Source organism: Patescibacteria group bacterium (assembly GCA_041665585.1).
GTDB lineage: Bacteria > Patescibacteriota > Gracilibacteria > JAHISY01 > JAHISY01 > JAHISY01.
The window spans coordinates 57,672-100,797 of the sequence record JBAYIN010000005.1; the positions used below are offsets into that span (position 1 = coordinate 57,672).

The following is a 43,126-nucleotide window of genomic DNA, read 5'->3' on the forward strand; positions in this document are numbered from 1 at the left end:
TATTAAATCATAATTCATAATTCATCATTCTGAACTTTATCTCTCCGGCTTCTATTTTATCTTTCCCACCCTCGCTGTCATTGCGAGCGACCGAAGGGAGCGACGCAATCTCGGCCTTTCTTGTCATCCCACCTCTTTTGTCTTTTACACTTTTTTCTTTTCATTCCCGCCCTCTTTTGTCTTTCCCGCGAAAGCGGGAATCCATACAATAACTAATTTTCATTCTTCCGAAAGGCAAAAACTATTAAACGGATGATAATAAATACAAAATAGGCTGCAAATGCATAAGAAACACCATCACTTGGTACAAGACCACCCTGACTAATTCCAAGGGTGGGCATTATGTAAAAATTTAAAGCTAACCCAAAAAGAGAAAAAATGATAAAGATAATAAATTCACGAGCAAATAAAACTGAGAGACTAAGTTCTCGCGAATTAGCTGATTTCGAAGATAATTTATCTTTTTTCATATTTTGAAGTTATCTTTCAGGAAAATATTTCTCTTTGATTGAATTGAACTTCTCAACGCTGTTTTCACATGAGCTACGGAGCTCAGTTTTATCTTTTATGCAATTATAAACTGTGGGGCTTGAAGCTATTAATTTATAAGTAAGAACATCCTCAATGTTATCGCTGATAACAAACCCTGTATCTTGTTGATAATTTGAGTAAAGTATTAAGCAGCTTTTATCAGATTCAGAATAATTTACTTCTGTTAAGACAACACGAATAGACTGAGAATTATTTTTTAACTCTTCTATTCTTTCATCTGCCAATTCTTTACACTTTATTTTTTCATCTAAAAAGCTTTGCTGATTTCCACAACCAACGAGGAAAAGAGTTAGCGCGAAAGCAGCGAATATCTTTTTCATCTTTCAGGAAAATACTGGCGCAGATTGGAGCGAATTCTTTCTTTGACGGGGATGCCGATTGCCGGCAGTTTGAATTCTTGACCCGTGACGGTTTCGAAAAGATTGATGTATTTCTGGGAAAACTCGACTAAGACATCGTCAGGAATCTTCGGAATCTCGTCTTTGTAAGGATCACACTGCGCGCGAATCCAGAGACGGAGAAATTCTTTATCGAGCGATTCGGGCTCTTCGCCGCGCGCGTGTTTCGCCTCGTAAGAATTCGCGAGCCAATAGCGCGACGAATCGGGCGTGTGAATTTCATCGGCGAGCGTGATCACACCAGCACGGTCGAGACCGAATTCGTATTTCGTGTCGACGAGAATCAAGCCATTTTTCGCCGCAATCTCCTTACCGCGCGCGAAAAGTGCGAGTGAAATCCATTCGAGCTCGTCCCACTGCTGACGCGTCACGAGTCCGCCTTCGATCAGGAATTCCGGTGCGACGGAAATATCGTGCGTGCCATCAAGCGGTTTCGTCGAAGGGGTGAGAATCGTCTTCGGCAGCTTCGCGTTTTTCGAAAGTCCCTCCGGCAGAGCATTGCCACAAAATTCGCGCGCGCCTTGGCGGTATGCCGTCCAGACCGAAGTGTCCGTCGAGCCAGTCAGATAATCACGGACGACGACTTCGACCGGCAGCATTTTTAATTTTTTCGCGACGACGACATTCGGATCGGGATATTCGAGCGCGTGATTCGGACAAATGTCCGCCGTTTTTTCGAACCAAAATTTCGCCGTCTGCGTCAGCACTTGACCCTTGAATGGCACTGCCGCGAGCACTTTGTCGAAAGCGGATTGCCGATCGGTCGAGATGAGAATTCTCCGCCGGTCAGCCAAATCATAATTTTCCCGGACTTTGCCACGGTAATAATTTGGCAGCTCAGAAAACTCGCACTCGACCAAAGCCAGTGGGATTTGGGAGCGAATGATTTTTGGGTCAATCATGGTAGTTGGTAGTTGGTCGCAAGATGATTTTAGCAAATTGCTTTTTCAAGCCAGATTTTTTAGAATCCGCCCTTCTATTTTTTTCTCCAATGTCAAAACCGAAACATCTCGATCAAATTCTAAGCATTTGTTGCACGGCTGGAATTGAAGCAGGTGTGGATAAATTCGTGAAACCAATTCAGGAAATCGCTCGCGCTGCTCTCGCGGAGAAATTTGGCGAAAAACAAGAACCGCAATCAGGGCGAGAAAACCCCAAAAAAAATTGATTTCAGAAAAGTTTTCTTGTAAAATGCTCGCGAACTCGAATCAATTTAGATTCGGGCATTTTTCCGGAACCATCCTAAATTCCAAATCCTATCCCCTACCCCCTAATATGAATTCCAACCCTCAAAACTTCGCCGCCGCGATCAATCAGCTTTGCGACGAGAAAAAGATCGAAGCCGAAGCCGTGTTTGAAGCGGTCGAAGAAGCGATCAAAGCCGCTTACCGCAAAGATTTCGGCAACCGCGACCAAAATCTCGAGGTCATTCTCGACCGCATAACCGGTAAGACGAATGTCTTGCTTGTCAAAAAAATCGTCGACAAAGTCGAAAATCCGCAGGCAGAAATTTCCGTCGAGGACGCGCAGATGATTAAAAAAGGCTTGAAAGCTGGCGCGAAAATTAAAATCGATGTGACACCATTCGACTACGGACGCATCGCTTCGCAGAGTGCGAAACAAGTCATTATTCAAAAAATTCAGGATGCTGAACGCCAGGCGATTTACGCAGAATACACCGATCGCGAAGACGAACTTTTGAATGCTTTGGTGCACCGCGTCGATGGTCGCTTCGTCCATTTGGAATTGGACCGCACCACGGCGATTCTCGAACCGCGCGACCAGATTCCCCGCGAGCGTTATCAGCAAGGTCAGCGCATCAAAGTTTACTTGGAAAAAGTCGAGCTCACGACGCGTGGCTCGATGCTCAAAGTCAGCCGCACGCATCCGAGAATGATTTTCCGCTTGATGGAGCTCGAAATTCCGGAAGTCAGGAATGGCACGGTCGTCGTGAAGAAAATCGCGCGCGAGGCTGGGATTCGCTGCAAAATCGTGGTGGATTCGACTGATGCGAATGTCGATCCAGTCGGCGCGTGCGTCGGTCAACGCGGCGTGCGTATTCAGAATATCACCGACGAGGTGAATGGTGAGCGCATCGATGTGATTGAATTTTCAGAGGATTTCGAGACGATGCTGAAGGAAGTTTTGTCCCCGGCGAAGCTTGATCATTTCGTGAAACACGACGACGAAAAACGCGTCGAAGTCTATGTCGCGGAAGATCAGCGCGCACTCGCGATCGGCAAATCTGGTCAAAATGTGCGACTGGCTGGTGAGATCTTGGGCTGGGATATCGACATTTTGAACACGGCGGAGCTCGCCGGTGAAGTCGCCGTCGAAGATTCCGAAGCCAAAAAACCAGCTGAAGCAGAGACAACCGCCGAAAAAGCTGTTGCCGAAAAATCGGAACCAGCGGAAAAAACTGAGAATTAGTTTAAGCTAACGCCGATGCCAAAAGTTAATCTGAAAAATGTCGTCTGGAAGGAAGGCAAATATTTTGTCGCTCTTTCACTAAACACAAATGTTTCAAGTTTCGGCAAAACGCGAAAAGAAGCCTTGGAAAGTTTGCAAGAAGCTCTTGAGTTATATTTCGAAAACGAAACCAATCTGACTTTCAATAAAGTCGAGCGACCTGATATCGTGCAATCTTCGCTGCAATATGCCTAGCCCAATCCCTTTAAAATTGTTGCTCCGGGTTATCGGAAAAAATGGTTTTGTCTTAATCTCGCAAAAAGGCAGCCATGCAAAATTTCGCAAAAAAAGTAATCCTCCACTCACTACGATTGTCAAAATGAGCGAGAAAGAAATTCCATTTGGTACTTTTCGAGCGATTTTGCAGCAAACTAATCTGACTGAAAAAGATTTCAGAAAATGAAAAAATTCGGAATTCTCGCCTACCCCGCCGGACACTCGCTCTCGCCCGCGATGCATCGAGCGGCGTTTCGCGAACTTGGCATCGATGCGACTTACGATTTTTTTGAAATTCCGCCAGAGCAATTAGCAGAATTTTTCAAAGAAAAAGTACGCACACACGCCATCGACGGACTGTCCGTCTCGATTCCGCACAAAGTCGCGGTCATACCTTTGCTCGACGAGATCGAAGATTCCGCGCGCAAAATCGGCGCAGTGAATACGGTTTTCTGGCGCGATGAAAAACTCGTCGGCGCGAACACTGATTGGCTGGGATTTTTGCAGGCTTTCGACCGACCGATTGAAGATAAAAAGGTCGTGGTCTTGGGTGGCGGCGGCGCGGCACGCGCGCTGGTTTTCGCCCTGCTGGAGAAAAAGTGCGCGGTGACTGTCGTGACACGCGAAGCCTGGGAATTCGAAGCAATCCAAAAAGATTTTGGCAGCGCGACGGATTTCATCACGAACCTCGCGAACTACAATCCCGATATTTTGGTGAATACCACGCCGCTCGGAATGAAAGGCGCTTTCGAGGGCAAAAGCTTCGTTGACCCAAATTGGTTTGTAAGTCATAAACCACTCGTCTTTGACATTGTTTATAATCCACGCGAAACGCAACTTCTGAAAGACGCACGCAGTGCCGGTTGCGAAACGATTGAAGGACTAAAAATGCTGGTCAATCAAGCTGTCGCTCAATTCGAAAAGTTCACCGGCGCAACCGTCAAATTCGAAAAAATGTGGGATGCGGCGCTCGCCGAACTCGCGAAATAAATTTGCAAAAACGAGACTGTCCGAGTAAAATCCGCGCTACTCGCCCGTTTTCATTTCCCGATTTTTTATGGCAAAAACACGCAAATTTATCATTCAGCCGACTGATGACGAGCTGAAGAACTTCCCCAAGGCTGCGCGGGAATTGATCGTGAAAGGTCGCCAGCAGCGTTTTGTCACGCACCAAGAAATTGAATCGGCTCTTCCGCCAATCGAGGAAAATTTGGAATTGCACGACGATTTCGCGGAAGTTTTGCAAAATCTCGGTGTCGAAATTGTCGATCAAAAAAAGTCGATTGACTGGCGCAAGAAGACAACCGGCGATAAAGAGGGCGACACTGAAGATGAGAAAAGCCTGAGAAAAAAGGAGAAAAAAGAGAAAAAATTCACCGACCTGAGTGAGATTGCCGGTGATTCGATTCGCATGTATCTGAGCGAAATCGGACGCGTCCCACTGCTCTCAGCCTCTGAGGAAATCGAGCTGGCGAAACGCATCGCCAAAGGCGACCAAGGTGCGAAGCAGAGTCTCGCTGAGGCGAATCTCCGTCTCGTCGTCTCCATCGCGAAGAAATACATCGGCCGTGGTTTGTCGTTTTTGGATTTGATTCAAGAGGGCTCCATCGGCCTGTTCCGCGCCGTCGAGAAATTCGACCCGAGCCGCGGTTTCAAATTCTCGACTTACGCGACTTGGTGGATTCGCCAAGCCATCACCCGCGCCATCGCCGACCAATCCCGCACGATTCGTATTCCGGTGCACATGGTCGAGACAATCAATAAATTGACGCACACGCAACGACGGTTGGTCCAAGAACTCGGGCGTGAACCGACGGCAGACGAGATCGCGGCGGAAATGGATTTGGATGTGAAGAAAGTCCGCCACATTTTGAAAATCAGCCAAGACATCGTGTCGCTCGAAGCGCCTGTCGGCGCCGAAGAAGATTCGAAATTGGAAGACTTCATCGAGGACGAGCAATCGCTCGCTCCCAATGAAGCTGCCAATCGCCAGCTCATCAACGAAGCCATCGCAGACATGCTGCGTTTCCTCACGCCGCGTGAACGCAAAATTGTCAAAATGCGTTTCGGACTCGGCGACGGCATCGGACACACTCTCGAAGAAGTCGGCAAAGAATTCGGCGTGACCCGCGAGCGCATTCGCCAAATCGAAGCGAAAGTTCTGCAGAAGTTGAAAGATCACCCTGCGGCGAGCCGGATTCGAAATTTCTGAAGAAGCTCGAGATGTTCGATCGCTCACCGCCATTAGAGAATTCAAGCTCTCGCAGGATTGTTCTAAATGAAATCAAAAAGCAGCTTTAAATTATTGCTCAAAGCGAGTGCCTGTGCGAAAATCGCCTTCGCTCAAAATAATTACAGTTCGAACAACTCGAACATTTTGAACAGCTAGAACTTCTTACTCTGTGAATCCCAAAAAAAGCATCCTAACTGTCGCTCCCCACTCGCTCGAAGCTGAACGCGGCGTGCTCGGTAGTCTTTTGATTGATAAAAATGCGATGATTCGTATCGCGGATTTGATTAATGCGGAAGATTTTTACGAGCCGCGCCATGAGAAAATTTACGCTGCGGTTGTCGAACTTTTCGTCAGTCACGCGCCAATCGATCTACTGACGCTATCGCAGAAATTGAGCGACCGGAAAATCTTGAAAGATATCGGCGGACGCGGCTATCTCGCCGAACTGACCGAGGAAACTCCGACCGCGAGCCACATTCACGAGTACGCGAAGATCGTGAAAGAGAAGTCAACGCTGCGCAGATTGCTTTCGACTGGTCGAGAAATTTCCGGCTACGCGCTGGAAGAAGGCGGCGACACAAATATCTTGCTCGAGAAAGCCGAGCAAAGCCTTTTTAAAGTCACGCAAAATCTAATCAAAGATAAATTCATTTCGATTCGTGAGGTGTTGCAATCGCGCTTCGATGAATTTGCCGAGCTGCACGATGCGGAAGACAAAGACGCGATTCGCGGCGTGGCGACCGGTTTTCGCGCAATTGATAATCTGCTTTCCGGCATGAAAGCCGCGGACTTCGTGATTATCGCCGCGCGACCGTCGATGGGTAAGACTGCACTCGCACTGAATATCTCGCAAAATGTCGCGCTTCGTGCCGCCAAAAAAGTCGGCTTCCTCTCGCTCGAAATGTCGCGCGAACAACTCGTCGATCGTATGTTCGCTTCGCTGCTCGGCGTTGATTCTTGGCGCTTGCACAAAGGCAAATTGACCGACGAGGAATTTGCGCGCATCGGCGGCGTGATGGACGAGCTCTCGAAAGCGAATTTTTATATCGACGATTCTGTCGGCTCGAGCGTGATGGAAGTCCGTGCGAAAGCGCGTCGTCTGCAAATGGAAAATGGTCTCGATATTTTGATCGTGGATTATTTGCAATTGATGAGCTGCGAGTCGAATGCTTGGGCGGGCAATCGCGTACAGGAAATTGGTGAGATTTCGCGCAGCCTGAAATCGCTCGCCCGTGAATTGAAAATTCCAATCATCGCACTCAGCCAGCTCAGCCGCGCCGTCGAAAATCGTCCGGGCAAGATTCCGCAGCTCGCCGACCTGCGTGAGTCGGGCGCGATCGAGCAAGATGCCGATGTCGTGATGATGATGTACCGTGAAGATTATTACGAAGAGGATTCCAGCCGTCCGGGTATGACTGACATTTTCATTCGTAAAAATAGAAACGGCCCGACCGGTCGCGCCGAATTAATGTTTAAAAAAGAGCAAATGCGCTTCTTCGACATTGAGAAAGCGAAAAAAGGCGGCTCGGCTCTTTCTGCACCTGCACCAGAATTCGAGACGGCGAATCTGCTTGACGACTTTTGATAGTTAATAGTTCGTAGCTAGTAGTTCATAGTTTTTTTATTAGAAGTTCAAAAACCGCCAAACAGTTGGCAGAAAAAATGTTTTTTAGTTAAACTTTCGCGGATTTTTAAAACTTCGTGGGGCCATCGTCTAGTGGTTAGGACGCCAGGTTTTCATCCTGGTAACAGGGGTTCGATTCCCCTTGGCCCTACCAAACATCAATAAAAAAATAATTTCAGTACTTAAGAGTAATTCCACTTAATGTTGTTTTGTCATACGGATATGAGGAGACATCTACTCCCCAGCTGATACCATTGGTGATGCCATCACTCCAAATAAATCCGCCCGGGTTGTTTTCTGCGCCGAGACTGATGCTTGGCGTAAGCATGTCATCTGTTCCAGCTTGATCGACGATAAGCTTCATCGTGTCAGCCTGTAGTATTAAAGTTCTATTAGTGTCTTTTGCTATCTCGAAAGCCGGGCTGAGTGTGAAAGTGACCGAACCACTTGATGAATTGGTCAGTGTAATGCTGCTCGTAGCTATGGTACTACCACCCTCTTTGAGATAGACGGTTAAGCCATTACCTTGTTCCAAATTAAAACTGCCGTCCGAGCTAAGATTCACAGTCAATGATTCAAGGAGTACTTTGCCATTGTTCGCCGAGACGCTGAATATGAAAATACCGTCCGAAGCAGTAACCGAACGACTTCCGCTTGGGCTACTAGACGAGAGACCTACGGTTGGTTGGCTGACATATAAGTTCTTCTTACATATGCCGTCTTTTTCTTTATATCCATCATCACAGCTTTTAATCGTGCAAGCACTCCATAAGCGTGTGGCAGTATTCCATGTCTGCTCACCAGTTCCGTATTCCACATCACAGCTGCGCACATTCGGCACACAAGCATCATTCTCTACATGATAAATAGCATTACAGCTCGTAAGCACACATGAGCTCCACGATGAGCCATTCCATGTTTGCCGACCTGCCCCATTTTCTATTGTACAATTACGCGGACTAGATGGTTGGTTGATGGTGTTTGAACTACTGGGCTGGCTGTCCGTAGTGGTATTATTAGAATTATCCAACACAGGGTTAATAACATTCGTGATATGTGTCGAGCTATCAATGTAGGTATTCCCAGTGATGAGAGTGTCAACATGCTCTACATGCACGATAGGCATATTGATTGCAGTTTCAATGATAGATGGGCTGAAAGTCTCAACATTGACATTTTTCACGGCGATGCTGCGAAAAATGTTTTCTGCCACGCCACCGCGTGCCATCGCACCTGCTGGCTCGAAATTACTGCCTGTCTCCTCCAATAATCCGCGATCTTTTGCTACTGACACGAATGGTGTATACCACGCATCTTCTTCCGTATCAGCAAAAGGGACAACCGAGACTTGTTCTGGCACAGTGAAACCGTAGACATTTAGAATCATTTTTAAACTCTCTACTTTTGAGACTATGCGTGCCGGCTGGAAAGTACCGTCGGGATAACCTGAAACCCAACCTACTTCTTTAGCGTAGCAGACATATGGTGCAAACCACTCGTTTCCAACATCTGGGAAACAATGGCTGTATTCGTTAGCGTCAGGAGTGATGCCCTGTCCTTCGACCAGTACTTTGATAAGCTCTGCCCTATTGATTCTATTCTGCGGTTTGAATGTGCCATCGCCATAGCCGTTTATCACACCATTTTCTTGTAGATAATCAATGGCAATCTTGTTTGGATTGTTCGCAGCTACATCTGGGAATGCGCTACTCTCCGCAAAAGTAAGAGATGTCGTAAAAATAGTGATTACGGCGAACGATAATATGATGGTGGTGCGGAGAGACATTAGGGTAAAGCGTTAGATATACAGGGCATAAATTAGATCACTAAAAGCCTCAAATCAAATCCGCGAAATTTTGCAGCACCTGCAAACCGACCGCGCCGCTTTTTTCCGGATGGAATTGCACACCCCAAATTTGCTCACGATTCACGACCGCGGGAAAAGCCTGACCGTGCGTCGTCGTCGCTTTCACGATTGAATTATCTTTGGGTTTGGCGAAGTAAGAATGGACGAAATAAAAGGGCGTTTTGGTTTTGATGCCTTTCAGAATTTTCGGCGTTTTGCCGAAATCAACCGGATTCCAGCCGATGTGCGGAATCTTGATGCCGTCGGTAGAAAATTTCTCGACCGAGCCTTCGAAAATTCCAAGACACTCGGTCGCGTCTTCGGCGGATTTTTCGAATAGGATTTGCAGACCGAGACAGATGCCAAGGAATGGCTTCTCTTGAATTTCCTCGCGCAAAACTTCGACTAATCCGGCTTTTTGCAGATTACGCATTGCCGCACCCGCCGCGCCGACGCCCGGGATAATAATCGCATCAGCCTTTTGAATTTTCGCGGGATCGTTTGTCGCCTCATTTTTTAATTTCAAAAAATCGAGCGCCCGCGTCACACTGCGCAAATTCCCCGCGGCATAATCGACGATTGCAATCATAGGAAGTTGATAGCCCCGAAGGGGTCCCTTCGGGATTGTTAGTTTATAGTTTTTAGAATTTTTTTAAGTAAATCTCAAAAATTACGCGAACCCATTCTACCAACTAATAACCACCAGCTAACAACTAACAGGTGCCTTTTGTCGAAGGAATGCGTTTCGCATTCCGCGAATCAATCGCGACTGCTTCACGCAGAGCGCGTGCGAAAGCTTTAAACAAAGCCTCAACTTGGTGGTGCGTCGAGCGCGCATTTTTCGTTTCGAGATAAAGGTTGGCGCGCGCACCATTCACGAAGCCTTCGAAAAAATCCTCGATGACATTCGTCTGTAAATCACCGACCTCTTTCTCGCGAAATTTAATTTTGAAAACGAGCTTCGTGCGATTGGCGAAATCGACTGCCGCAAGCGCGAGTGCTTCGTCCATGGGGAAAGCGAACGCGCCATCACTCCCCGCGCGCATGATGCCAACTTTATTTTTGAGTGCTTGCGCGACAGCCTCACCGAGCACGATGCCGAGGTCTTCAACCAAGTGGTGCTGGTCGACATGCAAGTCTCCGCTCGCTTTGATTTTCAAATCAAAAGAAGCGTGCTTCGCGAGACTCGTCAAAACATGATCGAGAAAGCCAATCGAGGTCGCGATTTTCGAATCGCCTTTGCCGTCCAAATTTAAAACGAGGTCGATTTTCGTCTCACGAGTTTGGCGGGAAATTTTTGCTATTCGAGCCACGGACTTATTTTAAAACTTTTTCTGACTTTTAGGAAACACGACTTCTTTGACAAAGCTAAGTTCTTTTTCGTATGGTTAAGTCTTCTTAATTTTTTTTATGATTGAGAAAGATTACAAGGCAGAAGAAACCGGTCTTCGAAAGTTCCTTTGTACGACGATTGGCAAATTACTAAATAATCCTCCGCCTCCAGAAGAAATTATGAAACAGCTGCTGGCAGTAGAGGCAAAACTCTTAAAAGCTGGTAGTGACTGGAATGAAGAGAAGAGAAAGATTGAGCAACAGGGTTTGTCTACATTGAAACAAGCAGAAATCGAAAAGGCTTTACGACCAGTCAACGCGGCAATCACAAGATATAAAGAAGCAAGCAATGAATATGTGAACATCAAAGCAAAAATGCGCCAAACTGAAATAAGCGACTGTCCAACACAAAAATTTAAAAAGCTAATGCGAGACTTTTTCTTACAAATTTTGCAGGAACCAGCTTTGACGAAGTAAGACTTTTTTTTATAAACTCACACCTAATTTATTAAACCATGGTCGAAGAAGTTATCACCACCGCAACAGCCGAAAAACCAGATTTTTTCGAAGCTATCCGCAAAAAAGTCCTAGTCGCGCTCGGCATTCCGCCGATTCCGGCGGAAATAATTGAGCAATACAAAAACGCAGGACACAGTTTCGACACTGCCGTGAGAGAATTTCAAGATATGATAAAGACACTTAAGGGATATGATTTGTATAACGGCGAAAAACAAGAGATGCCGCCAGAATTAGAAACTGCTCGGATAGCTTATTATCAAGCTCAAGCTGATTATAACCAAGCCGCCAGAATGTTTGGTCCAAACGGCAGATTCGCGCAAAGAAATAAGTTTAAAAACTTAAAGTGGTGGGCTTGAGAGGATTCGAACCTCTGACCTCACGCGTGTGAAGCGTGCGCTCTAACCAACTGAGCTACAAACCCATTTTAAGTATTAAGTATTAAGTATTAAGTATTAAATCATAATTACAACTTATGACTTAATACTTATGATTTATAATTTATAACCTTCTTGATGTCCATCGGGACACTCTAACCAACTGAGGGACGAAGTCCAGCCTTCGGCTCTACAAACCCATTTTAAGTGTTAAGTGTTAAGTGTTAAGTGTCTAAATCGCAATTATGACTTATGACTTATGACTTAATACTTATGTGACTTATGACTTAATACTTATGATTTAATATTTATTCTGCCATCGCCGAGCGTTCGACTCCGACACCCACCCAGCGAACCGGAATGCCGAGAAATTGCTCGATGAACTGAATGTACTTTTGCGCATTCTCGGGTAAGTCGGAAATTTTACGAGCGGCGGAAGTGTCAGCCTGCCAGCCCGGCAAAGTCTCGAAAATCGGTTCGACTTTTTCGTAGTCCTCAATCGTCGCAGGCAGCGAAGAAATCTCTTCACCGTCGAGTAAGTATTTCGTACAAACCTGAATCTCAGGCAAGTCGTTAAGAACATCGAGCTTCGTGAGATTGATTGCGTTCGTGCCATTCAGCCGAGCGGCGAAGCGCGTCGCAACGAGATCCATCCAGCCGCAGCGGCGTGGTCGTCCAGTCGTCGCGCCAAATTCCGCGCCGATCTGGCGAATTTTTTCGCCGAGTTCATTGGTCAATTCCGTCGGAAAAGGTCCCGCGCCGACGCGCGTCGTGTACGCTTTCGCGACACCGATGGAATTGAGATTTTGCGGTGCGACACCGAGACCGGAGAAGATATTGCCGGCCGTCGTCGTGGAGCTCGTGACGAAGGGAAAAGTCCCGAAATCGACATCAAGCAAAGATCCCTGCGCGCCTTCGGCGAGCACGGTTTTGCCATCGGCTAAAGCGTTTTGGAGAATTTCGGAAGTATCGCAAATCATGCCTTCGAGTCTCTCCGCCAGGTCTTCGTAAAGTGTGATTTCGCGTTCGATATTGAATTTGAAAGGCATACCTTCGATCAAATTAATCTCTTCGAGACGCGCGCGCAGCTTCACGGCAAACGATTCGAAATTCAGCAAATCACCCATGCGCAGACTCCGGCGATTCACGCGGTCAGAATAAGCCGGACCAATCCCCCGTTTCGTCGTGCCAATTTTTTTGGCACCGAGTTTCGCTTCCGCCAAACCGTCGAGTTCTTTGTGAAAGTCGAACAAGATGGTCGCGCGGTCGGAAATGAAGAGTCGGTCGGTGAATTTCACGCCCAATTTTTCGAGCTCAGCCATTTCTTCAATCAAAGTCGGCAGATGCACGACGCAACCATTGCCAATCACATTCTTCGTTTGCGGATGCAGCACGCCGGACGGCAGTTGGTGCAGCACGACTTTTTGACCATCGACGACGATTGTGTGTCCGGCATTCGCGCCGCCGCCGAAGCGCGCGACGAATTGCATTTTGCCGGCGAGAATGTCGACGAGTTTGCCTTTGCCTTCGTCACCCCAATTCAGACCGAGGACGGCTGTGAGCTTGCCTGCCGGAGAGGCAGGATTTTGATTTGAATTCATATGGGCATTTTAACACGCAGTTCTTTCTAATTACCGCAGCGAGGATCATCATCAAAAATATCGGTTGGATAATCCGAATTTCGATTAGCTTTTGTCGAGCTTTCTCTGAGAAAAACCTCCATCAATCGTGTAATTTTTTGTCGCCAAGATTGGCGTCTCAGCCAAGCATAAATTTTTTCAACAAGAGCCTGATCCTTCATTAATAATCTCTGATGTTCGGGGATAATTTCCTTTGGGCGATTTGGCTTAGGCATCGTCATTTTTTAAATTAAAAAGCAATCTCATCCTAACAAGTCTTTTGCTAAAATCGCAATCATGTTAATCCAGTTTTTCAATTCGCTCGGTCGCAAAAAAGAAGTCTTCGAGTCACTCGAAAAGAATCGTGTCAAAATTTATTCCTGCGGCCCGACGGTCTATGCCTCACCTCACATTGGCAATTTCCGCGCGTTTATTTTCGCCGATCTCCTGCGCCGCAGTTTGGAATTCCTCGGCTTCGAGGTCGAGAGCGTGATGAATATCACCGATGTCGGACACCTCGTCAGCGATTCGGATTCGGGCGAAGACAAATTGGAAAAAGGCGCAGCGCGCGAAGGCATCTCCCCGCTCGCAATCGCGCGCAAATACGAAAAGGAATTTCTTGATGATTTAGAAAAATTAAACATCGAAAAACCAACCTATCTGCCCCGAGCGAGCGAGCACATCGGCGAGCAAATTGAATTAATTAAAACGCTGGGAAAAAAGGGTTTTACTTACGAGACTTCGGACGGCATTTATTTCGACACCAGCAAATTTGCAAATTACGGTGCGCTCTCCGGTCAGAAAATCGAGGATAAAGAAGCCGGTGCGCGCGTCGCCGTGAAGTCCGAGAAGAGAAATCCGGCCGACTTCGCGCTGTGGAAATTTTGCGTCGGCGAAAATGAAAAACACATCCTCTGCTGGAATTTCGAGAGCGGCAAGCAGCTGTCTGATAAAAATCTCAGATCTGAAGCCGAAACGCGCAAAGCAAAAATCGGTTTCCCAGGCTGGCACATCGAGTGCTCAGCGATGAGCATGAAATATCTCGGCGCGTCGTTCGACATTCACACCGGCGGCGTCGATCACATTCCGGTCCACCATGAGAATGAAATCGCGCAATCGGAAGCTGCGACCGGTCAGAAGTTTGTGAATTTTTGGCTGCACAATGAATTCCTCACGATTGACGGCGGCAAGATGAGCAAAAGCCTCGGCAATCTTTTTACTTTGGCTGACCTCGCCGCGAAAGATTTCGAGCCACTCGCCTTTCGTTATTTCTGCCTGAATTCGAATTATCGCGGCAAGCTGAATTTTTCTTGGGAAGCTTTGCAAAACGCGCAGAATTCGCTTGAGAAATTGCGCAGCGCATTTCAGAAATTACCAAGCACCGGAGCAATCGACCAATTCGAGCTGGAGAAATTTGGCGTCGCGCTCGCCGACGATTTGAATTCGCCGCGCGCACTCGCAGTCGTTTGGGATTATTTGAAAAAGCCGGACGCGAACCAAGCAACTTTGGCGAAATTCGACGAAGTTCTCGGATTCGATTTAGCGCGTGAAGAAGATGCATCGGTCGAGCTTTCTGCAGAGCAGCAAAAATTACTCACCGAACGAGCCACGGCACGCGCTGAAAAAGACTTCGCCAAGTCTGATGAGATTCGCGCCAAATTCGCTGAAATGGGACTAGAAATCGAAGACGCGAAAAGTGGCGAGCAGATTGTGAGAAAGAAAAACTAGGCTTTGACTTCCGCGGGTTTTCCTAAGCTTTGCAAATATTCGATTAAGTCTCCAACTGTGCTTCCTTTCTTGTGAAGGATTTTATAGATTTCCCCTAATTTGACTGCACATGCGAAATGGTCGAAAACATTATTTCCAAATACTGTGGCATAAAAATCGTCAATTTCGCCATCTGAGTCTGCAAGCAATTCAATAAATTCTGTATCTCGGTTTAAATTTTTATGTCTAATCTTGAATCTAGTTAAAATCTCTTCAAGATAGCCCAAAACAATTTTCTCAGAATATTTTTCCAGCTGAATGTTATATGCTTCGTTAACCGCGCACATAATTATCCGATTAATAATATTCCTAATTGTAAGACGCAAAGCCTCAAATTCTTTTCGATTACTCTCAGAAAGAGTAAAACCCTGCTGATTTAACTCTTTCTCTGCTTTTTGCATTGCTTGATCAAGCACTGCTTCGAAATCGAGCCCTGACGCCAAAAGCTTGTAAATCATCTCATGTACATCAGACGCTCTATTATTTATTAAAAAATTTTTTAAATCGAAAGGCTTTTCTCCAGCTGCTTCGGACTTATCATTTGGTTCGCCCATTTTTCATGAATTTAAAAATAAGGTTTGATTTTATCCGAAAAGCTCGTGAAAGCAAATTTGTTAAAATCCGAGAATGAAAATCATCGTCGCAGTTTCGGGCGGAGTGGACTCGGTCGTCTTGCTCGACCTTTTAGCGAAAAAGAAATTAGCTAAGTTTTTGGGACGCAAGTTGCCGAAAATTGAAATCCTGGGCGTCGCGCATTTCAATCACCGCATTCACCGCGAAGCGGATGCGCAGCAGCAATTCGTCAAGCAATTGGCAGCGAAATATCGCCTGCCGTTTTTCACGAAAACTAGTTCGCGCAAAATTAAATCCGAGGCGGAAGCGCGCGCGGCACGCTACGAATTTTTGGAGAAGCTTTGGCAAAAAGAAAAAGCCGACACAATCGCGCTCGCCCACCACGGCGATGATCAGGTCGAGACGATTTTTTTGAATCTGATTCGCGGCTCCGGACTCGCCGGTGCGACCGGGATGACCGAACTCGCGGGAAAAAAGTGGCGACCATTTTTGGAGATTCCGAAAGCGCAAATCGAAGCTTACGCAAAAAAAGCCAAATTAAAATTCGTGGTTGATCCGACGAACAGCGATCCAAATTTTGCGCGGAATTATTTGCGCGCGGAGATTTTGCCGAGAATGCGCCAGCTGAATCCGCGTCTGGACGAAGGCATTCGGCGCTTCGCGAAAATCGCGCGCGAGAATTTGGAGCTGACGAATTTGCTCGCCGCCGAATTTTTGCGCCGAACGGAAAATGCGCAAACCATTCCGCTGCTAGAGTTTGGCGTACTGCCACCTGCCGTCGCGAAGGCGGTCGTGCGCGAAATTTATCTGAAAGAAATCGGTAATTTGCAGAAAATTGAGGAGCGCCATGTCGCCGAAGTTTTAGCATTGGCGCGGAATTCCGCCGGTGGCAAACAGAAAAAATTCGGCGAACTCACTTTCCGGACTGCGAAACTCGCCGGTCAGCGTGTCCTGAGCTGGAAATAGTTTTTGACAGTCGCCAACTTTTTGCTAAAATTCCGCGGCTTTTCGTTTTTTTAATTTATTTTTTGCCTCCTCGAAAGAGATACACACCAGCCGTGCGGATTCCCCGCCCGATCATGAATGAGCGAATCTTCGCGCGCGAAGTGTTCGTGGTCGGTTCAGATGGCGAAAAATTGGGCAAAATGCTGACGAGTGAAGCAGTCGCGAAAGCGAAAGCGGAAGAACTCGATCTCATTCTCGTCGCGCCGAAAGCCATTCCGCCCGTCGCCAAAATTCTCGATTGCGGCAAATGGATGTACGAACAGCAAAAAGCACTCTCGAAAAATAAATCGAGTGGCAAAGCAAAAGAGATGAAAGGCGTGCGACTCGGTGTCCGCATCGCGGAAGGCGATCTCGCCACGCGCGCAAAACAAGGTCGCGATTTCCTCGCCAAAGGTCACAAGCTGCGCGTCGTCCTCCAATTCAAAGGTCGCGAAATGACACACTTCGACCTCGCGCTCGCCAAGATGAAAGAGTTCGCTGCTCGCGTCGATGAAGTCTCGAAGATTGAAGAATTACCTAAAAAAATGGGACGCCAGCTCATCATGATTCTGACTCCCGAAAAGAAGAAAATTATTAACTCACCAGAAAATGAAACTAAAGACTAATCGTTCCGCCGCCAAAAGATTCCGCAAAACCGGAACGGGCAAAATCGTCGGACGCAAAGCTGGTCGCGGTCACCTCCTGATGCAAAAATCCAAGTCGCAGAAGAAGCTCGCGAACAAACCGAAAATCCTCGCGAAAGGCGACGCGAAACGCATTGCGTATTTGCTGCCTAATCTGTAAATTAATTTTAAATTTAAAATTTAAAATTTAAAAAATTCTAAGATTTGATCTTGTTCCAAAATTTAAAACTTAAACTTTAAAATTCATCCCATGAGAGTAAAAGGAGGCACCACCACCCGCGCCCGCCACAAAAAAATCTTAAAGTCGACTAAGGGATATCGCGGTCGTCAGAGGACCAATTTCCGCGTCGCGAAGCAGGCGAATATGAAAGCCGGCGAACACGCCTACATCGGTCGCAAACTGAAAAAACGCACTTACCGCGCGCTTTGGATTCAGCGACTCAATGCTGCAGTCCGCGCCGCTGGACTCACTTATTCGCGCTTCATCGACGGACTGACGAAATCAAAAATCGTCGTGAACCGCAAAAATCTGAGTGAGCTTGCCATCAACGAACCAAAAACTTTTGAGAAATTGGTCGAGGCGGCGAAAGCAAAAGCCAGCTCGCCAGTCCGCAAATAGCTCAAAAGTAAAAACCCCAATGGAAAAACTGGAACTCAAATCGAAAAACGGTTTGAAAATTAGAGTCAGTTTTTTCTTATTCCTTTTTCCTTAATTCTTAATCCTGACCTTGTGAGGCATGCTCTCTTCATCATCGCGCCGGAAAATTTTCGTGACGAGGAGCTTTTCGTGCCACGCGAAATTTTGGAGAAAAATGGAATCGTGACGACCATCGCCTCGACTGAGGCTGGTGTTTGTCACGGAAAATTGGGCGGCGAAGTGGAAGCCGCGATTGGCTTGAATCAAATTAATGTCGAAGATTTCGACGCAATTATTTTCGTCGGCGGCGCTGGTGCGCAAATTTTTTGGCACAATCCTGCCGCACTTTTGATTGCACAAAAAGCCGTCGCGCATGACAAAGTCCTCGCGGCGATTTGCGCCGCGCCGACTATCCTCGCTTTGGCAGAAGTTTTACAAGGTAAAAAGGCGACTGTTTTCTCAGATGAAAATTACGAAAAAATCTTAACCGACCACGGCGCACTACTCAGTAAAAATGAAATTGAAGTCGACGGAAAAATCATCACCGCAAACGGACCAGCCGCCGCCGCAGAGTTCGGCAATAAAATCGTAGCGCTACTTAGATAAAAACTACTTCAGTTATCATCCTAAAAGAGCAATTTCTTTCTAAGCGAAACAAGTTTCGCTGCTTCTTCCGTATCACGGAATTTGCTTCCTATTTTTTTTGCAAGCGAATCAATAGCAAGCAAAGCATCATCGCCGCGATCAAAAATGCGTTTTACCGCTCTTCGTGTTTTCGGGTTTAAACCTTTAACTAAATCCGTTATCTCACTACAAGCATAAATTATTTCTCTTGGAACCCTAGTACAATCGTCAATCATGTCCTAAAAATTAATTAAGACTGGATTTTAGACAGTTTTTTATTTCGCTGCAAATTTCTTTTTCGATTTGCGCTTAAATACCTTTTTGTTTAAAATCCGCGGGCTTAATTTTTCCTAATGCAACAACACACTCTTCACCCGAAAAAAGGTTCGACTCATCGCAGCAAACGACTCGGTATCGGTGACCGCTTCGCCGGTCGCGGCGTGAAAGGTCAGCAAAAACGCGTCGGCGGCAGCTCGAAATTTTCTGCAGCCTTCGAAGGCGGACAAACTTCAATCATCCGCCGCATGCCGAAACTCGGTGGCTTTCGCAATATCAATCGTGTCGAATTTCAGCCAGTCAATACTTCCTCGCTCGAAAAACTCACGATTGACAAAATCTCACGCGAAACTTTGAAAGAAGCTGGGCTGATTCGCTTCAAGAATAAACCAATCAAACTACTCGGTTTCGGTAAGCTGACTAAAAAATTAACTTGCTTCGTGGACGCCGTCTCGGCTTCTGCCAAAAAAGCCATCGAAGCGGCCGGTGGCACAATCCAGCTTCCGGTGAAAAAAGTAGTTGAAAAGAAGGTCAGAAAAGCGGAAGATTCCAAAAAATAATTTTTTGTAATGAATTACTTCAAGAGAATTTTTCAAGCCCCCGATCTGCGCAAGAAAATTCTTTTCACTGTTTTTGCGCTCGTACTGTATCGCGTCATTTCGCATATCACTGTCCCCGGCATCGACCGCGCTGCGCTCGAAGGGATTTTCAAGCAAAATGAATTGCTCGGCGTCTTCTCGATGCTCACCGGCGGAAGTTTGAAAAATTTCTCGATCGTGCTGATGGGACTTACACCATACATCAATGCTTCGATTATCGTGCAGCTCATGACCGTCGTCATTCCACAACTTGAAGAGTTATCGAAGGAGGGCGAACAGGGACGCAACAAAATTAATTCCTACACGCGCTGGCTCGCTTTTCCGCTGGCTTTTTTACAAAGCTACGGCATGATTTTACTTTTGAATAAATCCGCGGGCGGCACGCTCATTCCGGGTATTTCCAATCCGATGGTGATTCTCCCGATCATGCTCACGATTTCCGCCGGTACGATTTTCCTCATGTGGCTGGGTGAAATGATGACGGAAAAAGGTATCGGCAATGGTATTTCGGTTTTGATTTTCGCGTCGATTGTCTCCGGTATTCCATCCGTCCTCGGACAGACACTCGGCATCGCTCAATTCGACCAATCGAAATTAATTCCTTTCGTGATCCTCCTCGCCGTCACCGTCGCACTCACGATCTTCGTCGTACTCGTGACAGAAGGTGCGCGCCAGATTCCGGTAAATTACGGCAGCCGTGCGGGCAGCCGCGGCGCCCAATCCGCGCTCCCAATCCGCATCAATCAAGCCGGCATGATTCCGATCATCTTCTCGGTCTCGCTCGTCACCTTCCCGACCATCATCGCGCAATTCCTACAAAACTCCGCAAATGTGACTGTCAAAACTGTTTCCAATTTTGTCCTCACACATTTGAATGGCTCAGCTCCGGGACTTTTGTACATCGTTTTATATTTGTTTTTCATCATCGCGTTCACTTATTTCTATGTTTCGATTACTTTCGATCCGAAGAAAATTGCTGAGAATATCCAGAAACGCGGTGGCTTCATCCCTGGCATTCGCCCGGGTCGCGAGACTGCCGAATATCTCGGCGGTGTCTCGAGTCGGCTCAATCTCTGGGGTGGACTCTTCCTCGGCTTCGTCGCAGTGCTGCCAATCATTCTCACGAAATTTTTCGCCAGCCAATCTTTCGGCTCCGTGCCGCTCTTGATCTCCGGCGCAGGTCTCATCATCGTCGTCGGTGTCGTGCTGGAATTGATTCGTCAGATCAACGCGCAGCTGATCATGCACGATTACGACAAGTTCAATTAATTCGCTACGATGAATGACGCACCTGAAAATCCAGTCGAAAAGAAGCTCGACGAAGTTTTGAAAGTCCTGCAAAAAATCGAGCAACAGGGTCATCGCAATCCTTGGGGCAGCGGAGCGAAATTTGTAATTTTGAATTTCGCGAAAATCGTCGCTTCGATTTTGACTTTGGTTTTGCTCTGGAAAATCTGGGGCTTAGTCAATGGCATCTCGGGCAATTTTGATTTCCTCCTCGGGAAAATCGGCGATTTGAAGTTTTGGTAAAAAAAATTATCTGCTAAAATTTAACCAGAATGAATAAAGTTCTTGAGCCATCTCGAAAAAAAAGCAGTGTCCCGGCAAATGATGTTAAGGCTCTTTTAGAAGCAGCCAAAAAAATGGAATCATATGCTTCGGAATTACTCAAGAAGATGAAAGAAGAAGATGAAAGATATTCTTGTAGACACTAATATCGTAATTCGAGGAGCATCCAGTCAAAAGTTTTTTGAGAAATTTTTAAATTATTGCAATCTAAAAGGCTTAACTATCGCTATTTGCGATGCAGTTAAGTTTGAATTTCTACGCGGTGCGAATCGTAAAAGCACCAAGGAAGAAATTGAGAAGGCGCTAAATATCTTTAGAACTGAGGATTTTTCAATGCCAATCTCTAAAGATATTTACCTTGATGCAATTACTCTATCCCAACTTTACACACATAAAGGCATACCCTTAAAACAAATTTCTTTTTTGGATTGCGTAATAGGAGCAACCTTAAAAAAGTACGAAAATAAATTACTACTTGCAACAATGGACTTAAATGATTTTCCTTTGTCCATCTTTGACAGAGTAGATATTTTCACATTTGATGATGGCGAAGTAAGTGTAGTCGGTATTTATAAGTTCAACTGTGAAAAATTTGAGAAAGTCCTAGCTAATTTTAATAAATCGTAAGTTGCCTTTACGCCATGAGACAAAAAGAAATTTTGTAGATTTAAATCTACAAAGTGTTTAGTTCCCTATGAATTCAGCCTTATTTTCATTGTGCTCTTCGAGTGTCCGCGCGAAGTGAATCTCGCCATCGGCGTCGTGCAGATAGTACCAGTATTCATTTGACTCAGGATGTAGTGCCGCCGCGATGGCTGAGCGGCTCGGTGAGCAGATTGGTGTCGGCGGCAGCCCGCGATTGATGCGCGTGTTGTAGGGCGAATCAAGCTCGAAATCTACCGTGAATAAGTTTTCACGATGACCGAGAATGTAAAAAAGTGTCGAGTCGGCGTAAAGTCCCATGCCGCTTTCGATACGCCGCCAGAGAATATCGGCAACCTTCGCGCGATTCGCTTCAGAATTTTCTTCTAGCTCGACGATCGAAGCCATCGTGAGAATTTCGTGCAGCGAGTATTTCGAGTTCGCCGCATCGAAACCAAGCTCATGTAAATTATTTTCCATCGCAGTCAGCATCCGTGCGACGAGATCCTCGACGGAGAAATTATCCGGATCGATTTTGTAAGTCGCCGGAAAAAGATAACCCTCGAGACTCGCGACCGTCCGACCAGAGAGCATGCTCGACGGTTCGATTTCCGCACCGCCCGAGCGCACGAAATTCGAAAATTCGCCCGGCTGAATCAAACCGAGCTCGACTAATTTCGCGTCAATCTCAGCGGAATTCCAGCCTTCCAAAATCGTGAGCGAAACTTGCGCGACTTCACCAGCTTGCAAAATTTCCGCGACTTCGGGAATCGTCTCTCCGCCGTGAAATGTGAAATGTCCGGCTTCGACTTTGGTATCGAGCTGATTTTGCGCGAGGTATTTCGTGAGCGCCCAAGCCTCGTCGACCACGCCAATTTCCGCGAGCCGCGTCGTGACACTTTTCAAGCTTTCACCAGTTTCAATCACGAAATCAACCGTCGCCTGATTCACGCTCGGTCTGGCGAGCAGCGCCGGATAATAGACGAACTGGCGATAGACGAAAAGCGCAACCAGTAAAGTGAGAGCAATTCCGACTAGCTGCGTCAGAATTTTTTTAAATTTAAATTGCATCAGAAAAAATTAATCTTGCGGAGCAGCGCCGCCACCCAGCATGCCCTGCATGTCCGCCATCACGCCTTTCATTTTTTCCGCTGCGATTTCCTGCGCTTTTTTGATTGCCTTGTTTCCGGCTGAAACGAGCGCCGCTTCCAATTTTTCGGCGTTTTCTGGCGTCTTCATGACATCCGGAATTTTGGTGGAAATCATTTCCATCTCGCCATTCACCGTGACAAAAACTCCGTCCGTCTCGGCTTCGACATGGATGTTCGCGAGCTCTTTTTTAATCTGCTTTGCCTGTTTTTGCAGCTTGTACATGTCACGCGCTTGTCCGAACATTCCCATTTGATTGAAATTAAAGCCCGAAAATTTTAGCCTAAATCTCGAGGATAAGAAAGCTTCTCGAATTTTTTTGACGAATCAAGATTCTCGTTTTAAAATCGAAGACTTATAACTTTAAAAAATGCTTAAAAAAGCAACCATTGAAAAAGAAGCGAGCGGAGAAGATCAAATTCCAGAAAATATCACGATAACCATTCAAGCAGCTGAACAGCAACTTGCCGAGATTAAAAGAAAAATAGAGGCAAAAGAATTAAGCTTCCCGAATCTTTCGGAATTAGCCCATTCTTTGAACTCCAAAATTAATCAAGAGCTCAAAAGGATTCATGCTGATAGCCAACAAGGCGAACCCAATAATGTGCTCCTAGTTCTAAGCGGGATACAAAAAGATTTGGCAAAACTGGTCGCGAGGGAATCAACGATGAAATTATTGAAAAATAAAAAATTTTTCAGAACAATGGCGAAGATAGTTCTTACTCTTAATTTAGAAGGCAAGAAAGGTAAATCATAATTTGCGTAAAAAAAACTTTTCCCGTAAAATCTCGGCACTTTTGCGGCGGATCGGGTCACTCCTCCCGAAGCGAACCCGCAAAAAAATTTAACCCCCCAAGGATGAATAACACTGACGATCTCCGCCGCTTACTCGCGGCTGGTCTCCACTTCGGTCACAAAACTGCCAAGTGGAATCCGAAAATGGCGCCGTTTTTGTTCGGCTCGAAAAACGGCATGCACATCTTCGACCTCGAAAAAACCGCAGCCGGACTTACCGCGGCGATGAATTTTCTCGAAAAATCAGCCAGTGAAAAGAAAGTGATTTTGCTCGTTTCGACGAAGCAGCAGACACTCGAAAGTCTCCCCGATCTCGCACTCGCACTCGCCTGCCCTTATGTCACAGTCAAGTGGTTCGGCGGCTTGCTCACCAATTGGCAGACGACGAAAGAAAGAATCCGCCAACTGCGCGACCTCAAAAGAGAACGCGACGAGACTGCTTTCTCACGCTATTTGAAAAAGGAACGCACGCAGAAATTGAAGCAAATCGAGAAACTCGAGAGCTGGCTCTCCGGTATCGAAACTCTGGAAAAGAAACCGGATGTCGTCTTCGTGCTCGACACCGTCCGCGACAAACTCGCCGTCCGTGAAGCCAAGAAATGTGGCATCCCGGTCGTCGCTGTTTGTGATTCGAATGCTGATCCGGATTTCGTCGACTACCCGATTCCAGCGAATGACGATGCTGTGAAAGCGATTCAATTGATCTTGAACGAAGTCCACGACGCAATCGAGCGCGGACAGAAAAAACCGGCAGAAGTGAAAACTAAGACAGTTGCCGAGAAATAATTTAAAATTTCTCTGTAATTAACCACCCGAAAATGAACGACGAAAATCGCAACCCCGCAGATCCGAATCCGCCGGTCGAACCACATCTAGTCGAGCCGATTTATAATCCAGACGCGCCGATTCCAGCTCCTGCTGAAAAAATTCCAGTCGCGCCGATAGAAATCCCGACTGAGCCAATCGAGTCACAGCTAGCCGAACCGATTTATAACTCAAATGTGCCAAACCCAACTCCTGCTGCGCCAGTCGAAGATCATGGGAGCTTTCAGATTCCAGTCGTCGAGACAGAGCCCGTCGTGGAAACTCCAGCCAAACCAGTGGAAACACCAGTGGCTGAAGCCCTGATAGAACCAACTTTCGAACCGGCCGCCGAAATTGAGATGCCGGAAGAAGAAATTATCGTCGGTGCGCCAAGTCGCCCAGGCGACAAACCGGAAAAACCCGAGAGCGAATTCGCTCCGCAAAACTACGCGCCGACAACTCCTGCGACTAGTGTCGCGAACAGCACGCCGAAAAATAAAACCGGCTTCCGTCCGGATGGCGTCACGCCTCTCGACCCTGAGGAGAAAATTTTCGCAGCCATCGGCTACATTTCTTTCCTCGCTTTTCTGCCACTCATCACCCGCCGCGATTCGGAATTTGCGCAACATCACGCTTGGCAGGCAGTCGTAGTCTTCCTCGGATTTTTGTTTTTATTAATTTTTGGCGGTTTCCTGGGTCTCGCCGGATTCATTTCCTTCCTGATGGTCATCGAATTCATCGGCGGTTTCTTGTTCGCCTACAAGGGCGATTGGTTCAAAATTCCGGTCGTTTATGATCTTTCTTTGAAGCTGAGAGAGAAGATGCCGCCACAAAATCCGCCGGCTGCCAACACTCCTAGCGCGAATTGATTCGCTAAGATAAGTTTTATTTTTTTAATTATTTTTCAAAATGGCTGAAATCACTGCCGCTCTCGTGAAAGAGCTCCGCGATGCGACTGGCATCGCCATGCTGAAATGCAAAAAAGCACTCGAGGAGTCAGATGGTGACCTCGAAAAAGCGCGCGATATTCTACGCAAAGCTGGCGAATCGGACGCGGCGAAACGCGCCGAGCGTTCGGTTTGTGAAGGTGTCGTCGCGATCAAAATTTCGGCTGACGAAAAGAAAGCGGTCGCGCTCCAACTTTTTTGCGAGACTGATTTCGTCGCGAAGAACTCCGAATTCATCGCGCTCGCTGATGCACTCGCGGCAGACGCGCTCGCTGGGGCAGATGTCGTGAATTCCGGTAAAGAGAAAATTACAGCCGCGATTCAGAAGAATGGCGAGAATATCAAAATCGGCGAAGTTCAAATCGTCGAGGCCGCGACGGTCGCAAGCTATCTCCATTCGAATAAAAAAATCGGTGTGCTAGTCGCCGGCTCAGGTAAGTCGGAGATCTTGAGCGACATCGCGATGCAAATCGCCGCGATGAATCCGAGTGTAATTTCGCCGGACGAAGTCGCGACCGAGGAGGTTGCCAAAGAAACTGAGATCCAAAAAGAAATTCTCGCGAAAGAAGGCAAACCGGCTGAGATGATTGAAAAGATTTTGGCGGGCAAGCTGCGTAAATTCCGCGAAGAAAAAAGCCTGCTAAAACAGTCTTTCGTGAAAGATTCGTCGAAAACCGTCGAGCAATTCTTGGCAGAAAATTCCGCGAAGGTAGAGAAATTTGTCCGACTCGCGGTTTAATTTTCGAAGGAATATCCCGAAGGAACATAAAGATAATAAAGAGCCTGAAAGAGCTGTAAGGATATTTTTTGGAACCCTAAATTGAAGTAGTAATTCCTTACTCCTTACTCCTTACTCCTTACTCCTTACTCCTTACTCCTTACTCCTTACTCCTTAGTTCTTAATTCTTAATTCTTAATTCTTAGTTCTTATTCAAAGACTTTCCACCAATCGCGCAGCTCTGCGGCGGTGAGTTGTCCTGCCGCCGTCGCGTGTTTTTTGTCGAGCGGCGCGAACATCCCGAGTCCGCCGATGAGCGGCGTAATCACGCGCGTCGGCTCACCCGGCTCACCCATCGCGATGGTGAGAAATTGTTTTTTGCGTTTCGCCAGCTCCCAGGAAATTTGGAAAATCGGCGAGCAGTCGTCGAACGATTTGGCGGTGCCGACTAGCTTAATCACATCAGCCTTCATTTTGGCGGCTTTTTCAGCCAATTTACGCAGCTGTTCGATCTTCGGCATTTTGGCGAAATCATGAAATGACAGAATTAATTTCGTCTTGCTGGAATTTTTCTGGAAATCACGCACGAGCGCGACCGGCGTGTCGAGCGCGAGATCGACGAAAGTCGCACCCGCCGCCGCGGCAAGCTTGAGCAATTCGACGCGCTTCTTATCACCAAGTCGCGATAGTCCGCCGTCTTTTCGTGTTTTCAAGTTGACGATGGTCGGCTTCTGCACCGCTGCCAGAATTTTCTGAATTTTGGATTCATCGAGCGCTTTGATTTTGTCGAGCCAAATCTCGATCAAATCAGCCGGGTCCTGCGCATCGAGAATTTGCCGCTCGAAATCAGCGACCGACACTGGTCGCAGTGGCACGATAATTTTCGGGTTCAGCATTTTCGCAAGAGGGTGAATTTTGGTAATTCCGCGGAAATCTCGAGCCAAACTTTCGAACGCTGACCACCGTGCGCCTCAGAGATTTCGGTCAGTTTTTCGTCGAAAATTTTTGTGATTTGGAATTTTTGAATCGCGCCACCCGGCGGCATTGCCTCAATTTTAGCACCTTTTTTGAAGTGATTTTTTGGCATCAGCAGAATTCTGCCCTGTAAACTTTTTTCCACCAAGCCAAGAAAATTTTGGGGATTTTCCGCCGCGGATCGTTCGAAATTTTGCAGATTTTGCAGCGTGCCGTCGAAAAATCCGAGCGTAAAATCGCGGTTGCCCGTCGTCCGAATTTCGCGCCACAAGCTCGGATCAAATTTCCGACCAGCGGTGCAATCATCGAGCGCCTGACGGTAGGCGCGTGTAATCGTCGCGAGATAACCGAGCGATTTATTGCGACCTTCAATTTTAAACGAGCAAATACCAAGCTTCGCGAGCTGCGGAATTTTTTCAATCAAAGCGAGATCGCGCGAATTCAAAATATAACTCCCCTGCGCATCTTCCTCGATGGGAAAAAATTCGCCCGGGCGTTTTTCCTCAACAAGCGAATACTGCCAACGGCACGGCTGCGCGCACTGCCCGCGATTCGCGTCGCGTCCGGCGAGAAAGTTGGAAAGTAGGCAGCGACCCGAGTAAGACATGCAAATCGCACCGTGCACGAAAACTTCGAATTCCATCTTCGGATTCGCCGCCACGATTTTTTTCGTCTCGGCGAAAGACAGCTCGCGCGCGAGAATCACGCGTGAAACGCCGAGTTTTCGCCACATCTGAACAGTGCGTGAATTAACTGAATTCGCCTGTACTGATAGATGTTTCGCGACTTTGGGAAAAAATTTTTGCAAAGTTGCGAGCACGCCGAGGTCGGAAAAAATGAAAGCATTCGGCGGCGTCGCTTGTAGTTTGGCGAGAAAATTTTCCAATTTTTTAAATTCGGAATCGCGCGGAAAGGTGTTGGTCGTGAGGTAAATTTTCTTTTTCGCCGCGCGGCAAATTTTGATGGCCTGCCGAATTTCGGAAATGCCAAATTTATTTTCGCCGACTCGCAACGAAAAATCCGGCGTGCCGAGATAGACCGCATCCGCTCCGAAAGCGAGCGCTGTGCGCAATTTTTCGAGATCGCCCGCAGGCGCGAGTAATTCAGTGGAATTGTTCAAAATGTTCTAATTGTTATAAGTGTTCTAGCTGTCGAACCAGCGCAGCCAGCAAACAATTCGAACGGAAAGTATTTTAAACTAAGTCGCGCTAAAATTTCGGAATGCTGAATTGGGAAAAATTTCCGCGTCCGATTCTCGCGCTCGCGCCGATGGCGGGTTACACCGACTCGGCTTTTCGGCAGCTCATTCGCAGTTTTTCGAAAAATGTAATTCTCTGGAGCGAATTCGTCTCGGCTGATGCGCTGAAATTCGATTCGCAGAGGTCGAAGCAAATGCTGTCTTTCGCGAAAAAAGAACAGCCTTTCGTCGCGCAGATTTTCGGGAAACGACCGGAGAGCTTCATCGAAGCCGCGAAATTCGTCGAGTCGATCGGCGCGGTCGGCGTCGATCTGAATTTCGGCTGCCCTGCGAAGAAAGTCGTGAATTCCGACCACGGCTCGGCGTTGCTCAAAAATCCGAAACTCGCGAGCGAAATAATTTCCGCAGTCGCGCACTCGGTCAAAATTCCGACGAGTGTGAAAATGCGCCTCGGTATCGCGGATGCTGCAAATTTGGAAAGCTTCGCCAAAATGGTCGAAGACTCTGGCGCGCAGCTGCTCACGATTCACGGCCGGACGGCAAAACAAATGTACCGCGGTGAAGCGGATTTCGCGCCAATTTATCGCGTAAAAAAAATTCTGAAAATTCCGGTGCTGGGAAATGGTGACATCGATTCGGCGGACAAATTTTTCGCGCAGCTCGGCAATCTCGATGGACTGATGATCGGTCGCGCCGCCGTCACGAATCCCTGGATTTTTCGGGAAATTGAGAATCGACTCGCCGGCAAAATCTCGCGCACGCCGAAAACTTTGGCAGGTAAAATTCCGACGATTTTGCGCCACGCCCAATTGATGATTCAAGAAAAAGGTGAGCAACGCGGCATGCTCGAGATGCGCAAATTCTCCGCGAATTATGTGCGCGGCGAACCCGGCGCGAAAATTTTGCGAGCCAAATTGGTGCGCGTCGAGAAACTCAGCGAGCTCGAAAAAATCCTCGCGAAAAGATAATTTAGGCTAAATATAAATTTGATTTTGGAGTCAAAATAATGTATAATATATGCGAACCGTTACTAAGAAATGCTCTTTGAAATTACGGAATCTTGAGGCGCAAGTGGTGATGATCTAAAAATAATCGATTATCGCCGATTGTGCCTTAAGCTTCACATAGTAGTAATAAGTCTGGTTATAAACTTTCCCAAAGGTTTATGGTCACTATTAACTCGCTCTAAACGGGCTTGGTGTTTAGAGAGAAGTAATAGACAGATTATAAGTTAAGGTAACTTAATTTATAGGAGATTAATACAGTAATGTTTTATTTTTTACTCTAAGCTCTCATCTGATACTGAAAATACTGTTTGAAACTTGAGGCTTTTTTATTGTGTAAAATTTTTCACAATTAAAAAGGCTAAAGCGGGTAAAATGAGCGAAATGCCAGCACCTCAAAAAACACGTCCTAAGTGTAGTCGAAAGATTCTCGAACTCGTCGCGCACTTTCGCGAAGCCAAAAATCACAAAATGGTGGAAACGGTTTTGCGCCAGCAGTTTCTCGACAAGTTTTTCGTGGAGCTGGGGTGGGATGTGACAAACAACGCGGGCAAAATCGGGCGCGAAATGGAAGTGGATCTCGAACAAAGTATCGAGACGCGCGAAGGTCGGACGGAGCACAAACGCGCGCCGGATTACTCTTTTCGCGTGGATGGGAAGACGAAATTTTTCGTCGAAGCGAAAAAGCCGTCGGTGGATATTCTGGGTGGCATTGGTCCGGCGTACCAAGTCCGGCGCTACGGCTGGTCGGCAAAGCTCGGGGTTTCGATTCTCACGGATTTTGAGGAGTTCGCGGTTTACGATTGTCGGGTGAAGCCGAAGGCAGGCGACAAAGCGAGTGTGGCGCGGCTTTTTTATTGTACTTTCGAAGAATACGCGGAACGGTGGGAGGAGATTGCGGGACTCTTTTCGCGGGAAGCCGTACACGCCGGCAAGCTGGACGCATTCATCGGCGCGGGGAAGAAAAAAGGCGTAGTGGCAGTGAACGATGATTTCCTACACACGATCGAAAGCTGGCGCGACGAACTCGCGCGACATCTCGCGGTGCGCAATCCGGAGCTTTCGCAGGACGAGCTGAATTTCGCGGTGACAAAAATAATCGACCGAATCATCTTCCTCCGCATCGCGGAAGATCGGAATATCGAAAATGAAGGCACACTCCAAAGAATTGCCGAGCGCGATGGTACTTACGCGGAGCTGAAAAAGCATTTCACCAAAGCGGACGAAAAGTACAACTCGGGACTTTTTCATTTCCGAGCGGAGCCGGGCGTAACCGAGGGAATCGATACGATCACGCCGAAATTACAAATCGACGACGGGATTTTGAAAAAAATCATCAACGAACTCTATTTCCCGCGGAGCGAATACGAATTCTCCGTGATGCCAGCGGACATCCTCGGGCAAGTGTACGAGCAATTCCTCGGCAAAGTGATCCGACTCACGGACGGTCACCGCGCGAAGGTGGAGGAAAAACCGGAGGTGCGCAAAGCGGGCGGAGTGTATTACACGCCGGAATACATCGTGGATTACATCGTACAGAATACGGTGGGAAAATTATGTGAAAGCAAAACGCCAAAGCAGATTGCGGAATTAAAAATCGTCGATCCTGCGTGCGGCTCGGGTTCTTTTCTCATCGGCGCGTATCAGTATTTGCTCGACTGGCATTTGGAGTACTACACGAAACATCTGAAAACTTATGCCGACAAATTGTATTCCGTGAAGGGTAAGAAATATCTGACAATCGCGGAGCGGAAAAGGATTTTGTTGAATAATATTTACGGGGTGGATATCGATGCGAACGCGGTGGAGGTGACGAAGTTGTCTCTACTTCTCAAAACTCTCGAGGGTGAGGTTCAGCCGTCGCTTTTCCACGAGCGGGTTTTGCCGGATCTCTCGCGCAATATCCAATGCGGCAACTCGCTAATTGGCACGGACTTTCACGTGGCGAGTTTGTTTGCAGAAGATGATGTGGGGCGGATGAAGGTGAATGCGTTTGATTGGGAGGCGGGATTTCCGGAGGTGTTTGCGCAAGGTGGCTTTGATGCGGTGATTGGGAATCCGCCGTATATCAGAGCGAGAGAATTACCAGTCGAACAAAAAATGTATTTCGAAGCTAATTATTCGACGGCAAAAAATCAGTACGACATTTACGCTGTTTTTATCGAAAAATCTTTGGGTTTAGTTAAACCAAACGGTTTAGTTTCTTTCATCACTCCAAATAAGTTTTTAGTAGCTCAATATGGTTTTGAATTAAGAAAGTTTATTTGTGAAAACTCTAAACTAATTGATTTTCAAGATCACTCGAAAAAAGATATCTTTGGTGGTGTGAGTGTTTATCCGATTGTTTTTGTTTTGCAGCAAGGACGAAGCGCAAAAAAATGCGGTGACAATTTTGATTTACTTCAAGTTTTTGGTTTTAAAAAAGAGGATATTGTGATTCAGCGAATGAAAAAAGCTGAATTAAGCCTTGGCGATGTTTGCACAATCAAAGAGGCGGTTCACACGGGTAATATTCGCGAAAAACTGATTTGCGATAACAAAAGAAATGCAAATTGTTTTAAGTTATTACGAGGTCAAGATTGCAATCGCTACACGATAAAATGGGCTGGCTTGTGGGTTGATTATTCGGTCACTCCGAATAAAAGTAAAAAGGAATATGCAAATTTAATCGACAAATCTCACTTTGAGGGAGAAAAATTATTTTTGCGCGAGATTGCGTTGAGACCATCTGCAGTCTTTGATGACGAGAATTATTTTTCGTTGAACAAGGCTTATGTTTTAAAGAAAAAATCTGATTGCGAGCTTCCGCTCAAATATATTCTCGGAGTGATTAATTCAAAAGCGGCTGAATATTTCTTTGAGAAAGAGTTTGGCGATATTCGCGTGAGCGGTGGCTATCTCCAATTTAAAAAACAATTTTCTTCTCAAATTCCAATTCCGACCTCTTCAAAATCCCAACACGATCGTGTTGTCGCTCTCGTGGAGCAGATGCTCGCGCTCCAGAAAAAACTTCCCGCTCTCACGCTCCCGCACGACCGCGAGTCGCTGTCTCGGCAGATTGCCGCGACGGATCGGCAGATTGATGAGCTGGTTTTTGAGTTGTATGGGTTGAGTGAGGAGGAACGGAAAGTGGTTTTAAATTCTTAAATTTATTTTTTAAATATGAGCAATTTAGATAAAACTTATTTTTCGGAGATTTTCAATGTCGATCATTCTATAGTGGAAAGTTATGGAGCGTTAGACATATCGCTTGTATGTGATAATCCGGCTTTTGTCGATCCGTTTCTTATTTTCGCAAATCCGGAATATAAAAATCTTCATGACTTTATTATTGAATATTTAAAATTTTTAAGGGATTTATCGCAAAAGAGTGACTCATTGGATTTAGAAGATGGTATTTTTAAACACTATTATAAATTTCCTGAGGTAAAAGAGGTTTGGCTAGGGTACTCTGCCATTGGTAATGCCGGCTTAGGTAATTCCAAAGTATTTGCAGATTCTTTGTATAGAAATTTAAATAAAATTTTTTCTAATTTCGGCAAAGAAAAAGAAGGAATAACAAAATCTCAACATCTCGAGAAGCTTTGTCTGATTGAAGAAGGCATAGGTGTTGACAAGATAAGTGATTTTACGATCAACTTGATAAAAGAGTTTTTTTTACGATACACAGAAAAATTTGCACAAAAACATATCGACAAAAGTCTTCTAAAAGAATTTGCAGTCCCCAAGGTATCATTTGATTTTGAAAATCAAATTTGGAAAGGAAGTAAATTCATTCTGCCTTACATTACAAGAAATGGAAAAGAACAATTCGTTCTTTTGGTGCCGAAAGACATAATTGCAAAGTATGATACTTGGATTTCAAGAAACGATTTTCTGAAAAACGATACGAGCATTTTCGCCTCTATTGAAAATGACGAAATTAGGGCAAAAATAAATAAATATTTTAATGATCAACTGAATATTAAAATTACTAAACATGGACAAGAAAAAGATTTTTCTAAAAAAAGCAGGAAGGGGGCTTTGCAAAAGACGATGCGAGAGTTCCCTGCGATTGTTGACTACTACATAAGATATAAAGAGTCAGAAGAAGACAAGGCATTAGAAAATAATTTGTTGGATGCCGAAAACGTCGATTTGTATTTAGATGTTGCGAACATCAAAAGAGAATTAAGAAAAAGGAAATTTGGGAAAATTACGGTTATTGATGACTGCATCCAGAGAATTTTATTTTTCAAACAAACACTGGAATCGAATAGTAATTCTTTATACCTTAAAGAGAAATCGTTACAAGAAAAGCAGTTGCAATTGATGTTTAAGAATGCAACTTACGGATCACTCTTTGATTATAATTCAGAAGTTAATAATGGAAGAGGTCCAATAGATTTTATTGTCTCGTTTGGGATAAATGAAAAAATTGGAATAGAGTTTAAATTAGCCTCTAATAGCAAACTAAAACAAAATTTATTAAACCAAGGGAAAGTTTATCAGGATGATTCTAATCTTAAACATGTAATAAAAGTTATTTTCTTTTTTTCAAATCAAGATTTAGAAGCGATACAAAAAGTGTTAAGTGTACTTAAAAAAAGTGTTGATAATCGTGAAATTTTTCTGATTGATTGTAGAAAAAAAGAATCTGCATCTAATCAAAAATGAACTCTTGCTTCCAAATTTAAATCTTCCACCCACCCCTTCCTCCTCTTCTCGCCGAGGCCCGGCTGACATCGTAATTTTCCGACGAAATATAACCCCGCGATTCATCATCGCCGGTCCATCCGATTGAAAAATTTTTATCGAGATTTTTTGGTTGCGGGGGTGGGAATTGAACCCACGACCTTCGGGTTATGAGCCCGACGAGCTACCACTGCTCCACCCCGCGACGAGGTCATGATTTTAAACTATCCCTTCAGAAAATCAAAAATCTGGTTGGCAGAATCTGTGCGACCGAGTGGCATGATGTGCACGCCGTCGAGACGGTCTTTTAATTTTGCCAAAAGTTCAATCGCTAGCTCTGCGCCACAATTTTCGTCGGCGGCTAATTGCGCCAAAACAGCTTGCGGAATCGTCACGCCGTGCACTTTGGAATTGAAATACTCGGCGACTTTCAAACTTTTGAGCGGCATGATGCCGAGCAAAATCGGAATCTGAATCCCCGCCTGCTTCACGCCATCGAGAAATTTTTCCGCGGTCGCGAAATCGAAAACCGGCTGTGTCTGCACGAAGTGCGCCCCCGCCGCTTCTTTCTCTTTCAAATATTCAATCTGACCATCCACATTTGGATTCGCGGCGACCGCTATTTTCAAAACAGTCGGTGATTTGATTGGCTTACCGAGAAATTCGCCGGAATTCAAATCGCGAATCAACTCAGTCAAACCAGGCGCCCGAATTTCGAAAACATTCTTCGCGCCGGCATCGCCTGAGAGCGCGAGAATTCCGTCAACTCCGAGATTCGCCGCACCCAAAATTTTTTGCGCCAAGCCAAGCTTGGTCGAATCACGACAAGTCAGATGTGCAATCGTCGGAATCCCCGTCGCCTCACGAATGCGAAAAGCCAAAACAATCGGATCAATCGTGAGTCGCCCGAGAATGCCGTCGGGGATATTGAGCGCATCGGCGCGTAAATTTTTCGCCTCAGCGACAATCGCCGAGACATCGCTCCCGGCGAGCGAACTCACTTCGACAGTGACGGGAAAATTACTTAAATTAAGCATTTCCTGAATTTTAGCAGAATTCAAATTTAATTTGTTCCATGTTCCATGCTGAATGTTCCATGTTCAGACGCGGACCCAATTCATCCCACCGAGATTTTTCGCGAGACCTTTCATCTCGAGTAGCGAGAGAATCGCCGAAGCCTCGCTCGCGGTCATCCCCGACTCGCGCGAAATCTCGTCGGCGTGGCGCGCCGTTTTTTGCAGAATTTTCAAGAGCACAGTTTCTTCCGCCGAATCAGCGATGATCTCGCGCATTTTGATTTTCTCGGGTAAGTCGCGCAATTCCAAAGTGTCGAGTACATCCGCCGCCGAAGTAATCGGCTGCGCCTCACCTCGCTGAATCAGCTGAATCGCGCCAACTGAATTCTCGGAAAAAATCGAGCCCGGCACAGCGAAAACTTCACGCCCAAATTCATTCGCCAGTGACGCAGTAATGAGACTCCCCGACTTTTCGCGACCTTCGGTGACGACGGTGCCGCGCGCCAGTCCTGCGATGATGCGATTACGCAGTGGGAAATTATAGGCATTCGGCGGCGTACCGATGGGAAATTCAGAAATAATCGCGCCACCTTTACGCAAAATTTCTTCGCCGAGATTTTTGTTGCGCGGTGGATAAATCGCCTCGATGCCATTGCCGAGCACCGCGACCGTCCGACCACCGACCTCGAGCGCCGCCGCGTGTGCCGTCGCATCCGCACCGAGCGCGAGTCCGGAAACGATTGAAATACCGGCGACTGCGAGATCGCGCGCAATTTCGTGCGTCGCCTGCCGACCGTAATTCGTGAGAATGCGTGAGCCGACGACCGCGATTGCGAAGTCATCGGCTGGAGTCGGGAATTCTCCGCGGACTAATAAAACTGGCGGCGGGTCAAAAATTTCACGCAACAATTTCGGATACTTCTCCGAAGTGATCGGCAAAACTTGCGCACCGACTTTTTGTAATTTGGCAAAAATTTCATCCGGATCAATTTTTTCTTTCTCGCTGAAAATCTCAGAAACTGCCTTAAATTCCAGCCCCGCCCTTTGCCAGTCGTGCCGCGAACCTTTCCAGATTCTTTCCGCGTCATTTTCGAAAAACTGCAAAAGCCGTCCGAAACGCAGCGGTGTGATTTTTTCAAGCGAATTCAGTGCGGCGAAGTGTTTCTCCACCACCTAATTTTAGCCGAAAAAATTATAAATTCTTGAAATTCGCAGGCAATTTTTGAATAATCATCCGTTTCCCTGTGAATTTTTTACTATATTTAATCCTCAGTTTTTCATTTTCTTGTTTTATGTTTTCAGCTATTTCTTTGGCTCTGTCTGATTTTTCATAATCAGCAATAATATCGAAAAGTGCTTCTGCTTCGCCACCAGCATTAATCTTGGCAAAAAGACTGCTGCGCATATGATCCAATTCTGAAAATTGCAAAATCAGCTTTGAATAAAAATGATTCATATCTTTTTCTGCAATCTCAAGTATTTTTGCTAAGTCGCCATTTGTAAGATCACTCTCCTTTTTTCTTTTCAGCTCGTGAGCAACATAACTGTCTCTAATATTACGAAGTTGCTCTATGAGTCTTGTTTCATCAGGATTATACTTTCTTTTTGTAATTTTATGGTCGATGCTTTTTATTGAACAAATAGAAACAACATCCGGGCTAGTGTCAAAAAATTTAGCCAACTGTAAAACGCAATAGTTGAAATGCGCTGCTACTGTTGACTTAAAAAATCTTTCAAGAGACTTAAAAACCTGGTCATTTTTAAGCTCCTTAGATTTAAGAACTTCATAAATATTGTAAGATGAAGATGCTGCGTTTAACATTCCCCTAAGTTGAAGAAGTATTTCTTCGGCATCTTTCAGATAAATTTTTTCCAAATTACAAGTTCTTGAAATTCGCGCGGATGAAACGCGTCGCTTTCTCCGGCTCGTAAATTCCGTCCGTCTCGAAAGTGACGATTTTCTCGTCATACAAAGTCTTCGCGGCTTCGCGCCCGAGAATCGTGACATTGCCTTTGTAAAGTCCGAGTTTCACTTTGCCTGTCACTTTCTGGCGCAATTTATCAACCTGCTTCGCGAGTGTCTGACGACGGCGCGAAAACCAAAAGCCGTTATAGACCAGCTCAGCGTATTCAGCGGAAATGCGATCACGCGCGTGCAGCTCATCTTTGGGAATCGTCAGACTCTCGACGGCGCGCAGCGCAATGAAGAGAATCGTCCCGCCCGGTGTCTCGTACACTCCGCGACTCTTCATGCCGATGAAGCGATTCTCGACGAGATCGACGCGACCGATGCCATTCTGTCCGCCGAGCTCATTTAATTTTTGGAAAATTGCGAGCGCGTCCATTTTCTTGCCATTCAATTTGGTCGGCACGCCTTGCGAAAATTCGAGCTCAATTTGAGTTGTTTTGTCCGGTGCTTTTTCGGGCGAGACAGTCAGCTCAAACATTTCTGCCGGCGGCACGCGATTCGGATTTTCGAGAATCCCCGCCTCGTAGGAAATGTGCAGCATGTTTTCATCCGAGCTCCACGGCTTCGATTTCGAAGCTTTGATTGGCAAATTATTTTTCTGCGCGTAAGCAATCATTTCTTGACGCCCACCGAGTATTTTGTAAAAGGCCTTTTCACGCCACGGAATGTAAGTCTGAAGCTTGGGATCGAGCGCGTGGTAGGTCAGCTCGAAACGCACTTGGTCGTTGCCTTTACCTGTCGCGCCGTGCGAGAGAAATTGCGCGCCTTCTTTTTGTGCGACGGCGACCTGCGCTTTCGCGATCAAAGGCCGAGCGACGGAAGTGCCGAGTAAATAGTAGTTTTCGTATTTTGCTGCTGCCCACTGTAAAGGCAGGATGAAGTCCCTGAGGAATTCTTTTTGTAAATTCTGCGCAACAAATTTCTTGATGCCTGTCTTCTTGGCGCGTTCGCGAATCACGGAAAGATCCTCGACTTTTTGACCAAGGTCCGCGAGAAAACCAATCACTTCGAAACCATTTTGGATTAAAAAATGGGCGATGACAGTCGTGTCCAGCCCGCCCGAATAAGCGAGCACGATCTTTTTGGAAGGCATTTTGGGAAAATTAAAAAAGTTGAAATTGGAGCAAGAGATAAAGCGAAATTAAAATCAGAAATCCGGATACAAGCATAAAAATCCAGGAAATTATTCTGACGCGCGGCGAAATGTAAGAATAATTGAAAGCGTGATTGACGGCGAAACCCGCAAAAACCAAAAACGCTGTAAGCAGCAAACCGTAGACTGTATAAATAAAAATTTGCACGGAATGATTTTAGCAAATCCCGCGAAGCTCAATTTTATTTAAACAAAATTCTGTTTTTCGGCAAGTCAGCCTGATTGAAAGAAAAGCCTAAAAATGCTAGAATTACCGGATTTAATAACACAAAAATGCAAATCAAAAAACCTGAACGCTTTCTCAAAATCGCGATTAGCGCGATTGGACTGGCAATCCTGGTCGGCGGCGTTTTCGCGAATGGAAAAAATTCCAGCCTAAGCCCGAAAATCGATGCGAATCTGGGATCCGCGAGCGCGACTAATTTTGATAATTATTCAATCACGACGAAAATCGGTGCCTGTGAACAAACCACTGCCGCGCAACCGAATGTAGATATTTTCGTCGAAGTAGAAAACCTCGACAAAGTCTTGAGCGGTACGAATGCGCTCGACCTGGAATTCATCGATCCGATTGCAGCAGCGGTCAAAGCCGGAAGAATCAGCTCAACAGCCATTATCCCCGGAGCAAAATATCAATTTGCCGTCGCCGACGGTCAGACGACTTTTTGGAAATGCGTACTGGAAAACCATCCGCTATTCACGGTCGTCCAAGATGCCGGTGACGCGACGAGCAGCTTCTTGGGCCGAACGAATATCTTTACAAACGAAGTCAAAAAATTCTCATATGTGATTAGCCAACAACAAGAAGTCAATCAATTTTTAAACTTCGTTGTCGCACCACACGGCGAAACAATTTTAGAAACAACTGTCCTCAATCCAGCCGGTGAAGTTTTCTTCAAAGTTTTTGAGCTTGAATATACTGACAGCAAAAATTACAACGAATTGCGCCAACTGCTCCGCAGTCGCGTCGGCGTGACGAATTTGCGACCGTCAGTCTTCGGACCTGATTCTTATTATTGGATGTGGGGCGAAAATGACAAAATGGCTGCGAGTGTTTTCATCGCTGGCAACAGAATCTTTGGTATGAGCTATCAAACGATTCACTTCAAATCGATTCGCCGCATGATTGACAGTTTCCAATCCAAAATTGCAGCAATCGAAAAACAAATTGCCTTCGTGAAAAATTTAGATCACACATTTGATAATTTGACGGTGGCTGAATTTACCAACATGACAGAGGCAGATTTTACTCATGATATTTGGCAGAAGTTACAAAGTTTTAATGCTGACGCAAGCAATCTAAGCGCGAATATTCTCGATGCGGCACCTGCAGGAGCGACCGAGATCGTCATCCAGACTAATGCAAATGCTGAACCTGTCGTGGTAAAAACCGAACCGATCACTCCTGCCGCCATCGAAAATTCAGAAGCGACTACGCCAACCGAAACTCCAGCGACAATCACAGAGACTCCAGAGAGCGCGCCGACAGATGAGATCCCAACCCCTACTCCTGCCATTACAGATTTCGAACCACTCCCGATTCCAACAGTGACCGAGAATGCGGACGAGCTGATCCCGGCAAGCCTGTAAATCCTGAATCTAGAAACTCAGAAAAATTGAAGTCCTAAAAATGTAGGGATTTTAAAGCTTAAATTTTAGAACAAGATTGAAGGCCGAATTTAAAATTTCAAAACATCCGAAATTTAAAATTTTAAATTTCAAGTCTTGTAATTTACGCAATAATTTTTATTAGAAACGCCCATCAGGGCGTTTCTACCGTAAGTCCTGGAATTTCTAGCGTTTTGGTTTTTTGCCTGGGTTTATCCGCGCCTGTTGTCAACCCACCGCTTTACATCGGCTGGATTTTAGAAAATCCAATAAATAACTGACTCAAAAAAAACCCTCCGAACTTAATGACCAATGACCCTCCAACCTAACGACTCAAAGACTCAATGACTCAATGACTTAACGACCAATTTCTGGGTTTAGAAGTGCGGGTCAAATACGCTGAGGAGATTCCCGAAAAGATTTTTGGGCGAAAGCTTTTCCCAGAAGGAAAGCTTGGCGGGAGACACGACAGCTGCGGTGGATTTTGCTTTTAGCTCAAGCAGTAGCGAAACGACCTTCGCTGCCTCAGCGCGATTCATGAACGCACCCGGACGGAATTTCCCGTCGGCAAATCCATTCACGATGCCGTTTACTTCCGCGAAATTTACAAAACGCGTGAACCATTGATTGTAGGCAACATCAGGAAATTTCGAAACACTGACTTTTTGCGGCAACTCTAGTCCGCTCGCGAGCAGCAGAATTTTGAGCGCTTCAGCGCGGTTCACTGGATCGCCCGGACGGAAAAGATTATTACCATCACCACTCACCACCCCTGCCGTTTTCGCCGCTGCCACGAAGGGCGTAAACCACTGGTTCTGAGCAACATCTGAGAATGACTCGGTCGTGGTCGCAGAGTCTGTCGGAATATCGAAAGCGGTCGCGGCGATTTTCACGATTTCCGCACGATTGATTTGCGCTCCCGGCAGGAAATTACCATCCGGATAACCTGAGATTATTTCAAGAGAAGCCAACTCGGCGACGAAGGGCGCGAACCATTCAGCCGAAGCCACATCAGCAAATTGCCCAGCCGCGCCATGCATAGTCTCGATTTCAGCGTAAATTTGAGCATCGGAATTAATCATGCCAATCTCTGTCGCGTCTGACTCAATCACCGCGAAAAGAGTGAGGTGATTAACTTCGACATTAAAAGTTTTTTTATCTGCCGAAAGCTTGCCGCCGTCACCGGCTAATTTGTATTTATTTTCATTTTTATCGTAATAAAAAACTTTCAGTTTTTCAGGATTAGCCACTTTGGAAATATCGATTGGAATCGAAATTTTGGCGAGCTTGTCGAAAAAAACATTTTGACCAGCTGTGTCAACAGTAATCGCCGCATATACCTTATTGCCAGAACTACCACTACTGAAACTATTCTGGACTTCTATTGCGGGAAGAGTTTTTGGTTTGATGATAACGCTGGAAAACACATTGCCATTTGCGGATGTGACTTTAGTGTCTTTAAAAATTTCAACCGTGAGCGCCATGTTTTTCGAATCGTAGAGCTTGAAGGTCTGAGTGACTTGTCCCGTCGTCGGCGCCAGCGTGACGCCGCCCGAAGCACCAAGCGTCCCACGAGCATTGACTACGCTTGCCGGTGCACCAGCTTCAGGTAAAGATAAAATTTCATCGGTAGGCTCGTTCTCTCCGCTTGAGCCATAAGGCAAATTAATTTCCATGAAACTATAAAATTTTGTACCGTTTAGTGAATCAGTAAGTGTCAACAAGCGATTATTATCTGAATAATAGTCACCAAGCTCCTCGTTGTTGACATAAATTTTGTAATACTTATTAGCCTCCGCGACATGTACCGCCAAGCTGACTTGGGTGGCAGCGGAAGACTCCAAAGTCCAGTCCTGAATATAGCCAGTGGAGTTAATCGAACTATCACGAAAAGTCAGTGTCGTCGTCGCACTGGTCGGAGCGACGCTGAGATACCGCGTGCTCGACGCGCCTAATTTGAAAGTACTGCCAGCTGGAATCTGAATAATCGCCGCATCATAATCAGCACTAAAAGTAAGCTCGTCAGCGCTGGATCCGCTCAGAATATAAATCGGACTCTCCGGGTCGAGCAGATCAAGCTGAACGGCGGCAGTAAAGCTCACCAGCGCAGCAAAAACATTTTGTAAAACAAAAGTGGCTGCAAATACGATAATTAGTGCTTTTCTGAGAAAGATCATTCTGAAGAATCAAATTAAGTAGGCGATGTGCAAATTCCATCGTCATCCCATGTGCAGCTAAGCGTGCCATTAAGTGTAGTACATTGCGTCCAGCCGTCACCATCAGTATCGCGAATCATTAGGCAGCCACCATTAAGCCCGCCAAGAGTAATCTGACCTATACCTAAACTATCATTAATGTGCAATTCTGAGGCTGGTGTTGTCGTACCAATTCCGACATTGCCAAGTGAATAATAAATTGAGGAATCTTCATTTTCCGTCCAAAGCGATTCACCGCCGCCAAGATCAGTAGCCGAGTCGAGAACCGTACCGTCAGGAAGTTTGAACCCGCCAGTTGTCGAGTAAATCGTGCCAGCGACTTCAAGTGGCTGGGTCGGCTCAGTCGTACCAATACCAACGGCGCCTTTGAGCGCAGTCGTCACAATCTCATCATTACCGAGCACGACTGTATTCGAGCCAATCCCAACTGCGGCATAACCAAAAACATTTTCATTCTCGACGCCATCGACAGAAGCTCGTGTTTCTGCGCCGATATAAACAGAATTGTTGGTAGTTTGATTCTCGCCCCAATCACTAGTGTTTGAACCAGCACCATACCCAAAAGCAGAATTGTATTCACCGATAGTGTTGTCATAAAGGGCATAAGCTCCCACAGCGACATTGTCACCACCTTCGGTATTATTTGGAAGAGCAGAGCTTCCGATAGCAACATTCTCGCTACCGTAAGTGTTAACATTAAGAGTTTCAAACCCTATAGCAGTGTTCTCGATTCCTTCATCATTCATCTTGAGCGCAAAGCTACCCATAGCCACATTCTTATCACCAGTCGTATTCGCAGTAAGTGACTCAAAGCCTATTCCAATGTTGTAGCTTGATTCCTGTGATTCCTCCGCCGTCGCACCCATCGTGAAATTTCCAGCATCCTCACCTATGAAAATGTTGTAGCCATCAGTCGTCACAGTGCCATTGTTGCCGTAATTAAAATCGTGAAAGAAAGGCACTCCGTCTTTATAAATAATGCCAGAACCGTAAATAGTGGGAGCACCGTCGATATGCGTGGTGTTGTCAAAGTAAATGTCAGAAATATCTCCCCCGCCCAAATCATCCGCCGAGTCGAGAATCGTGCCGTCAGGTAATTTGAAACCGCCCGTGGTGGAATAGACCGTACCGGCGACTTGAAGCTTGGTAGTCGGACTCGTCGTCCCAATTCCCACGCGGCTATTCGCCGAATCGAGATAAAGTAAATTAGTATCAATCGCAAGATTCGTGCCGCTCGTGGTGAGCGTGCCGCGAACCGTCAAATCATTCGTCACCATGTTGCGACCAATCGTCGTGACCGCCGCAGTCGGATCGGTCGCTTCTTCAGCGACCTGCGCCGCCGCTTCAGCGTCGGTCTGGACGAAGGTACTCGGATCGAGATCGAGCGGATAAGTCAGACCGTC

At 46.2% G+C, this 43,126-nt stretch carries 48 protein-coding genes and 3 tRNA genes; 28 read left to right on the top strand and 23 right to left on the bottom strand.

The window, feature by feature from the left end; genetic code table 11:
- Positions 1-212: 212 nt before the first annotated feature.
- Genes WCV72_03995 through WCV72_04005 form a run of 3 tightly spaced genes read right to left on the bottom strand, consistent with a single transcriptional unit; the run spans position 213 to position 1,852 of the window.
- Positions 213-470 (bottom strand): hypothetical protein, encoded by a 258-nt coding sequence (locus tag WCV72_03995; protein ID MFA6458518.1) that lies wholly within the window; start codon positions 468-470, stop codon positions 213-215.
- Positions 471-479: 9 nt separating this feature from the next.
- On the bottom strand, positions 480-872 hold the full coding sequence (locus WCV72_04000) for a hypothetical protein (GenBank protein ID MFA6458519.1): 393 nt from the start codon (positions 870-872) through the stop codon (positions 480-482).
- Entirely contained in the window at positions 869-1,852 is a 984-nt protein-coding gene (locus WCV72_04005; GenBank protein MFA6458520.1) for a phosphoribosylaminoimidazolesuccinocarboxamide synthase, read from the bottom strand. The genes WCV72_04000 and WCV72_04005 overlap by 4 nt, the downstream gene beginning before the upstream one ends.
- A gap of 89 nt (positions 1,853-1,941) precedes the next feature.
- Between WCV72_04005 and WCV72_04010 the strand changes: the two genes are divergently transcribed.
- From WCV72_04010 to WCV72_04040, 7 genes are all read left to right on the top strand, one after another.
- The gene (locus tag WCV72_04010) at positions 1,942-2,118 is read left to right on the top strand and encodes a hypothetical protein (GenBank protein MFA6458521.1); all 177 of its coding nucleotides are present in this window, start codon (positions 1,942-1,944) and stop codon (positions 2,116-2,118) included.
- A gap of 107 nt (positions 2,119-2,225) precedes the next feature.
- Positions 2,226-3,380 carry a transcription termination factor NusA gene (gene nusA, locus WCV72_04015; GenBank protein MFA6458522.1) on the top strand — a complete coding sequence of 385 codons (1,155 nt, stop codon included), beginning with the start codon at positions 2,226-2,228 and terminating at the stop codon, positions 3,378-3,380.
- 15 nt (positions 3,381-3,395) lie between these two features.
- Positions 3,396-3,614, top strand: coding sequence for a type II toxin-antitoxin system HicB family antitoxin (locus WCV72_04020; protein MFA6458523.1), 219 nt, complete (start codon positions 3,396-3,398; stop codon positions 3,612-3,614).
- 204 nt (positions 3,615-3,818) lie between these two features.
- On the top strand, positions 3,819-4,625 hold the full coding sequence (gene aroE / locus WCV72_04025; protein ID MFA6458524.1) for a shikimate dehydrogenase: 807 nt from the start codon (positions 3,819-3,821) through the stop codon (positions 4,623-4,625).
- Positions 4,626-4,692: 67 nt separating this feature from the next.
- Positions 4,693-5,847, top strand: coding sequence for an RNA polymerase sigma factor RpoD (gene rpoD / locus WCV72_04030; protein ID MFA6458525.1), 1,155 nt, complete (start codon positions 4,693-4,695; stop codon positions 5,845-5,847).
- Positions 5,848-6,037: 190 nt separating this feature from the next.
- Entirely contained in the window at positions 6,038-7,453 is a 1,416-nt protein-coding gene (dnaB, locus tag WCV72_04035) for a replicative DNA helicase (GenBank protein MFA6458526.1), read from the top strand.
- A 118-nt stretch (positions 7,454-7,571) separates the two neighbouring features.
- Positions 7,572-7,646, top strand: a tRNA-Glu gene (locus tag WCV72_04040).
- A 21-nt stretch (positions 7,647-7,667) separates the two neighbouring features.
- On the opposite strand, the gene WCV72_04045 is transcribed toward WCV72_04040, so the two are convergent.
- From WCV72_04045 to hisB, 3 genes are all read right to left on the bottom strand, one after another.
- The gene (locus tag WCV72_04045; protein ID MFA6458527.1) at positions 7,668-9,278 is read right to left on the bottom strand and encodes an S-layer homology domain-containing protein; all 1,611 of its coding nucleotides are present in this window, start codon (positions 9,276-9,278) and stop codon (positions 7,668-7,670) included.
- 49 nt (positions 9,279-9,327) lie between these two features.
- On the bottom strand, positions 9,328-9,927 hold the full coding sequence (gene hisH / locus WCV72_04050) for an imidazole glycerol phosphate synthase subunit HisH (GenBank protein MFA6458528.1): 600 nt from the start codon (positions 9,925-9,927) through the stop codon (positions 9,328-9,330).
- Between the two features lie 124 nt (positions 9,928-10,051).
- Complete coding sequence (gene hisB, locus WCV72_04055) at positions 10,052-10,651, bottom strand: imidazoleglycerol-phosphate dehydratase HisB (GenBank protein MFA6458529.1); 600 nt, start codon at positions 10,649-10,651, stop codon at positions 10,052-10,054.
- A 97-nt stretch (positions 10,652-10,748) separates the two neighbouring features.
- Here hisB and WCV72_04060 point away from each other — a divergent pair, with 97 nt between their 5' ends.
- A complete protein-coding gene (locus WCV72_04060; GenBank protein ID MFA6458530.1) occupies positions 10,749-11,147 on the top strand; it encodes a hypothetical protein in 399 nt (132 codons plus the stop codon).
- Positions 11,148-11,185: 38 nt separating this feature from the next.
- Positions 11,186-11,545 carry a hypothetical protein gene (locus WCV72_04065; protein MFA6458531.1) on the top strand — a complete coding sequence of 120 codons (360 nt, stop codon included), beginning with the start codon at positions 11,186-11,188 and terminating at the stop codon, positions 11,543-11,545.
- On the opposite strand, the gene WCV72_04070 is transcribed toward WCV72_04065, so the two are convergent.
- The 3 genes from WCV72_04070 to WCV72_04080 form a co-directional block, all read right to left on the bottom strand.
- Positions 11,534-11,610: transfer RNA gene (locus WCV72_04070), tRNA-Val, on the bottom strand. The genes WCV72_04065 and WCV72_04070 overlap by 12 nt on opposite strands.
- A gap of 261 nt (positions 11,611-11,871) precedes the next feature.
- A complete protein-coding gene (locus WCV72_04075) occupies positions 11,872-13,164 on the bottom strand; it encodes an adenylosuccinate synthase (GenBank protein MFA6458532.1) in 1,293 nt (430 codons plus the stop codon).
- 26 nt (positions 13,165-13,190) lie between these two features.
- Positions 13,191-13,418: a hypothetical protein gene (locus tag WCV72_04080; GenBank protein ID MFA6458533.1), complete on the bottom strand. Its 228-nt coding sequence runs from the start codon at positions 13,416-13,418 to the stop codon at positions 13,191-13,193.
- Between the two features lie 61 nt (positions 13,419-13,479).
- Here WCV72_04080 and cysS point away from each other — a divergent pair, with 61 nt between their 5' ends.
- Positions 13,480-14,910 carry a cysteine--tRNA ligase gene (gene cysS, locus WCV72_04085; protein ID MFA6458534.1) on the top strand — a complete coding sequence of 477 codons (1,431 nt, stop codon included), beginning with the start codon at positions 13,480-13,482 and terminating at the stop codon, positions 14,908-14,910.
- Here cysS and WCV72_04090 read toward each other — a convergent pair.
- Entirely contained in the window at positions 14,907-15,503 is a 597-nt protein-coding gene (locus tag WCV72_04090; GenBank protein ID MFA6458535.1) for a hypothetical protein, read from the bottom strand. The two genes, cysS and WCV72_04090, sit on opposite strands and share 4 nt — an antisense overlap.
- Before the next feature lie 73 nt (positions 15,504-15,576).
- Between WCV72_04090 and tilS the strand changes: the two genes are divergently transcribed.
- The 5 genes from tilS (at position 15,577) to WCV72_04115 (ending at position 18,393) form a co-directional block, all read left to right on the top strand.
- Complete coding sequence (gene tilS, locus WCV72_04095) at positions 15,577-16,488, top strand: tRNA lysidine(34) synthetase TilS (protein ID MFA6458536.1); 912 nt, start codon at positions 15,577-15,579, stop codon at positions 16,486-16,488.
- 62 nt (positions 16,489-16,550) lie between these two features.
- A complete protein-coding gene (gene infC / locus WCV72_04100) occupies positions 16,551-17,132 on the top strand; it encodes a translation initiation factor IF-3 (protein ID MFA6458537.1) in 582 nt (193 codons plus the stop codon).
- Complete coding sequence (gene rpmI, locus WCV72_04105; GenBank protein MFA6458538.1) at positions 17,116-17,310, top strand: 50S ribosomal protein L35; 195 nt, start codon at positions 17,116-17,118, stop codon at positions 17,308-17,310. The genes infC and rpmI overlap by 17 nt, the downstream gene beginning before the upstream one ends.
- 90 nt (positions 17,311-17,400) lie before the next feature.
- Complete coding sequence (gene rplT / locus WCV72_04110) at positions 17,401-17,769, top strand: 50S ribosomal protein L20 (GenBank protein ID MFA6458539.1); 369 nt, start codon at positions 17,401-17,403, stop codon at positions 17,767-17,769.
- Positions 17,770-17,880: 111 nt separating this feature from the next.
- Positions 17,881-18,393, top strand: coding sequence for a DJ-1/PfpI family protein (locus tag WCV72_04115; GenBank protein MFA6458540.1), 513 nt, complete (start codon positions 17,881-17,883; stop codon positions 18,391-18,393).
- Positions 18,394-18,413: 20 nt separating this feature from the next.
- On the opposite strand, the gene WCV72_04120 is transcribed toward WCV72_04115, so the two are convergent.
- Positions 18,414-18,647, bottom strand: a complete 234-nt coding sequence (locus WCV72_04120) for a hypothetical protein (GenBank protein ID MFA6458541.1) — start codon at positions 18,645-18,647, stop codon at positions 18,414-18,416.
- 117 nt (positions 18,648-18,764) lie between these two features.
- On the opposite strand from WCV72_04120, the gene rplO reads away from it, so the two are divergent.
- The 5 genes from rplO to WCV72_04145 are packed head-to-tail and all read left to right on the top strand — an operon-like array spanning position 18,765 to position 21,482.
- Positions 18,765-19,247, top strand: a complete 483-nt coding sequence (gene rplO, locus WCV72_04125) for a 50S ribosomal protein L15 (protein MFA6458542.1) — start codon at positions 18,765-18,767, stop codon at positions 19,245-19,247.
- A 9-nt stretch (positions 19,248-19,256) separates the two neighbouring features.
- Positions 19,257-20,555, top strand: a complete 1,299-nt coding sequence (gene secY, locus WCV72_04130; GenBank protein ID MFA6458543.1) for a preprotein translocase subunit SecY — start codon at positions 19,257-19,259, stop codon at positions 20,553-20,555.
- A gap of 9 nt (positions 20,556-20,564) precedes the next feature.
- The gene (locus tag WCV72_04135) at positions 20,565-20,816 is read left to right on the top strand and encodes a hypothetical protein (GenBank protein MFA6458544.1); all 252 of its coding nucleotides are present in this window, start codon (positions 20,565-20,567) and stop codon (positions 20,814-20,816) included.
- Positions 20,817-20,845: 29 nt separating this feature from the next.
- The gene (locus WCV72_04140) at positions 20,846-21,001 is read left to right on the top strand and encodes a hypothetical protein (GenBank protein MFA6458545.1); all 156 of its coding nucleotides are present in this window, start codon (positions 20,846-20,848) and stop codon (positions 20,999-21,001) included.
- Positions 20,976-21,482: a type II toxin-antitoxin system VapC family toxin gene (locus WCV72_04145; GenBank protein MFA6458546.1), complete on the top strand. Its 507-nt coding sequence runs from the start codon at positions 20,976-20,978 to the stop codon at positions 21,480-21,482. The genes WCV72_04140 and WCV72_04145 overlap by 26 nt, the downstream gene beginning before the upstream one ends.
- A gap of 57 nt (positions 21,483-21,539) precedes the next feature.
- On the opposite strand, the gene mltG is transcribed toward WCV72_04145, so the two are convergent.
- Positions 21,540-22,568 (bottom strand): endolytic transglycosylase MltG, encoded by a 1,029-nt coding sequence (mltG, locus tag WCV72_04150; GenBank protein MFA6458547.1) that lies wholly within the window; start codon positions 22,566-22,568, stop codon positions 21,540-21,542.
- Between the two features lie 9 nt (positions 22,569-22,577).
- Positions 22,578-22,898, bottom strand: coding sequence for a YbaB/EbfC family nucleoid-associated protein (locus WCV72_04155; GenBank protein MFA6458548.1), 321 nt, complete (start codon positions 22,896-22,898; stop codon positions 22,578-22,580).
- 118 nt (positions 22,899-23,016) lie between these two features.
- Between WCV72_04155 and WCV72_04160 the strand changes: the two genes are divergently transcribed.
- The 4 genes from WCV72_04160 (at position 23,017) to tsf (ending at position 25,931) form a co-directional block, all read left to right on the top strand.
- The gene (locus tag WCV72_04160) at positions 23,017-23,403 is read left to right on the top strand and encodes a hypothetical protein (protein MFA6458549.1); all 387 of its coding nucleotides are present in this window, start codon (positions 23,017-23,019) and stop codon (positions 23,401-23,403) included.
- A gap of 101 nt (positions 23,404-23,504) precedes the next feature.
- The gene (gene rpsB / locus WCV72_04165; protein ID MFA6458550.1) at positions 23,505-24,227 is read left to right on the top strand and encodes a 30S ribosomal protein S2; all 723 of its coding nucleotides are present in this window, start codon (positions 23,505-23,507) and stop codon (positions 24,225-24,227) included.
- A gap of 32 nt (positions 24,228-24,259) precedes the next feature.
- On the top strand, positions 24,260-25,114 hold the full coding sequence (locus WCV72_04170; GenBank protein MFA6458551.1) for a hypothetical protein: 855 nt from the start codon (positions 24,260-24,262) through the stop codon (positions 25,112-25,114).
- A gap of 40 nt (positions 25,115-25,154) precedes the next feature.
- Entirely contained in the window at positions 25,155-25,931 is a 777-nt protein-coding gene (gene tsf / locus WCV72_04175; GenBank protein ID MFA6458552.1) for a translation elongation factor Ts, read from the top strand.
- 188 nt (positions 25,932-26,119) lie between these two features.
- On the opposite strand, the gene WCV72_04180 is transcribed toward tsf, so the two are convergent.
- The gene (locus tag WCV72_04180) at positions 26,120-26,806 is read right to left on the bottom strand and encodes a type I 3-dehydroquinate dehydratase (protein MFA6458553.1); all 687 of its coding nucleotides are present in this window, start codon (positions 26,804-26,806) and stop codon (positions 26,120-26,122) included.
- A complete protein-coding gene (locus WCV72_04185) occupies positions 26,800-28,005 on the bottom strand; it encodes a U32 family peptidase C-terminal domain-containing protein (protein MFA6458554.1) in 1,206 nt (401 codons plus the stop codon). Before WCV72_04185 ends, WCV72_04180 begins: the two co-directional genes overlap by 7 nt.
- 101 nt (positions 28,006-28,106) lie before the next feature.
- On the opposite strand from WCV72_04185, the gene dusB reads away from it, so the two are divergent.
- The 3 genes from dusB (at position 28,107) to WCV72_04200 (ending at position 33,743) form a co-directional block, all read left to right on the top strand.
- Positions 28,107-29,051 carry a tRNA dihydrouridine synthase DusB gene (gene dusB, locus WCV72_04190; GenBank protein ID MFA6458555.1) on the top strand — a complete coding sequence of 315 codons (945 nt, stop codon included), beginning with the start codon at positions 28,107-28,109 and terminating at the stop codon, positions 29,049-29,051.
- A gap of 420 nt (positions 29,052-29,471) precedes the next feature.
- Positions 29,472-32,234 carry a TaqI-like C-terminal specificity domain-containing protein gene (locus WCV72_04195; protein ID MFA6458556.1) on the top strand — a complete coding sequence of 921 codons (2,763 nt, stop codon included), beginning with the start codon at positions 29,472-29,474 and terminating at the stop codon, positions 32,232-32,234.
- A gap of 15 nt (positions 32,235-32,249) precedes the next feature.
- On the top strand, positions 32,250-33,743 hold the full coding sequence (locus WCV72_04200) for a hypothetical protein (GenBank protein ID MFA6458557.1): 1,494 nt from the start codon (positions 32,250-32,252) through the stop codon (positions 33,741-33,743).
- A gap of 148 nt (positions 33,744-33,891) precedes the next feature.
- On the opposite strand, the gene WCV72_04205 is transcribed toward WCV72_04200, so the two are convergent.
- From WCV72_04205 to WCV72_04230, 6 genes are all read right to left on the bottom strand, one after another.
- Positions 33,892-33,966 (bottom strand) — tRNA-Met (locus WCV72_04205).
- Between the two features lie 19 nt (positions 33,967-33,985).
- Positions 33,986-34,798: a methylenetetrahydrofolate reductase gene (locus WCV72_04210; GenBank protein MFA6458558.1), complete on the bottom strand. Its 813-nt coding sequence runs from the start codon at positions 34,796-34,798 to the stop codon at positions 33,986-33,988.
- Between the two features lie 63 nt (positions 34,799-34,861).
- Positions 34,862-35,947 (bottom strand): DNA-processing protein DprA, encoded by a 1,086-nt coding sequence (dprA, locus tag WCV72_04215; GenBank protein MFA6458559.1) that lies wholly within the window; start codon positions 35,945-35,947, stop codon positions 34,862-34,864.
- 22 nt (positions 35,948-35,969) lie between these two features.
- Positions 35,970-36,653: a hypothetical protein gene (locus tag WCV72_04220; GenBank protein MFA6458560.1), complete on the bottom strand. Its 684-nt coding sequence runs from the start codon at positions 36,651-36,653 to the stop codon at positions 35,970-35,972.
- A 1-nt stretch (position 36,654) separates the two neighbouring features.
- Positions 36,655-37,839 (bottom strand): argininosuccinate synthase, encoded by a 1,185-nt coding sequence (locus WCV72_04225; protein ID MFA6458561.1) that lies wholly within the window; start codon positions 37,837-37,839, stop codon positions 36,655-36,657.
- Positions 37,840-37,849: 10 nt separating this feature from the next.
- Positions 37,850-38,047 carry a hypothetical protein gene (locus WCV72_04230; protein ID MFA6458562.1) on the bottom strand — a complete coding sequence of 66 codons (198 nt, stop codon included), beginning with the start codon at positions 38,045-38,047 and terminating at the stop codon, positions 37,850-37,852.
- 125 nt (positions 38,048-38,172) lie between these two features.
- Between WCV72_04230 and WCV72_04235 the strand changes: the two genes are divergently transcribed.
- Positions 38,173-39,489, top strand: coding sequence for a hypothetical protein (locus WCV72_04235; protein ID MFA6458563.1), 1,317 nt, complete (start codon positions 38,173-38,175; stop codon positions 39,487-39,489).
- 395 nt (positions 39,490-39,884) lie between these two features.
- Here the strand turns inward: WCV72_04235 and WCV72_04240 are convergent, their stop codons facing one another.
- Both WCV72_04240 and WCV72_04245 read right to left on the bottom strand, forming a co-directional pair.
- On the bottom strand, positions 39,885-41,684 hold the full coding sequence (locus WCV72_04240; protein ID MFA6458564.1) for an S-layer homology domain-containing protein: 1,800 nt from the start codon (positions 41,682-41,684) through the stop codon (positions 39,885-39,887).
- Between the two features lie 14 nt (positions 41,685-41,698).
- Positions 41,699-43,126: hypothetical protein (locus WCV72_04245; protein MFA6458565.1), on the bottom strand; the 1,428-nt coding region annotated here is incomplete at its 5' end.

Bases quoted from the DNA above. Each gene is read 5' to 3' on its own strand.
- WCV72_04200 (MFA6458557.1), top strand. From the start codon at position 32,250: ATGAGCAATTTAGATAAAACTTATTTTTCGGAGATTTTCAATGTCGAT.
- WCV72_04225 (MFA6458561.1), bottom strand. From the start codon at position 37,839: ATGCCTTCCAAAAAGATCGTGCTCGCTTATTCGGGCGGGCTGGACACG.
- WCV72_04020 (MFA6458523.1), top strand. From the start codon at position 3,396: ATGCCAAAAGTTAATCTGAAAAATGTCGTCTGGAAGGAAGGCAAATAT.
- tsf (MFA6458552.1), top strand. From the start codon at position 25,155: ATGGCTGAAATCACTGCCGCTCTCGTGAAAGAGCTCCGCGATGCGACT.
- WCV72_04195 (MFA6458556.1), top strand. From the start codon at position 29,472: ATGCCAGCACCTCAAAAAACACGTCCTAAGTGTAGTCGAAAGATTCTC.
- WCV72_04155 (MFA6458548.1), bottom strand. From the start codon at position 22,898: ATGGGAATGTTCGGACAAGCGCGTGACATGTACAAGCTGCAAAAACAG.
- WCV72_04210 (MFA6458558.1), bottom strand. From the start codon at position 34,798: ATGCTTAATTTAAGTAATTTTCCCGTCACTGTCGAAGTGAGTTCGCTC.
- nusA (MFA6458522.1), top strand. From the start codon at position 2,226: ATGAATTCCAACCCTCAAAACTTCGCCGCCGCGATCAATCAGCTTTGC.
- WCV72_04075 (MFA6458532.1), bottom strand. From the start codon at position 13,164: ATGAATTCAAATCAAAATCCTGCCTCTCCGGCAGGCAAGCTCACAGCC.
- WCV72_04010 (MFA6458521.1), top strand. From the start codon at position 1,942: ATGTCAAAACCGAAACATCTCGATCAAATTCTAAGCATTTGTTGCACG.
- WCV72_04000 (MFA6458519.1), bottom strand. From the start codon at position 872: ATGAAAAAGATATTCGCTGCTTTCGCGCTAACTCTTTTCCTCGTTGGT.
- WCV72_04160 (MFA6458549.1), top strand. From the start codon at position 23,017: ATGCTTAAAAAAGCAACCATTGAAAAAGAAGCGAGCGGAGAAGATCAA.
- WCV72_04170 (MFA6458551.1), top strand. From the start codon at position 24,260: ATGAACGACGAAAATCGCAACCCCGCAGATCCGAATCCGCCGGTCGAA.
- secY (MFA6458543.1), top strand. From the start codon at position 19,257: ATGAATTACTTCAAGAGAATTTTTCAAGCCCCCGATCTGCGCAAGAAA.
- dusB (MFA6458555.1), top strand. From the start codon at position 28,107: ATGCTGAATTGGGAAAAATTTCCGCGTCCGATTCTCGCGCTCGCGCCG.
- rpmI (MFA6458538.1), top strand. From the start codon at position 17,116: ATGAAACTAAAGACTAATCGTTCCGCCGCCAAAAGATTCCGCAAAACC.
- WCV72_04135 (MFA6458544.1), top strand. From the start codon at position 20,565: ATGAATGACGCACCTGAAAATCCAGTCGAAAAGAAGCTCGACGAAGTT.
- WCV72_04080 (MFA6458533.1), bottom strand. From the start codon at position 13,418: ATGCCTAAGCCAAATCGCCCAAAGGAAATTATCCCCGAACATCAGAGA.
- WCV72_04120 (MFA6458541.1), bottom strand. From the start codon at position 18,647: ATGATTGACGATTGTACTAGGGTTCCAAGAGAAATAATTTATGCTTGT.
- WCV72_04240 (MFA6458564.1), bottom strand. From the start codon at position 41,684: ATGATCTTTCTCAGAAAAGCACTAATTATCGTATTTGCAGCCACTTTT.
- WCV72_04060 (MFA6458530.1), top strand. From the start codon at position 10,749: ATGATTGAGAAAGATTACAAGGCAGAAGAAACCGGTCTTCGAAAGTTC.
- WCV72_04045 (MFA6458527.1), bottom strand. From the start codon at position 9,278: ATGTCTCTCCGCACCACCATCATATTATCGTTCGCCGTAATCACTATT.
- WCV72_04140 (MFA6458545.1), top strand. From the start codon at position 20,846: ATGAATAAAGTTCTTGAGCCATCTCGAAAAAAAAGCAGTGTCCCGGCA.
- WCV72_04065 (MFA6458531.1), top strand. From the start codon at position 11,186: ATGGTCGAAGAAGTTATCACCACCGCAACAGCCGAAAAACCAGATTTT.
- aroE (MFA6458524.1), top strand. From the start codon at position 3,819: ATGAAAAAATTCGGAATTCTCGCCTACCCCGCCGGACACTCGCTCTCG.
- WCV72_04145 (MFA6458546.1), top strand. From the start codon at position 20,976: ATGAAAGATATTCTTGTAGACACTAATATCGTAATTCGAGGAGCATCC.
- WCV72_04180 (MFA6458553.1), bottom strand. From the start codon at position 26,806: ATGCTGAACCCGAAAATTATCGTGCCACTGCGACCAGTGTCGGTCGCT.
- WCV72_04235 (MFA6458563.1), top strand. From the start codon at position 38,173: ATGCAAATCAAAAAACCTGAACGCTTTCTCAAAATCGCGATTAGCGCG.
- WCV72_04005 (MFA6458520.1), bottom strand. From the start codon at position 1,852: ATGATTGACCCAAAAATCATTCGCTCCCAAATCCCACTGGCTTTGGTC.
- hisH (MFA6458528.1), bottom strand. From the start codon at position 9,927: ATGATTGCAATCGTCGATTATGCCGCGGGGAATTTGCGCAGTGTGACG.
- rplO (MFA6458542.1), top strand. From the start codon at position 18,765: ATGCAACAACACACTCTTCACCCGAAAAAAGGTTCGACTCATCGCAGC.
- rpsB (MFA6458550.1), top strand. From the start codon at position 23,505: ATGAATAACACTGACGATCTCCGCCGCTTACTCGCGGCTGGTCTCCAC.
- rplT (MFA6458539.1), top strand. From the start codon at position 17,401: ATGAGAGTAAAAGGAGGCACCACCACCCGCGCCCGCCACAAAAAAATC.
- tilS (MFA6458536.1), top strand. From the start codon at position 15,577: ATGAAAATCATCGTCGCAGTTTCGGGCGGAGTGGACTCGGTCGTCTTG.
- rpoD (MFA6458525.1), top strand. From the start codon at position 4,693: ATGGCAAAAACACGCAAATTTATCATTCAGCCGACTGATGACGAGCTG.
- WCV72_03995 (MFA6458518.1), bottom strand. From the start codon at position 470: ATGAAAAAAGATAAATTATCTTCGAAATCAGCTAATTCGCGAGAACTT.
- cysS (MFA6458534.1), top strand. From the start codon at position 13,480: ATGTTAATCCAGTTTTTCAATTCGCTCGGTCGCAAAAAAGAAGTCTTC.
- WCV72_04090 (MFA6458535.1), bottom strand. From the start codon at position 15,503: ATGGGCGAACCAAATGATAAGTCCGAAGCAGCTGGAGAAAAGCCTTTC.
- mltG (MFA6458547.1), bottom strand. From the start codon at position 22,568: ATGCAATTTAAATTTAAAAAAATTCTGACGCAGCTAGTCGGAATTGCT.